At 44.5% G+C, this 57,671-nt stretch carries 38 protein-coding genes and 2 pseudogenes (1 of these 40 running past the window's edge); 24 read left to right on the plus strand and 16 right to left on the minus strand.

All coding sequences use genetic code 11. The features are described 5' to 3' along the window. The 3 genes from FN831_RS08100 to FN831_RS08110 all read left to right on the plus strand — a co-directional run. On the plus strand, window positions 1-4,044 hold a 4,044-nt coding region (locus FN831_RS08100; RefSeq protein ID WP_142527727.1), incomplete at its 5' end, for a DUF7507 domain-containing protein. A gap of 27 nt (window positions 4,045-4,071) precedes the next feature. Beyond that, window positions 4,072-5,076, plus strand: a complete 1,005-nt coding sequence (locus FN831_RS08105; protein ID WP_142527728.1) for a PorP/SprF family type IX secretion system membrane protein — start codon at window positions 4,072-4,074, stop codon at window positions 5,074-5,076. A 315-nt stretch (window positions 5,077-5,391) separates the two neighbouring features. After that, window positions 5,392-8,325 (plus strand): TonB-dependent receptor domain-containing protein, encoded by a 2,934-nt coding sequence (locus FN831_RS08110; protein WP_142527729.1) that lies wholly within the window; start codon window positions 5,392-5,394, stop codon window positions 8,323-8,325. A gap of 6 nt (window positions 8,326-8,331) precedes the next feature. Here the strand turns inward: FN831_RS08110 and FN831_RS08115 are convergent, their stop codons facing one another. Further along, entirely contained in the window at window positions 8,332-9,780 is a 1,449-nt protein-coding gene (locus FN831_RS08115; RefSeq protein WP_142527730.1) for a serine hydrolase domain-containing protein, read from the minus strand. Between the two features lie 229 nt (window positions 9,781-10,009). Between FN831_RS08115 and FN831_RS08120 the strand changes: the two genes are divergently transcribed. Continuing rightward, window positions 10,010-11,203 (plus strand): serine hydrolase domain-containing protein, encoded by a 1,194-nt coding sequence (locus FN831_RS08120; protein WP_142527731.1) that lies wholly within the window; start codon window positions 10,010-10,012, stop codon window positions 11,201-11,203. Here the strand turns inward: FN831_RS08120 and FN831_RS08125 are convergent. Then, a complete protein-coding gene (locus tag FN831_RS08125; RefSeq protein WP_142527732.1) occupies window positions 11,198-11,902 on the minus strand; it encodes an arylesterase in 705 nt (234 codons plus the stop codon). The two genes, FN831_RS08120 and FN831_RS08125, sit on opposite strands and share 6 nt — an antisense overlap. A gap of 218 nt (window positions 11,903-12,120) precedes the next feature. On the opposite strand from FN831_RS08125, the gene FN831_RS08130 reads away from it, so the two are divergent. The 4 genes from FN831_RS08130 (at window position 12,121) to FN831_RS08145 (ending at window position 16,780) form a co-directional block, all read left to right on the plus strand. After that, a complete protein-coding gene (locus tag FN831_RS08130; protein WP_142527733.1) occupies window positions 12,121-12,810 on the plus strand; it encodes an ABC transporter ATP-binding protein in 690 nt (229 codons plus the stop codon). Then, window positions 12,803-15,418: an ABC transporter permease gene (locus FN831_RS08135; protein ID WP_221931307.1), complete on the plus strand. Its 2,616-nt coding sequence runs from the start codon at window positions 12,803-12,805 to the stop codon at window positions 15,416-15,418. The genes FN831_RS08130 and FN831_RS08135 overlap by 8 nt, the downstream gene beginning before the upstream one ends. A gap of 100 nt (window positions 15,419-15,518) precedes the next feature. Beyond that, window positions 15,519-15,890, plus strand: coding sequence for a response regulator transcription factor (locus tag FN831_RS08140; RefSeq protein ID WP_142527734.1), 372 nt, complete (start codon window positions 15,519-15,521; stop codon window positions 15,888-15,890). A gap of 23 nt (window positions 15,891-15,913) precedes the next feature. Continuing rightward, complete coding sequence (locus tag FN831_RS08145; RefSeq protein ID WP_142527735.1) at window positions 15,914-16,780, plus strand: aldose 1-epimerase family protein; 867 nt, start codon at window positions 15,914-15,916, stop codon at window positions 16,778-16,780. Here the strand turns inward: FN831_RS08145 and FN831_RS08150 are convergent. The 3 genes and pseudogenes from FN831_RS08150 to FN831_RS27910 form a co-directional block, all read right to left on the minus strand. Next, on the minus strand, window positions 16,777-18,663 hold the full coding sequence (locus FN831_RS08150) for a CocE/NonD family hydrolase (protein WP_142527736.1): 1,887 nt from the start codon (window positions 18,661-18,663) through the stop codon (window positions 16,777-16,779). The two genes, FN831_RS08145 and FN831_RS08150, sit on opposite strands and share 4 nt — an antisense overlap. Before the next feature lie 49 nt (window positions 18,664-18,712). Continuing rightward, window positions 18,713-19,834, minus strand: coding sequence for a DNA integrity scanning protein DisA nucleotide-binding domain protein (locus FN831_RS08155; protein WP_394348294.1), 1,122 nt, complete (start codon window positions 19,832-19,834; stop codon window positions 18,713-18,715). Between the two features lie 9 nt (window positions 19,835-19,843). Beyond that, window positions 19,844-20,455 (minus strand): annotated as a pseudogene (locus tag FN831_RS27910) (hypothetical protein); the annotation flags it as partial. 187 nt (window positions 20,456-20,642) lie between these two features. On the opposite strand from FN831_RS27910, the gene FN831_RS08160 reads away from it, so the two are divergent. Next, the gene (locus FN831_RS08160; RefSeq protein WP_142527737.1) at window positions 20,643-21,878 is read left to right on the plus strand and encodes an MFS transporter; all 1,236 of its coding nucleotides are present in this window, start codon (window positions 20,643-20,645) and stop codon (window positions 21,876-21,878) included. Then, window positions 21,878-23,389, plus strand: a complete 1,512-nt coding sequence (locus FN831_RS08165; RefSeq protein ID WP_142527738.1) for a gluconokinase — start codon at window positions 21,878-21,880, stop codon at window positions 23,387-23,389. The genes FN831_RS08160 and FN831_RS08165 overlap by 1 nt, the downstream gene beginning before the upstream one ends. Here FN831_RS08165 and FN831_RS08170 read toward each other — a convergent pair. From FN831_RS08170 to FN831_RS08195, 7 genes and pseudogenes are all read right to left on the minus strand, one after another. Beyond that, window positions 23,386-24,090 carry a hypothetical protein gene (locus FN831_RS08170; RefSeq protein WP_142527739.1) on the minus strand — a complete coding sequence of 235 codons (705 nt, stop codon included), beginning with the start codon at window positions 24,088-24,090 and terminating at the stop codon, window positions 23,386-23,388. The genes FN831_RS08165 and FN831_RS08170 overlap by 4 nt on opposite strands. Window positions 24,091-24,270: 180 nt before the next feature. Then, complete coding sequence (locus FN831_RS08175) at window positions 24,271-24,504, minus strand: hypothetical protein (protein WP_142527740.1); 234 nt, start codon at window positions 24,502-24,504, stop codon at window positions 24,271-24,273. Window positions 24,505-24,859: 355 nt separating this feature from the next. Then, window positions 24,860-24,982: pseudogene (locus FN831_RS28400) on the minus strand (DUF6934 family protein); the annotation flags it as partial. Window positions 24,983-25,035: 53 nt separating this feature from the next. Then, a complete protein-coding gene (locus FN831_RS08180) occupies window positions 25,036-27,216 on the minus strand; it encodes an alpha-L-rhamnosidase-related protein (RefSeq protein ID WP_142527741.1) in 2,181 nt (726 codons plus the stop codon). Window positions 27,217-27,226: 10 nt separating this feature from the next. Continuing rightward, window positions 27,227-28,810 (minus strand): sodium:solute symporter family transporter, encoded by a 1,584-nt coding sequence (locus FN831_RS08185; RefSeq protein ID WP_142527742.1) that lies wholly within the window; start codon window positions 28,808-28,810, stop codon window positions 27,227-27,229. Beyond that, a complete protein-coding gene (locus tag FN831_RS08190) occupies window positions 28,803-29,903 on the minus strand; it encodes a Gfo/Idh/MocA family protein (protein WP_142527743.1) in 1,101 nt (366 codons plus the stop codon). The genes FN831_RS08185 and FN831_RS08190 overlap by 8 nt, the downstream gene beginning before the upstream one ends. 18 nt (window positions 29,904-29,921) lie before the next feature. Further along, the gene (locus FN831_RS08195) at window positions 29,922-32,642 is read right to left on the minus strand and encodes an L-rhamnose mutarotase (protein WP_246101428.1); all 2,721 of its coding nucleotides are present in this window, start codon (window positions 32,640-32,642) and stop codon (window positions 29,922-29,924) included. 65 nt (window positions 32,643-32,707) lie between these two features. Between FN831_RS08195 and FN831_RS08200 the strand changes: the two genes are divergently transcribed. Both FN831_RS08200 and FN831_RS08205 read left to right on the plus strand, forming a co-directional pair. Continuing rightward, a complete protein-coding gene (locus FN831_RS08200; protein ID WP_221931310.1) occupies window positions 32,708-33,145 on the plus strand; it encodes a DUF4112 domain-containing protein in 438 nt (145 codons plus the stop codon). Window positions 33,146-33,219: 74 nt separating this feature from the next. After that, a complete protein-coding gene (locus tag FN831_RS08205) occupies window positions 33,220-35,076 on the plus strand; it encodes a sensor histidine kinase (RefSeq protein ID WP_246101429.1) in 1,857 nt (618 codons plus the stop codon). A gap of 482 nt (window positions 35,077-35,558) precedes the next feature. On the opposite strand, the gene FN831_RS08210 is transcribed toward FN831_RS08205, so the two are convergent. Continuing rightward, a complete protein-coding gene (locus FN831_RS08210) occupies window positions 35,559-36,386 on the minus strand; it encodes an N-acetylmuramoyl-L-alanine amidase family protein (protein WP_142527745.1) in 828 nt (275 codons plus the stop codon). Between the two features lie 605 nt (window positions 36,387-36,991). Between FN831_RS08210 and glsA the strand changes: the two genes are divergently transcribed. The 10 genes from glsA (at window position 36,992) to FN831_RS08260 (ending at window position 51,086) form a co-directional block, all read left to right on the plus strand. Beyond that, on the plus strand, window positions 36,992-38,590 hold the full coding sequence (gene glsA, locus FN831_RS08215; protein ID WP_142527746.1) for a glutaminase A: 1,599 nt from the start codon (window positions 36,992-36,994) through the stop codon (window positions 38,588-38,590). A gap of 93 nt (window positions 38,591-38,683) precedes the next feature. Next, on the plus strand, window positions 38,684-41,704 hold the full coding sequence (locus FN831_RS08220; RefSeq protein WP_221931311.1) for a sensor histidine kinase: 3,021 nt from the start codon (window positions 38,684-38,686) through the stop codon (window positions 41,702-41,704). Window positions 41,705-41,736: 32 nt separating this feature from the next. Then, window positions 41,737-42,381, plus strand: a complete 645-nt coding sequence (locus FN831_RS08225; protein WP_142527747.1) for a response regulator — start codon at window positions 41,737-41,739, stop codon at window positions 42,379-42,381. A 165-nt stretch (window positions 42,382-42,546) separates the two neighbouring features. Then, entirely contained in the window at window positions 42,547-43,794 is a 1,248-nt protein-coding gene (locus FN831_RS08230; protein ID WP_142527748.1) for an efflux RND transporter periplasmic adaptor subunit, read from the plus strand. Window positions 43,795-43,841: 47 nt separating this feature from the next. Continuing rightward, window positions 43,842-45,269, plus strand: a complete 1,428-nt coding sequence (locus tag FN831_RS08235) for a TolC family protein (RefSeq protein WP_246101430.1) — start codon at window positions 43,842-43,844, stop codon at window positions 45,267-45,269. 10 nt (window positions 45,270-45,279) lie between these two features. Next, a complete protein-coding gene (locus FN831_RS08240; protein WP_142527750.1) occupies window positions 45,280-45,945 on the plus strand; it encodes an ABC transporter ATP-binding protein in 666 nt (221 codons plus the stop codon). A 12-nt stretch (window positions 45,946-45,957) separates the two neighbouring features. After that, window positions 45,958-47,199 carry an ABC transporter permease gene (locus FN831_RS08245; RefSeq protein ID WP_142527751.1) on the plus strand — a complete coding sequence of 414 codons (1,242 nt, stop codon included), beginning with the start codon at window positions 45,958-45,960 and terminating at the stop codon, window positions 47,197-47,199. 11 nt (window positions 47,200-47,210) lie between these two features. Further along, a complete protein-coding gene (locus FN831_RS08250) occupies window positions 47,211-48,386 on the plus strand; it encodes an ABC transporter permease (RefSeq protein ID WP_142527752.1) in 1,176 nt (391 codons plus the stop codon). 29 nt (window positions 48,387-48,415) lie between these two features. Next, the gene (locus FN831_RS08255; protein ID WP_142527753.1) at window positions 48,416-49,789 is read left to right on the plus strand and encodes a sigma-54-dependent transcriptional regulator; all 1,374 of its coding nucleotides are present in this window, start codon (window positions 48,416-48,418) and stop codon (window positions 49,787-49,789) included. Further along, window positions 49,773-51,086, plus strand: a complete 1,314-nt coding sequence (locus FN831_RS08260) for a sensor histidine kinase (protein ID WP_142527754.1) — start codon at window positions 49,773-49,775, stop codon at window positions 51,084-51,086. Before FN831_RS08255 ends, FN831_RS08260 begins: the two co-directional genes overlap by 17 nt. A gap of 335 nt (window positions 51,087-51,421) precedes the next feature. Here the strand turns inward: FN831_RS08260 and FN831_RS08265 are convergent, their stop codons facing one another. The 3 genes from FN831_RS08265 to FN831_RS08275 all read right to left on the minus strand — a co-directional run bounded on the left by FN831_RS08265 (window position 51,422) and on the right by FN831_RS08275 (window position 54,802). Next, window positions 51,422-51,994, minus strand: a complete 573-nt coding sequence (locus FN831_RS08265; protein ID WP_142527755.1) for an outer membrane beta-barrel protein — start codon at window positions 51,992-51,994, stop codon at window positions 51,422-51,424. 457 nt (window positions 51,995-52,451) lie between these two features. Next, window positions 52,452-53,339, minus strand: coding sequence for a helix-turn-helix domain-containing protein (locus FN831_RS08270; protein ID WP_142527756.1), 888 nt, complete (start codon window positions 53,337-53,339; stop codon window positions 52,452-52,454). A gap of 113 nt (window positions 53,340-53,452) precedes the next feature. Beyond that, window positions 53,453-54,802, minus strand: a complete 1,350-nt coding sequence (locus tag FN831_RS08275) for a peptidoglycan DD-metalloendopeptidase family protein (RefSeq protein WP_142527757.1) — start codon at window positions 54,800-54,802, stop codon at window positions 53,453-53,455. A gap of 453 nt (window positions 54,803-55,255) precedes the next feature. Here FN831_RS08275 and FN831_RS08280 point away from each other — a divergent pair, with 453 nt between their 5' ends. Together FN831_RS08280 and FN831_RS08285 are read left to right on the plus strand one after the other, a co-directional pair. Beyond that, window positions 55,256-55,807: an RNA polymerase sigma factor gene (locus FN831_RS08280; protein ID WP_142527758.1), complete on the plus strand. Its 552-nt coding sequence runs from the start codon at window positions 55,256-55,258 to the stop codon at window positions 55,805-55,807. A gap of 338 nt (window positions 55,808-56,145) precedes the next feature. Next, window positions 56,146-57,671 carry the 5' portion of a SusC/RagA family TonB-linked outer membrane protein gene (locus FN831_RS08285; protein WP_185960423.1) on the plus strand. Its footprint extends 1,756 nt past the window's final position, so only the first 1,526 of its 3,282 coding nucleotides appear in the window; the start codon lies at window positions 56,146-56,148; its stop codon lies beyond the right edge, outside the window.

The raw sequence follows: 57,671 nt of genomic DNA on the forward strand, positions 1-57,671 counted from the left end.
AACTCAATGATTACTTTCCAGGGCAATGGCGGCACAGCTCCTTACACATTTAGTTATAAAATTGGAACTGGTGCAACTTTAACTGTTGTTTCAAATGGGGCAGGACTGGCTACTGTTAGCCAATCAAATGCTACAGCTGGAAATTATGTATACACGCTGCTCAGCGTAAGTGACGCTAGCAATACAGCTTGCAGCAATGCACAAACAGGATCGGCAACGGTAAAAGTTAACCCATTGCCAACGGCTACGATTAATGGTACTACAGAAGTATGTGCCAGTAGTGCCAATTCAACGATTACTTTCCAGGGCAATGGCGGCATAGCTCCTTACACATTTAGTTATAAAATTGGAACTGGTGCAGCCTTGACCTTTGTTTCAAACGGGGCAGGACTGGCTACTGTTAGCCAATCAAATGCTACAGCAGGAAGTTATATTTATACTTTATTGAGTGTTTCAGATGCTAGCAACACCGCATGCAGCAATGCACAGACCGGAACGGCAACGGTAAAAGTAAATCCACTGCCAACGGCTACGATTAATGGTACAACAGAAGTATGCGCCGGCAGTGCCAACTCAACGATTACTTTTCAGGGTAATGGCGGCACAGCCCCTTATACGTTCAGTTATCAGATTGGAACTGGTGCAGCCTTGACCGTTGTTTCAAACGGGGCAGGACTGGCCACCGTTAGCCAATCAAATGCCACAGCAGGAAGTTATGTTTATACTTTATTGAGTGTTGCAGACGCTAGCAACACCGCTTGCAGCAATGCACAAACAGGGTCTGCAACGGTAAAAGTAAATCCACTGCCTACCGCTACGATCAATGGTACTACAGAAGTATGTGCCAGCAGCGCCAACTCAACGATTACTTTCCAGGGCAATGGCGGCATAGCCCCTTATACGTTTGGTTATAAAATTGGAACTGGTGCAGCCTTGACCGTTGTTTCAAACGGGGCAGGACTAGCCACTGTTAGTCAATCAAATGCCACAGCAGGAAGTTATGCTTATACTTTATTGAGTGTTTCAGATGCTAGCAACACCGCATGTAGCAATGCGCAGACTGGAACGGCAACTGTAAAAGTAAATCCATTGCCTACCGCTACGATCAATGGTACTACAGAAGTATGTGCCAGCAGTGCCAACTCAACGATTACTTTCCAGGGCAATGGCGGCACAGCTCCTTACACATTCAGTTATAAAATCGGAACCGCTGCAACCTTGACCGTTGTTTCAAACGGGGCAGGACTGGCCACTGTTAGCCAATCAAATGCCACAGCAGGAAGTTATGTATATACGCTGCTCAGCGTAAGTGACGCTAGCAACACCGCTTGCAGCAATCCACAAACAGGGTCTGCAACGGTAAAAGTTAACCCACTTCCTACCGCTACGATCAGTGGTACTACAGAGATATGCGCCAGCAGTACGAACTCTACAGTTACCTTCCGGGCTGCTAATGGAACTGCTCCATACATTTTTACTTATAAACTGAACAATGGTTCAGCGCAAACGATACAGTCAAATGTAAGTGGAACGGCAACGATTACCCAATCCAATGCAATTGCCGGAAACTATGTATATACACTAATCAGTGTAAGTGATGCAAGCCTTACTGCCTGCAGCAATCCACAAAGCGGCTCAGCAACAGTTAAAGTTAACCCATTACCAACTGCAATAATCACAGGTAATATAGAGGTTTGTGCCAGCAGTGCAAATTCCCCAATTACTTTCCATGGTAATAGCGGAACTGCTCCATACATCTTTACTTACAAACTAAATAACGGTGTGGCACAAACGATATCATCTGATGCAAGTGGAGTGGCTACCATCAATCAACTGAACTCAACAGCTGGCACTTATGTGTATACACTCATCAGCGTAAGCGACGCGACCCTCACCGCATGCGGCAATGCTCAGACAGGTACAGCTACCGTAAAAGTTAATCCTTTGCCAACCGCCACTATCAGTGGTAATACAGAAGTTTGTGTAAGCACAGCAAGCTCAATTATCACTTTCCGGGGTGCTAATGGAACAGCGCCGTATACCTTCAGCTATAAAGTCGGTGCGGGTGATGTACAGACTATAATTTCCAATGGAGTTGGAGTAGCTACAGTAAGCAGGACAAATTCTGTAGCAGGTATCTATGCATATACATTACTTAGTGTAAATGATGCCAGTCATACTGCATGCAGTAATCCTCAGGGAGGGATTGCAACAATCATAGTCAATCCAAACACCACCATCCAACTCACATCAGCTGCTGCAACAACAACTCAAACTGTTTGTATCAACAACGCTGTCAGGGACATCACATACCAAACCACAAACTCAACCAGCGTAACCGCAATAGGATTACCTGCAGGCGTAACAGGTACTTATCTGAACGGAGTTTTCACAATTAACGGGTCACCTTCATTAACAGGAACGTTTAATTATACGGTAACTGCCGCAGGCAATTGTACAACCGTACAATCAACAGGCAGAATCACTGTTAACCCAAAACCTGTTGGTTTTAACGATGAAATTACCAGCCTAAGCTGTGGAAACACAGCAATTAGCTACAACCTGCAGGACAATGTAAACAATACTGCAAAAGGCGGAAATGCAGTTCCTTCAAACTTCAGCTGGACTGCATTAACAAACAGTAACGTCATTGGCCTTAGCAATGGATCAGGAGCAAGGATTACTGCAACACTTTACAATCTGAGCAACGTGGTGCAGCAGGTAACTTACACTGTTACTCCAACGTCTACGCTCGGAACATGCCCGGGCGCACCATTTACCGTTAAAGTAAATGTACCGGTGTGCAGTGGAATATCGATTACTAAAACAGCTGATGTGAGTGTAGTTACGCAGGCAGGAGATCCGATAAAATATACCATCACTGTTAAAAACACAGCAACGGCAAACCAGACCAGAGTAAAAGTTACAGATCCTTTCCTCGGTGGTATCCTGGCAGCACCTGTATCAGGTGATAATGGAAATGGAATCCTGGAAGCAAACGAGTCCTGGATATATACAGGAATATATCGCGTAACCCAGTCGGATATTGATAACTTTGGAAAGCCTAATGCAGGAACAGGAAAAATCATTAATACAGCAACAGTGAGCACAGCAGAGCGACCGGATGTATTATCAGCCAGTGCTACCGTAAACATTGTTACTACAGGTGAAATTGCTTTAGTTAAAACAGGAGTGTTGAGCAGCGATTTTTCTACCATAACCTACACATTCAGAATCACCAATACAGGTAAAGTCAGGTTGAGCAACCTGAACCTGGTAGATACAAAAATCAGGGGAGCCATCACTGTAAACCCAACCGTACTTGAAGCCGGTGCATCAGTAATCACCACTGCAGTGTACACAATTACCGATGCCGAAAAAAGAGACGGCCAGGTTCTGAATACTGCAACAGTAACTGCAACCAGTCCTTCGGGCAGCCCTGTGAGAGATGTTTCGGGAACGCAGTCAAACAACGATGACCCTACACTGCATATCATTGAAGATGCACCGCAGGCATTAAATGATAATGCTGAGACTAAAATTAATCAGCCTGTGACGGTTAATCTGGCAGATAACGACCTGCCATCATTCAACGGTTTGGATAAGGGAAGTATCGTTATTACCAGGTTCCCAACCAACGGACAAGTGCAGGTGAAAACTGATGGCACGATTGTTTATACACCGAACAGAGGTTATTCGGGCCCTGACGATTTCAGGTATACCATTAACGACCTTAAAGGGAAAGTGAGTAATGTGGCGCTTGTAAATATTACGGTTACACCGATCGACCTCTTTATTCCAAATACCTTCACTCCAAATGGTGACGGTAAAAATGATACTTTCAAGATCATCGGAAGAGAAAGCTTTGATAGTATCAACCTGCTGATCTTTAACCGCTGGGGCAATGAAGTGTACCGTAACATGAACTACCTCGATGAATGGGATGGTTCGGGCTTAAGCGAAGCAACCTATTATTACATAGTAGTGCTTAAAAAAGGCGCAAACGAAGTGACCAGAAAAGGCTGGATATTACTGAAAAGATAAGTGCGGATAAAAGAAAAAGAAAACAGAATGAAATGTTATATCAGAATATTGTTGTTGATTAGCTTAACCGGTTTATGTACCGTGAGGAGCAATGCGCAGCAAAATATTCAGTTTTCTCAGTATATATTTAATACGCTCAGCGTCAATCCCGCATATGCGGGATATAAAGAAGAATGGTTTGTACAGTCTGCCCTGCGCAATCAGTGGGTAGGCATATCCGGTGCTCCCCAAACTGCCCAGGTTTCTATTGATGGAATCCTGGATCCGCAAACAACCAAACATGGTGTAGGTTTTCAGATCACTGCTGATAAACTGGGCGCGCAATCCTCAACTTCTGCAACTGCAAATTATGCTTTCCGTTTACAGCTTGATGCTGCCGATACCAGGCGGTTAAGCTTTGGACTGGGGGTAGGGGTAGCTCAGTACAGCTTAAATGGCAATGCATTAACAACTGTAGACGGAGGAGATCAGGCTGTTCCACTGGGCAGCGCAAGCAACCTCACGCCGGATTTCAGAGCGGGAATTTTTTATACCACTCCGTACTGGTATGTCGGACTGTCGGCATTAGACCTGCTGTCAAACACAAAATCCGCAGATGATTACAGAAGAAGCACAACGCTGGATGATAACATTGTTCGTACGCGGCACCTTTACTTCGTGGCCGGTTCCCTTGTCAATGTTTCGCCCGATCTGAGGATCAGGCCAAGCATGATGATCAGAGAGGATTTTAAAGGCCCCACCAATGCCGACTTTAACGTGATGGGCATTTTCAGCGACAGGCTATGGCTGGGAGCAGGATACCGCACCAGTCTCAAAGTGTTTAAGAAAGAATACCAGAATACTGATGTAAGCAGTCAGGCTGCAATAATAGGTATTGCCCAGTTTTATGTGAATGAACGTTTCAGAATAGGTTATTCCTATGATTTCGCCACATCAAAATTAAGCGGGTACCAAAGCGGTTCACATGAAATAACCATAGGTCTAGCCTTTGGAAAAGCACCTCAGGCATCTATCTGTCCGCGGGTATTCTAAAATAGTTGGGCAACACTCATTTGTCTGATCGTATGTGTACTTAAAAACATACCTGCTCCACAGTTTTATAACCAGATCCGTGATGAGGCTATTTTTAGTTCCATAAGGCACAATTCTCAAATAAATTTTGTTATTCGGTTAAGTTAATATATTTTTGTCTATTAAATCGATAGATATTATGTACAGCGCGCTCTCCACACGTTTAGCTTCTTTCTCTCATCAGCTCACAGGATGTGCTGATTCAAGCTGTTGCTGTATTACAAATATCTGAAAGCTATAAATTTAATCATACAATTTCCACCCCATAATTAATCTATGAAATCACTCTACCCAACACGCATCGCTGCGTTAATTATTTTTATGCTCATACTGCAATTCAAGCCATTGCATGCCCAGGAAAATCAATTGATTGAGGTGAGCGGCATCGTGAATGACCAGGAATCTAAAATACCACTTGCAGGGGTGAGCGTAACCATTAAGGGTACGATTGCCGGAACCACTACCGATCAGGCGGGGAAATTTAAACTGCGTTCCAAACTTAAATTTCCGTTTAAACTGGTGTTTACCAGTATAGGATTTAAAACGCAGGAATTTGATGTGAAAGAAACAGGGTCACAATTAAACATCGAGCTGGTTACCTCAACGATCATCGGTAATGAGGTTGTAATTACAGCATCACGCGTGCCCGAGAGCATCCTTAAATCCCCTGTGGCGATAGAGAAACTCGATATCCGTGCCTTGCGCGAATCTCCGGCGCCTAGCTTTTATGATGCACTGGAAAATGTAAAAGGGGTACAGATGACTACCGCCAGTCTTACCTTTAAAATTCCGAACACAAGAGGTTTTAATATTCCAAGTAATTACCGCTTTGTACAGCTGGTAGACGGAATAGATATGCAGGCGGCAACCCTCGGCGTCCCTCTGGGAAACGCGATCGGCCCAACTGAACTGGATATAGCCAGTGTAGAGATCACTCCCGGAGCAGCATCGGCACTTTATGGAATGAATGCCATCAATGGTATGTCCAACCTGATCACCAAAAGCCCGTTCTTATATCAGGGACTAAGTTTCTATCAAAAAGGAGGCTTAAATCACCTTGGCGGCACGGGCCGCGATGCCAGCAACCTGACAGAAACTGCAATCCGTTATGCCAAAGCCTTCAACGACAGGTTTGCATTTAAAGTGAATTTGAGTTACCTGAAGGGAACCGACTGGCTTTCTGACACAAGAACGGATCAGAACCCCAATAATCTGAAAACCGCAAACCCTTCGTTTCCATCCCTCAACGGAGCAAATAATGTAGCATTCGATGGATGGAATAAATATGGTGATGATGTTCTTGCCGGTAGCAATACCGTTTCTGTTTCGGGATTAAATATCGACGGCAAAACCAATCAAACCCTCAATGTAGCCAGAACAGGTTATTGGGAAAAAGACCTCGTTAAGCCGAACGTAGATAACCTGAAGTTTGATGTAGGTTTAAATTACCGCATCGGGAAGTTTGCCGAATTGTCTTATACCTACAGAGTAGGAAAGATGGATGGCGTATTTCAACGCGGAAATAAAATCCAGCTTGATAATGTAGTGATACAAAACCATAAAATAGAACTCAAAGGAAGTAACTTCCTGATCCGCGGAAATGTATCACTTGAAAACTCCGGCGATTCTTACAATGTTAAACCTCTGGCAGATAACCTTGATCTGGCAAGTGGTGGCAGTGGAACGGTATGGGGCGCAAAGTATAAAACGGCGCTTACAACATATGCCTCGGCCAATGGAGGATCATTAACAAGCGCCAATCTTGCGGCTGCAACTGCATATGCAAGGCAGCAAGCCGATGCCGGCAGGGTAGAACCGGGAACGCAGGCTTTTGAAACACTGAAGAATACGATCACAGGTATCAATAACTGGGATATCAAATCTTCCACCATTCCTGATGCACCGGTAACTGGTGGTGCAGCCCTGGTACAAAAAAGCAGGACTTACAATTTTGAAGGTCAGTGGGACTTATCCAAAGCGGTTAAATTTGTAGACTTACTGGTTGGGGCAGATACAAGGATCTACCAGATCATCCCTGATGGAAACAGTTTTGTAGATTTTAGCCGTCCTATTGCCGACCGTAACAAGGAATTACCGGACGGAACCTACGGCAAGAATATCTATTATAAAAAATTCGGAGGTTTCGCTCAGATTACCAAAACCTTCTTTGATGAGAAACTGAAATTGTTTGCTTCATCGCGCCTGGATTATAATCCATATTTTGATCCAAAACTTACGCCAAGGCTGGCTGCAGTGTTTTCTCCTGATACGCATAATAACTTCAGGGTAACCTATCAGCAGGGATACCGCTTCCCGGGACTGTTTGAAGCCCTGTCTTATGTAAATAATGGCCGTGTGAAAAGAGTGGGCAGCCTTTCCTTCATTAATGATGGGCTGGGTTATCTTGATAACAGTTATACCCGTGCATCGGGCGTAATCTTTAACTCGGCAGTAAATGCCGCCGTAGCTGCTGGTGCAGACAGAAATACAGCCGCGCTCGCAAACCGTAACCTGCTGGTAAAAGCAGACCTGCCTAAAGCTACTCCGGAGAAGATCAACTCTTTTGAAGTAGGTTATAAAAGCGTGCTGTTGGAAAACACACTTTCAATTGATGTTGATGCCTATACAAACACTTACACCGGATTTTTAGGCCAGGTGCAGGTAGATGTTCCCAAAGGTGCTACAGTCGGCTCTGATGCCGCTGTGCTTAACATGCTGGATGCCAACAGGGATGCAGGACAGGATCGGTACCGTGTGTATACCAATGCAAAAAATAAGTATACCAACTATGGTTCTGCACTTGGTGTAACCTATAACTTTTATCAAAAGTATACCGTTGCCGGAAATGTAAGTTATAATAAGATCAAGGCGAGTAAAGCCGATGATATTTTTGTAACGGGTTTCAATACACCTGATTTTGCAACAAACCTGACCTTCGGAAACAGGGAGGTGCTAAAAAACCTTGGTTTCAGCGTGGTGTATAAGTGGCAGAACTCATTTTTATGGGAAAGCCCGCTCGTGACCGGAAAGGTAAATGCCATCAATACATTTGATGCACAGGTTTCTTACCGCATGCCCGCTTCTAACGCAACGGTCAAAATTGGTGGAACCAATATTTTTAACAAACCATTTATACAGTATGCCGGCGGACCAACAATTGGTGCACTGGTTTATGCCGCTGTAACCTTTGAGGGACTGCTGGCTAAATAAAACATCCTATTTTGTTCCTGTAAATACAGGATGCTGCAACGAGAAAGAAAGTAATCCGAGCGCTATGTCATCGACATCAGCGCTCGAGTTGCTTAATACCACTATGCCGGTCTTTTTGTTCTTTACATATCCGCACCAGCTCCAGAAACCTCCTGTAGCCCCATTGTGCCAAACTTTCACGTTACCCTTGAAGGGATCAATCGTCCAGGCCAGTCCTATACTTCCTTCTGCCTGTCGGTCTGTCTCTTTATGGCTCAAAACAATATCCGGATTAACATCATTGATATTAGCTTTTAAATAGATCAGCATATCCTGCATATTTGATTTCAAGCCCCCTGCAGCATTGAAAGCTCCCAGTTGCCAGTTAGATACTGCTTTCCCTGTTTCTTCAGAATATCCTGTGGTCATCAGCGGTTGATCAGCTCCGGGAACATCATAATACGTACTAACTAATTTTAAGGGCTCTGTCACCACCTTTTTAAGCAGCGTTTGCAGCGGCTGCTGGTACACATTTTCAAGGATAGCGCCCAATACAGCAAAGCCCAGGTTGGAATATCCTGACCTGATGCCTGCAAGGCTATCTGGTTTGTAGCTTTTCAGATATTGGTAAATCATTTCTTTGGAATAATGTAAATAGGGGTTTTCAGGGTTGTAGCCAGTACTGGTATTGAAATCCAGGGGAAGCCGCGGAAGTCCGGAAGTATGGTTTGCCAGATTTACAATCCTGATGGCTTCGCCGTTTAACAAAAGATTTGGATACGCTCCGGGCAGATATTTCCTTATATCATCTGTAAGGGCAATCTTCTTTTCATTGATCGCATGTGCAAGCAGCACGGCCGTAAAAGTTTTGCTGATTGAGCCTATTTCGTACAAAGACTTTTCGTTGGGCAAATTATTTGTTTCTTTTTTGGTCTCACCGTAATAATACGTAGCTGTAGTATTGCCGTCAACTATTCCAATGCTCAAACCGCTGTTATTAGGATCTTTCAGAAAATCGAGCGCCAGTGTATCTACATATAAATCAAGTTTGCTCTGCCTCGGGTTATTGGTTTTTATTAAAGTCGTATTTTTTGGATGCTCTATTTCTTTAATCTGCTTTGTAGGAATCCATTCACTGTACGTAATCTCCTGATCTTTTGATACGGCAATTTTAAGCATGAGCCTGCCACGTTCAAAATTGATCATATAAGTAGCATTGGTCTTCACTTCATCCAGATATTTCCAGGAGGTGATTACCCCCAGGGGTTGCTGCAGATTGACTTTGTAAAAATGAACGACATTCTCTTCTGTCAGAAGTTTTCTGGACTGAGGAGCGAACTGATTATAAATCGCAGTATAATGTCCGCCGTTGTAATATCCTGCCAGGTCTGCAACAGCCTTATCTGTAAAAAGCCGCTGCTGTCCAAAGCTGCTGAAACAAATTACAAACAGGACAGGGAAGATGAATTTGATCATTTTAATTTTCTTTAATTGGGCGGGATGTAGATGCTAAAATATTAAAGGTAGCAATAATTTCAAATTTCGTTATATCGTCGAAAGCTCGTTACAGGAATAAAATAGTATGCTGAATTATTATTTCTTCATCGGATGAATCCCGGGTAGTGTTGTATTAACATTAATTAACATTCTCTGTAACGAACTTCCATTATAAGAGTCTTAACTTCAATTAATTAAAACAGATAATATGAAAGGGATATCTGGCTTCGCCATCATTGCAGTATTAATTTTCAATATATATTCTCCTGTGTTTGCCCAGCGCAATATCATCAGGATTGATTGCAGCAAGATCAGCCCAGATGCCCTTGATCACGACATTCCCGAATTAATGCGAATCGCAAAGGTACCGGGGATGGCCGTAGCTATCTTTAATCAGAACCAGCAGGTCTACAAAAAAACTTTTGGTTACAGTAATATGCGTACAAAAAGGCCCCTAAAGTCCAGTACCAATATCTATGGTGCTTCCCTGAGCAAGTCTGTTTTTGCCCTTATGGTCATGAAACTTGTTGAACAGGGGAAACTTGATCTGGATAAACCTTTACAGGAGTATTTGCCCAATCCCATCTATGATTACCTGCATCTTAAAAGATGGCATGACGATTATACAAGCCTGAAAAATGATACCCTGTACAAGAAAATCACTGCCAGGATGTGCCTTGATCATACTTCGGGCTTTCCCAACTGGCGCTGGGACCTGCCGGATCAAAAGTTAAGAGTGGTCCATGTGCCCGGCAAGAGATACAGCTATTCCGGCGAAGGAATGGTATACCTGCAGGTGGTGCTTGAAAAAATGCTTGGAAAATCTCTCGAACAGCTGGCAGATGAGATTGTTTTTGGTCCCTTGGGTATGAAATCTACCGCTTATACTTTCCTTCCTGCGTATGAAAATGACTATGCCTGGGGGCATAATACGAAAGAAGAGCTGTATGAAAAAGATAAAGACAATGAAGCCCGTTCCCCAAGTACAATGGAAACTACTCTGGACGACCTCTCGCTTTTTGTGGAAGGGGTAATGCAAAATAAGATCATCAGTAAAAAAACAACAGATCAAATGTTTACACCGCAGCTCAGGCTTCACTCTGTGGTACAGATGGGCCCCCTGTCTTTAAGGGATACTGACGCATATGATAACATCCAGCTGAGCTATGGACTCGGATTTGGCCTGCTGAAATCTCCATACGGCTGGGCTGCATTTAAAGAAGGCCATGGTGATGGTTTTCAGCATTATATGATCCTGTTCCCTGAAAGGAAAACTGCGGTGCTCATCATGACAAATAGTGATAACGGCGAAAGTATCTTTAAAAAATTGCTGGAACTAACAATCGCAGATCGGTATACGCCCTGGAAATGGCAGCAATATATTCCGTACCCAGGGTTATAGGAGGGGTTGCAGCACCTCCCAAACATTTTGCGCCAGAATCTGATGTCCCTTGGCAGTAGGGTGCAGGCCATCTTCCTGGATCAGTTTTGGCATGCCGCCCACACCTTTGAGTAAAAATGGTATAAAGGCCATCTTGTTCTTCTTTGCAAGGGCAGGAAACAATTCCCTGAACGGGACAGTGTACTTTTCTCCCATGCTCGGTGGCATCTGCATACCGGCCAGGACAAGCTTTGCATCCGGATACTTCTTTTTTACTTTGTCGATGATCGCCTGTAAATTAACTGCTGTTTCCTGCACCGGGATGCCCCGCAGCCCATCATTTGCACCCAGCTCCAAAACAAAAATAGCTACAGGCTGGCGCAGCAGCCAGTCGATGCGGCTTTTGCCATCAGCAGAGGTTTCACCGCTCAATCCTGCATTGATGATCTTATAAGGCAATTTCAGGGAATCTGCTTTATGCTGTATCAGGGCCGGAAAGGCCTCATCGGGATCTACTCCAAGTCCTGCCGTTAAGCTTGTGCCAAAAAACAGGATGTTTTTAATGTTGCCGGCTTTTACAGCTTTTGCTGCTGCAACAGCAGGCGTATCAGCAGCTTTATCGTCATTGCCAGACTTGTTGTTACCACTGCAGCCGGATAACGCAGCAATGAGGAGCGTAAAAATGATATATTGAAAGGAACTGAATTTAAATGATCTCATCTCGTAAAAATACTATTATGTTGGTTATTATTAACAGCAGAGTTGTCATATGGTTTCAGTATTTGAGAACTCAGATGCTTTAACAATAAATACTTCCGGTTATTATAATAATAACGTCACTTCAATACTTCATTCAAACAATTAAAGGCTTTTAGCATTATATTTAACGTAATAAATGCCCATTTTTCACGTCAGACATCTGTATAACACGCCTTATCTTGGAAAACATTTTAAATATCAAAGAAGTCAGCAAATATTATCAAAGTGCTGATACATCACTTACCATACTGGACAAAATCAGCTTCTCTATCAGGAAGGGATCAACCGTAGCGATAACAGGCCCTTCAGGGAGCGGAAAAACTACATTGCTTGGTCTCTGCGCTGGCCTGGACCACGCCAGTGCCGGCTCGGTGGAACTCAACAATGTTCTTCTTGATCAGCTTACAGAGGATCAGCGTGCAGAAGTAAGGAACAGGTATGTGGGCTTTATTTTTCAGAACTTCCAGTTACTGCCTACACTCACGGCTTTAGAAAATATCATGGTTCCGCTGGAGCTGAGGGGAGAGAAAAATATTCGTCCCAGAGCTTTGGAACTGCTTGATAAAGTGGGCTTGTCTGCCCGGGCAGATCATTATCCTGTGCAGCTTTCAGGTGGGGAACAGCAAAGGATATCGCTGGCCAGGGCATTTTCAAATACACCTGCTATTCTGTTTGCCGATGAACCTACCGGTAACCTTGACGGTGAAACGAGCGAAAAAGTAATTAAGCTGTTGTTTGATCTGAACAAAGAGGCTGGAACGACCCTGATCATCGTTACCCACGATATGGACCTGGCCAGCCGTGCAGACCGGATTATCCGTTTGAAAAGTGGGCTGATTGTTGGAGATGAGCAGAAAATGTATGTCTGAGCAAAATAACCCAGGGCAGCTGAGCCCATCTTTTCAAAGATCCGCGCCTCTGTCCTGGCTTTTTAAAATGGCATGGCGCGACAGCCGTAAGAACCGGTCGAGATTATTCCTTTTTACCTCCTCTATTATCCTCGGCATTGCCGCCCTCGTGGCCGTTTATTCCTTCAGAGACAATCTTCAGCGGGATATCAATAACCAGGCGAAATCACTGACCGGGGCAGATCTGACAATTGACAGCCGCAAGGCCATCAGCAAGCCTGTGATGGCGATGCTTGATACTTTGGGCGATCAGCGCGCCAGACAACTGGATTTTGCCTCAATGCTGTACTTTGTAAAAAATGAAGGCAGCAGACTGGTACAGATTAAGGCGCTGGAAGGTAATTATCCGTTCTATGGCGAAATTGAAACTACTCCCGTCAGTGCATCTAAAGCCATCAAAAATGGCAGGAATGCACTGGTAGACAGAACTGTGATGCTCCAGTTTAAAGCCAAACCGGGCGACTCTATCCGGGTAGGCAAGATCAGTTTTGCCATTGCAGGATATCTTGATAACGCGCCCGGACAAACAGGTTTTTCTGCAACTATATCACCAATTGTATATATTCCACTGCGTTACCTGTCTGAAACCGGACTTGTTGCCTTTGGCAGCCGCATCCATTATTCTTATTTTTACCAGTTCAACCAGCCTGAAAAGATCGCCCCTTTGCTTAAAAAACTTAGGCCCACACTGGATAGGGAAGGTTTGGACCAGGAGACGGTAGAATCTAAAAAACGCGATACCGGCCGTTCCTTCCAGGATCTCAGCCGGTTTCTGGCACTTGCAGGTTTTGTAGCATTACTGCTCGGATGTATAGGCGTGGGCAGTGCCATCCATGTATATGTAAATGAAAAGATAGCGGCCATCTCCACCTTGCGCTGCCTGGGCGTAAAGGCCTGGGAAGCATTTTTTATCTTCCTGATCCAGATTAGTTTTATCGGATTGGCCGGAGCTGTTGCCGGTGCAGCGCTTGGCACAGGTATACAATTCTTACTGCCACTTGTCCTCAAAGACTTTCTTCCGGTAGAATTTAATATGCAGGTATCCTGGCTGGCGATCTTCCAGGGAATACTTACCGGTGTCATCATTTCAGTGCTCTTTGCTTTGCCCTCCCTGCTTTCTGTAAGGAAGGTGTCTCCGCTGAATGCGATCAGGTTATCTTTTGAGCCTGAACAGGCAAAAAAAGAACCGCTGAAATGGTTGGTTTACCTGCTTATCCTATTATTTGTTACGGGTTTTAGCTACTTGCAAATGAATAGCTGGACACAGGCACTCATTTTTAGTTTAAGTATTGTCGCCGCTATTGCAATATTCTACGGACTTTCCCTGCTGCTGCTGGGATTGGTACGCAAAACATTGCCGGCAGGTTTGAGTTATGCCTGGCGCCAGGGTTTTTCCAACCTGTACAGGCCAAATAATCAAACGTTAATGCTCATCGTTTCCATCGGTCTTTCTACCGCATTGATCGCAACACTCTATTTTGTGCAGGGGATACTGATCAGTAAAGTGACGCTCTCCACTGAAAAAACACAGCCCAACATGGCGCTGTTTGATATTCAAAGCAGCCAGAATGAAGCTGTGGCGGCCCTTACCAGACAATACCATTTGCCACTGATGACTCAGGTTCCGGTGATCACCATGCGGCTGGAAGAAATTAATGGGAAAAATGCGGCAGAACTGGCAAAAACCGATAGCCTGAAGGCTAAACCAAAAGGAGAGGAAAATGAACGGCGGGAGTCTTCATCCAGGGCCTTTAAAAGTGAGCTGCGCGCTACTTATCAGGATAAATTAACCAGTGCCGAAACAATAACCAGCGGCAAATGGACAGGCAGGCTCAGGTCTCCCTCAGATATTATTTATGTATCGCTGGATGAACGATATGCTGATCGCATCAATGTTAAGGTAGGGGATAAAATACAGTTTAACGTACAGGGAATGATGATTCCCACGGTAGTGGGCAGTCTGAGGAAAATCGACTGGGTAAAAATGCAGACCAACTTCAGGATCGTATTTCCGAGGGGGGTACTTGAAGAAGCCCCGCAGTTCCATGTGATCATGACCCGAGTGCCGGATAACAAGGTTTCGGCCGATTTTCAATCACAGGTAGTCCGAAATTTCCCTAACGTTTCGGTGATCGACCTGGGGCTGATCATGCAGGTACTGGATGAATTGCTTGGCAAGATCAGTTTTGTCATTCGTTTTATGGCTTCATTCAGCATGATAACCGGCTGGATCGTCCTGATTTCTGCAGTGCGCAGCAGCAAAAACCAGCGTCTGCGCGAGATCGTTTTGCTGCGGACCATAGGAGCTAAGGGACGTCAGATTCTTTCCATTACTGCCATTGAATATTTTTTTCTCGGGCTGTTTTCTGCTGCTGCAGGGATGATTATCGCCATTGCCGGCAGCTGGGCACTTGCAGTCTACAGTTTCGGTTCCGATTTTCAGCTTCCTGTAGTACCGGTACTGATCTTATTTTGTTCAGTAACGCTTATTGTAGTGTTTACAGGAATGTTAAGCAGTATAAATGTGCTTCGCCGTTCGCCCTTAGAAGTCTTAAGAAAAGACAGTTAGCAATATATGTGACATATATAAGGGTAAAATGTCCCATACTTTTAAAATTCGGAACAATGTTTGAGTAATAGTCTGAAATTTTAATATTCAAACAGTAATTATGAAGAAAAGAATACATGTTCTTGAAGACGATCAGGATATCAGATACATCATTGAGTTCTTATTAAAGGATGAAGGGTATGAATTACAGCTTTCTTCTACTTTCACAGAACTGAAGAGTAAACTGAACGATGCCTTACCGGATTTATTCATTATCGACGTAATGCTTCCTGACGGAAACGGTATTGAGATCTGTGAAGATCTGAAAACAGACATGTTTACCAAACATATTCCTGTAATCGTTATGTCTGCAAATCCTGGAAGTAAAGAAAAGAGTATCACTGCATTTGCTGATGATTACATCAGTAAGCCTTTTGATCTTGATTACGTAGTAAAAAGGATAGACAGATTGCTTGCTGATAAAGTGGCTTAGTATTTATTTGCTAAATTTAGCTTATGATCTCACTTGAAAATGAAAATATCAGGGTAACTTTTGCTGAAAAAGGCGCCGAACTGAGAAGTATTACGGCGAAAGCTACCGGGCTGGATTATCTCTGGAAAGGCGATCCTGCATACTGGGGAAAATTTAGTCCAGTCCTTTTTCCTGTTATTGGCGCGCTTAAGGATGAAACTTATTATGTGGAAGGCAAAGAATATCATCTTCCGCGTCATGGCTTTGCGCGTGATCACGACTTTGTTTTTGAACAGATCAGTGATACCGAAGTTTTATTTACCTTGTCCGCTACGCCGGATACCCTGGCAGTTTATCCTTTTGAGTTTGTCCTGGGACTGCGTTATACCATTTCTGGTTTTTCTGTATCCTGCACCTATGAGGTCCATAATCCTGCTGATCAACACCTTTTATTTTCTGTTGGCGGCCACCCTGCATTTGCAGCGCCAATTACAGATGAGGTAACCTATGAAGATTGTTACCTTGAGTTTGCCATAGATGAGTCGCTCATCTATCATAAGATAGATAATAACCTGATCAGTGATCAAACCGATTCCCTGCATTTAGATAAGGGAAAAATGTTCCTCAAACATTCTTTATTTTACGACGACGCGCTTGTCTTTAAAAAAATGGAGAGCCGTATGATTACGCTCAGGAATACGATAAATGAGTACGGTCTGCATTTCCGTTTTAACGATTTTCCTTTTTTTGGGATCTGGGCTGCCAGGGATGCCGATTTTATCTGCCTCGAACCCTGGTGCGGCATAGCCGATGGTGTTGCCCATAATCAGCAACTGAGCGATAAAGAAGGAATTATTTCTTTATCGCCCGGTGAACACTGGAAAAGGGTATGGGAGGTCGAGGTTTTTTAATCAGCCTTTAATACGCGTACTTTAATATGTGAGGCCTGCGTTACCGTTGAATAAACCCTGTGGGTAGCCTTCTGGAAATCAGAAGCTTCAGCTTTATATATATTCACAAATTTTTGCGGATTACGGTCTACCAGCGGAAACCAGGAGCTTTGCACCTGCACCATCATCCGGTGTCCTTTCTTAAAACAGTGTGCGGCATCCTGCATATCAAATTTTACTTCAGTCACCTCTCCGGGAACCATTGGCTCCGGTATGGCAAAACTTTTCCTGAACTTTGAACGCATCACTTCACCACGCACCAGCATCTGGAATCCGCCCATTTTTGTGCCCGGAAGGGGACTGTCATTTGGGGCATCTCCGGGATAAACATCGATAAGCTTTACCACAAAATCCGCATCTGTACCTGTAGTGGATACAAAAAGATCTGCAATCAGGTTTCCTGAGATCACTACGTCACTTTCCAGCACAGGCGTTTGATAAACCAATACATCCGGACGGGATGCAGCAAAACGCTGGTCTTCGTACATGAAGTCGCTTCCGCGGTCGATCCTGATTTCACTGGTGTATGGAACAGGTTTACCGGGGTCGCTGATATATTCTTCAAATTCATCGCCAGTAGTCCCGGGTGCGTCAAATGACAGCGTACCATCGGCATGAAAATACAAATTTTTCTCCTGCGCTTCTGCCGGCGGCCATGCACTGTATTTCTTCCATTCGTTGGATCCGGTTTCAAATACATTGGCCTTTGCCAGATCAGGCCCCTGCATCCCCTTCAGGTAATGGTTAAAAAATGCGAGCTCTATCTGTTCACGATAAAACGGCCCGGTATCCGAGTGGAAACGGATATTGCCCAGGGCATTATTGTTTCCTCTGGTCCAGCCGCCATGGATCCATGGGCCCATTACCAGGTAGTTTGCCTGCTTAGGTTTGTTTTTTTCTACACCCGCATATGTCTTTAAAGGGCCATACAGATCTTCCTGGTCAAACCACCCGCCTACAGTCATCACTGCTGGTTTTATATTTTTTAAATGCTGCGCAACGTTTCGCGAAGTCCAGAAGTCGCTGTACGTTTCGTTTTCCATCATCTGATTCCAGATTTTGTTTTTACTTTTGAAGTATTTCTCGTTTACATTTTTCAAAGGCCCAAGATTCAGATAGAAATTATAAGCGTCTGGTGTACCATAGGCCGCAAATGCCGGTGCTCTGTCCGGGGTAGGCTGCGGTCTCGGCGCACCGTAAGAAGATAAAAATGCAAAAGTGCCCATCAGGAAGAAAGCACCGTTGTGGTGGCGGTCATCTCCCATAAACCAGTCCGTCACCGGGGCCTGTGGTGACGCCGCCTTCAATGCAGGGTGTGCATCAATTGCAGTCATTGTGGTATAAAACCCGGGAGCTGAAATGCCCCAGGTGCCTACCTTTCCGTTGTTATCAGGCAGGTTTTTGATCAGCCAGTCTATGGTATCATAGGCGTCAGAACTTTCATCGATATCTGTTTTTTTCTTTTTTACCGGGATGTATGGTCTCACGGCCACAAAGTCTCCTTCAGAAAGGAATTTTCCGCGCACATCCTGGTAAACAAAAATGTATCCTTCTTTCGCGAAAAGCATCGAAGGACCAAGGCTCAGTTTGTATTCGTTTTCTCCGTAAGGGCCGGCGCCGTAGGGCGTCCGGTTAAACATCACAGGATATTTTTTTGTATGGTCTTTTGGGCTGTAGATCACCGTGTACAACTTTGTACCGTCACGCATGGGAATCTGTTTTTCCAGCTTCTGGTAGTGTTCACGGATATAGACCGAATCTTCCTGAACGGTTAAGGGACGTTGTGCAAATGCACCTAATGAAAGAATTGACATTGCTGCTGATAGGATAAATTTGTTTTGCATACGAGCGTGTTAATCGCGGCAAAATAACAATTTGCAGGCAATTTATAACTTATTCTTTCAGATAGTAAGCTTCGTTCATCTCCTTATTGGGTAACAGGTTGTCCCAGATCATTCTGATACCGTCATTGCTGTTCTTATGCTTTAACTCAATTATCCTGCGCAGCTTATTGACCATTGTACATTCTTTCTGTGAGAGATAGAAATCATTTTCCTGGAAAAAGACCATCAGCCTGTTAAAGCTTTTCCGCAAAAATTTGTCGGTTTCACTCAGTTTTGCCAGTTCATTGATATGCCTGTTGATCGCAGAATGTTTTACCTGGGGTTTAAGGTTGGGGATCAGATCAATGATGCCATCTTCAGAAATGACCACCAGTACTGTCTGTGCTTTATGCTCCATGTATTCATAGTAGCGTACCGCTGAATTATATCTTGCGCCCCTCGATGAGTCGCCGTTCGAGGTAGCAATACCATCAAGAATTACACCTATCGCATGGCAGGTACAGTCGGTATCAATCAGTACAGCGCCATCAATAGAAGTAATCTGATGGATAATATCTTTGTTGATGCGGATTGGCCTGATCTTGAAACACTGGCTGCTGAGCCTTACTGCTTCTTCATCTGCTTTTGAAGAGATCGCGAGTATGGTACCATGCTTTTGCTTGGTTGCTTCCATCGTGATATCCCATAGTGTATTTAGCCTGATTTTATCTATTCCGCTAAAAAGCCGCCTGAGGCTGGAAAAGAATTTTTCCCTGTTGAGCTTTTCATTATAAAGGTCTGGCATTCTGAATGCTACCGATACCATCACGTGCTCATGATGTGTCACCTCCCAGTGAAAATGCTTGGTAAAGTTGACGATGAAAAGTGATTCCTCATGGTAATTGTATTTGCCTTTCAGCTGGCAGAGTCCGTAGATCAGCACAGAATCGGATAGAATCAGCTGTTTATGGTCTGCCAGTTCCAGGAATTTCCTCACTTTCCTGAAGTCTTTGATATGTATCGGCTTTTCAAGCTCCATGGTCATTTTAACATTGGGATGGCTTTTTGGCGCGATGACCATTTTACCAAAACCTTCGGCTCCTTCATATTTGAGCGACGAAATGGTATTACAGGCATCATATAAAACGTGTAAACTGTTGGGATGCTGACCAGCCATGGATACCGTTGTCATAAAATCATGGCCGGCTTTGCTCACCAGCTCGTCGCGCGTTTTTGCCAGTACATTAAAATCCGAGGGCGATTTTGCTTTAAGTGCATTGGCACTGGCATCAAGGTACACTTTGATAACGCTCTCTATAAACGAGCGGCTGATCTTCTACCCTGAAAAGGAACTGTCTTTGCTCAGGTAATAATATGTGTTTAATATTTTTTTGTTGAGTTCTGCAACTACATACACCAGGTAGCCATCAATATAAACCGGGGCGGAGACAAAGTTTTCATTGTTGCTTCCATTGATATGTGCACGCAGGATGCGCTGGATTTCTGCTGTATAGGCTGCGTTTAAAAGACGCTGGTAGTGATCTTCATCATGGCATTCCTGCTGGTTCATTTTGAGGCTGTGATGGATGCACAGGGCTTTCAGCGTACGAAAATCTTTGCTCACATAATCCCCCTCTGGACATTCCAGGCCAACAAAAGGTCGGTTCATATGGGGCTTTAGGCTCGCACCGATCAGAAATACCTTTGGCGCCAGCCGTTCGTCTAAAGAATTAAACAGTTCTTCAGCAGCAAGCACCAGTGAGATCTGACAATGCTGCTGATGTTCCCAAATTAAATTGTCGCAGGAATTCATAGCTTCTTGTATTTATTCTAGTAGATCTCGTGCTATATATTCCTGCTTTATTTGATTTGATGAATGGATAAACAAATGTATTTTAAGTTTTCTTTAAAAAGTGTTAAAAAGAGTTAATTGATCATATATCATTTTATTACATTAGACGTTTATTCTATAATTTTTAAATTGTTTACCAAACTATTCAATGCAACCAACAAAATATTCCAAGACAGCGCTGGGCGCAGCAATCCTGGTGGCTTCATTAGGCTACTTTGTAGATATTTATGATTTACTTCTTTTCAGTATCGTCCGTGTGCCCAGCTTGAAATCATTGGGCCTCAGTGGTACAGCACTTACCGATACGGGAATTTCGCTCCTTAATATTCAAATGATAGGGCTGTTGGTGGGTGGTATCTTCTGGGGTACACTTGGGGATAAAAAAGGCCGTCTTTCTGTTCTCTTTGGTTCCATATTTATTTATTCAGCGGCAAACTTTGCAAATGGACTGGTACATTCTATAACCGCCTATGGGGTATGCAGGTTTATCGCCGGCTTAGGCCTGGCAGGAGAACTGGGTGCCGGAATTACGCTGGTAGCAGAGTTAATGCCTAAGGAGAAACGCGGATATGCAACCACTACCGTAGCTGCGGTAGGGGTGAGCGGGGCCCTGGCAGCATATTTTGTGGCCAATCTTTTTGAATGGCGTACCTCCTTTTTTGTGGGCGGCGGACTCGGACTGGTATTATTGCTGCTGAGGATCGGGGTTGCAGAATCAGGCATGTTCAGCCAGACCAAAGATGCCAGCAACCGCGGAAATTTTCTGGCCCTGTTTGGTAGTAAGGAACAATTTGTGAAATATATGCGCTGTATCCTCATTGGATTGCCATTCTGGATGGTGGTGGGGATTTTTATTACTTTATCGCCCGAATTTGGAAAGGTGCTTGGTGTTCAGGGCGACGTAAATGCCGGGGCTTCCATCGCCTGGTGTTACGGCGGGATTGTGGTTGGGGATATTTTAAGCGGGCTGCTCAGCCAGTACCTGAAAAGCAGGATACAGGTGGTCTATATCTTCTTATCATTATCTGTAATCGGGATCATCGCATACCTTACACTGCATAACCTTACTTTGAATCATTTTTACTGGCTTTGTGGCGCAATTGGCCTGGCAACTGGTTACTGGGTTATCTTTATGACGATTGCGGCCGAACAGTTTGGCACCAATATCAGGGCAACTGTAACTACCACTGTTCCTAACTTTGTACGCGGTGCCATTGTTCCCTTGTCTTTCCTTTTCCAGGAATTCCGGGTACTTTACCATGGTTCAATTATATCATCCGGTATTACTGTTGCTGTAATCAGTTTTGGCATTGCCTTCCTGGCGCTGAGCAAAATGAAAGAAACATTCCATAAGGATTTGGACTATGTAGAGGAGTTTGTATAATGGAATATATTCTGGGTATAGATATAGGCACTGGAAGTACTAAGGCCGTTGCAGTAGGTATGGATCATATCGCATTTGACAGCAGCCAGTATTTTTATCCCACAGTTACAGCAAAGCCACAGTACAGTGAACAGGACCCTGAACTGATCTGGCATGCTTTTCAGCAGAGCATAGAAGAACTGGTGCTCAAACTGGGACATCCTCCCCTGGCAGTTGGCCTGAGCACGGCCATGCACAGCCTGATTGCGGTTGATACACAATGCAATGCACTCGCCCCAATGATGACCTGGGCTGACAGCAGGAGCACCGCTGTAGCAGAACAGCTGCTCGCTTCTCCGCTTGGAATGGAGCTTTACAGGGAAACAGGTACACCTGTACATTCCATGTCGCCCTTAACCAAGATCATTTGGATCAGGGAAAACCAGCCGGAGTTTTTCAGTACGGTATATAAGTTCATTTCTATAAAAGAATATATCTGGTTCCGCTTATTTCAAACCTTTGAAGTTGACCATTCTATTGCTTCATGCAGCGGATTGATGGATGTGGAGAAACTGGTGTGGAGTGAAAGGGCGCTGGCTGCTGCAGGAATCAGTGTGGCACAGCTTTCAGTCCTTGTCCCTACTACTTATCTGAGGACAGAGCCTGATGCCTCGGCATGTTTGGCATTCCTGCAACCTGGAACACCTTTTGTGATAGGAGCCAGTGATGGATGCCTGGCAAATCTGGGCACAGGGGCAGTTGCGCCCGGGATTGCAGCACTAACGATCGGGACCAGCGGAGCTCTGCGCATGGCAAATCACCAGGCCATATTCAATACAAGAGCGATGACTTTCAGTTACCGTTTGGATGAAGAGATATTTATTAATGGCGGCCCTGTGAATAATGGCGGGGTAGCACTGAAATGGCATTTAAAGAATCTGTTTCAAAAAGAACAGCTCAGCCCTGATGATTATACGGTGGCGCTCGCGCGGATGGAAGAGGTACAGCCCGGAGCTGAAGGACTGATCTTTCTTCCCTATCTGCAGGGCGAGAGGGCACCCATCTGGGATTCCAAAAGCTGTGGCAACTTCTTTGGAATGCGCCTCACACATCAGCCTCAGCATTTTACCAGGGCCGTGATAGAAGGGATATGTTTTGCATTAAATGATGTGTTGCAGTCACTCGAAGAATCAGGGCAGCATATCTCACAGCTGAATGTCAGCGGTGGCTTTGTCTCATCGCCTGCCTGGCTGCAGATCATGGCCGATATTACAGGAAAAAGGCTGGTGCTGGCAACAACTGAAGATGCTTCTGCTGTGGGAGCAGCTTACCTTGCTGTAAAAGCAACAGGGCGCTCTGCGGTGTTTCCTTCTCCAGTGCAGAATGAAAGTACCGTTGTGGAACCCAACAAGGTATATCACCTTGCATACCGGAAGTATTTTACGATTTACAAAAAGCTGTATACCAGTTTAAAGGAAGTGATGCAGGAAATGTATGAGCTGCAGAATTCTGCTCAGAGCAACTTTCCTTAGTTGTTATTTGCAGTCTGGTGAACAGAATTATATGCTTTAACAAGCGACTGGATAGATTTGACATCAAAGGTGTTCATGCCTTTTACCCTGGCCGTAAGATCCTGATCGTCTGAAAACTTTTCGAGTAAAGCATTTTTTATATATCGGTAATTAGCATCAGGATTGCCTTCTTCCGGTGTGATTTCCAGCATATCACCTGTGCCCGGTTTTTCTATATACAATAGTCCCTGACGACGGGGTGCTCTTTGCTCGTCGTCGTCACGGTTGCCTCCACCGGCAATACTTACGCCACCGCCGAATCCAAATCCACCAAATCCCCCGGTACCAATGCCCAGTCCGATAGAAGGAATAAAACGCATGCGTCTCTTTTTCTTCTCCACTCCGGTGCTTCCGCCCATTGAATAGAGATTAACAGCACCTGTTTCTACCAGCTTAAAAAAGCGATATTCTGTTTTTTTATGACTGATGAAGGGCCTGGTCACAAACGTTTCGCCATTCCACATGAATTCCTGTATATCCTTGGCATAAAATTGCTGAACCTCTCCGTCATCTTTCTTAATGCCTACCGTGACAAAATCTGTCCCCTGTATGGTTCCCCTGATAAAATTGCCATCAGAAATTACTACAGCATCCTGTGCTGAGGCAGTAAACGTGAGTATAGAAAAGAGCAGGATTGTGCCCAGATATTTTATTGTGTTCATATTAGTCCAAATAACGTAAATAGTTTGCCAAATGTTGTCACGGGCGACTCAGATATTTTGCTATTTATTAGAGAATTAGAATTCCAGTAGATTTGTTACTGAATTTTTTGATTGTAATCCAAAAATGCCCTGGATCACCAGGGCATTTTTACCAGCTTCGAAAGCGTTATCTTTTCAGGATTAAGGTTTCACTGTTTTCCTGGCTTCTGTTTTTTTTGTACTTGATTTAGTTACTGTTTTGTTATCCTTGTAGCGTAAATCCGGAGTGCCATCTTTTTTAGTAACCGTTTTAGTGACGGTTTTGTTGGCTTTGTAGCGCATGTCTTTTGTGCCGTCCTTTTTTGTCTGCGCAAAAGTGGCTGTGGTTGTAAAGGCCATCACAGCCAATAGCATCATCATGATTATCTTTCTCATAGCAACATATTTAGTTTAAATGAAGCTAGGAAAGATTTTTGAAAAAAGCAAAGATTGTCTGATTTAGATGTATGCGCAGAAATCATAGCCCCATGTAGCGGATCAGCTTTATTTCTTTATTTTCCAGTTCTGGTATTCCCTTAAATCCAACTCTCAATGAATTTAATCGCTTCATGCAATTTTTTCAAAACGAAAGGATCATTTCCCCGATCTTTCATGTCTGGATTAACAGTTGGCCTGCCAAAGTTTTTTTGCCTGGTGTATTTTTATCTTTAACTAACATACTGTCTCCTTTCTTGAGTTTTACAATTAAATTTAATTAATTAATTTTTATTTATCAAAAACGCATCGTAATTTACATTTGACTTAAATGGGTGTCAATTCCATCTTTAGATCCAGACAAATCAAAGTTGATCATGATTTGCTGCCATACTTTTGCCAAGCCCATCTGATATAACCTTGTTCTGGTAGGAGTAGATCCTAAAGAAAATAAATACTATTAAAATAGCTAAACTTTTTTCGGATAAGAGATTATAAAACTGAATTATATTTAATATCATATTCTTTTTCTTTAAGTATTTCAATATCATACACTCCTTGTGTGGCCATTTTAATCAATGCTCCATTACAAACAGGTTTTGTTTTGCTTTTTATGCGTAAAGTGCCCGTGCCTTCTGTGGCACTGATCCTGATCGCGGTAGTACTGCAGTACAATTTTACCAAACCCTTCGGTGTAGGTACTGTTCCCTCGATCCATTTTAAGCCACCAAGTACAGGCTCTGCCAGATAGGTCTGATAACCGGGAGACAAGGGTTTAATCCCCAGGAAATATTTGCCCAGCAGGTAGATCGGGCTGGCTCCCCAGGCATGGCAAAGGCTTTTTCCATAAGGCCGTCCATACATTGCCAGATGTTCAGTTCCTTTTTTGCCGGGATCAAATTCTTCCCAGAAAGAAGTAGCGCCAAGTTTGAGCATTCCGCCCCAATAATCTTTCATCTCTTTGAGCACATACTGCTGCTCTCCGAGGGCGCACAGCGCTTCCAGCTCATAAAAGCGCATATATGGTGTGGTGATCTTCTGCACCTGATCATTCATCAGCACATTTTTCTTTACGCCCTGCTTTTGTGCCTCGTTAAAATAATTAAAGAAGATACCGAACATATTGGCATAACGCGTTACGTTTGCAGTTTGCTGTCCGTTTACAAAGCTATGTACAAGGGCTTGTTTATCTTTATTCCAATATTGATCAAAGATCTTTTTCTTTAACTCTGCGGCAAGTGCTGCATACTTTGCTTCATCTCCCGGCTCCTGTGCTATTGCAGCACTTGTGGCCATAGTTTCCAGACTGCGTGCCAGCAGCAGCTGTTCAAAACTCAGCTCGCCCTTTTTGCTTAGTCCCTCTGCCCAGTCGATAAACACCCAGTCGCCCGCCATCCCTTCCATCATGCCGTCCTGGTTTCTTCTGGATAAACAGTAATCCATCAGGCTTTTCATCCTTGGGTAAAACTGTCTGATAAAAGTTTTATCGCCTGTATATTCGTAATAATCGTGTATGCCCATGAACCAGTAGAAGGTGTAATCCATAATGGTATTGATATGGCTGGTGACAGGGTCTTTACCTCTCAGTGCCAGTAATGTACGTGTGACAGAAGGCGAATCAAAAAGCAGGTAGTAATTCATCAGGTAACTTTGATAAGCATCGCCCGACCAGATCCAGCGGTCGCGCTTTATTCCGTCAATAAAAAACTCACGTGTATTCAGATGGAAGGTGTATTTTGAAACATCGTATATCCTGTTAATTTCCTCATCCGAACAGCGGAAACCACCTTTATCTGCAACAGGCAGATATTCATACAGCATCGAGACAGAGTCTATGCTCATACCGGGTTCAATTTGAATGTTTACAAACCTGAATGCCCTGGTCAAGGCACTGAGTGTATCTGCTTTTTTATCAGGCTTTAACCAAAGCTTATCCAGGGTTTCACATTGCGCAGTATCAAGTGCTTCCTCCCTGGATTCTCCGTAATAGATCCCCAGGATCCCCTTTCCTTTCAAACCATGCAGCTTTACAAAGCCGAAAGTTTCTTTTCCAAAGTCTGCCAGTATGGAACGTCCGCTGCGCTCTGTTTTTACAGGCGACTGAGGCTTCAGCGATAACTTAAATGCAGATGGGGGAGAAGCAGGGTCTTCAAAATCCCATGCAGCAGCGTGGAGCCAGTTTGTGCCCGACTGGTCTGAGGCTTTGCCCGACTGATCTATCCATTCCTTATCTTCATAAGTAACCAGCCAGGAACTGTCAGAATTCACTTTTCTGCCCTTTACAAAAATTGCGGGAACACTATTCTGGCAGAAAACTTTCAGGCTAACCCTGTGTTTTCCAGCTGGGATACTGATCTTTCCCGGGTAACCGAACACAGATTTGCCATCAATTTTCACATTATACTGTCCCTCCACAAACAATTCTGCCCTCTCCGGCTCAGCAAGATCAAAATCTTTGTGAAAATCGATCAGCACATAGTGATTGTCCAGTTTCCAGAAGGGAGGAAGAAAGGAACCCCTTTCCGTTCTGCGGTTCTGCATTTTGTTTCCCAGCCAGATTTCAAAATCTCCGGGATACCAGATCCATGTTGCCTTCTGTGCAAATGCGCTTCCCGTGCCCAGGAATATAAAGATCATGCTCAGAAAAAAAAGATGTCTGTATTTTATAGTCATAAGCTCAGTATTAATGCCCGTTAAAAAAAATATATAAACCTGCCATCACCAGCGCCAGCACAATCCATGCTGTCCACACCCTCCAGGATGGATTTTCAATAGTTGCCAGACCGTCTGACTGGTAAACATGAGGTTGTCTGTCAGCTAAGGATATCACTACAGCGATCAGCAGCAATCCCGAAAAAATCAGAAAGGAAAGCATCAGGTAATGCGGCCAGAAAGAGTACTGGTCTGGTGGAAGGATCCACAGATAGGTAATGCCGGTTGCCAGGCTTAGTGCCGAGCCCGCAGAGAGTGTAAAGTTTACGGCCTTGCGGCTTGTGCGCTTCCAGAAAACAGTGAGCAGGAAAACCACTGATAAGGGAGGTGCTATAAAACCAAGTACCGACTGAAAGATGTCAAATAAGTTCAAGCCCTTGATATGGTCGATCGCCAGCACAACAACTACCGCCAGTATACATCCGGCAACAACTGAGAGCCTCCCAACCCTTACAATGTCGCTGTTGCTGGCGCCGGGATTGATCTTCTTCACATAAACATCCATCGTAAAAACTGTACTGAGAGAATTGAGTGATGAGCCGATGGTGCCTACCAGCACGGCGATCAGCACTACGATGACCAGTCCGTTCATTCCCGGAGGGAACAGATGGGTTACCATTGTCATATAGGCTTCGTTGGGATCTTTAAGGCCGGGAAACAGCACAGAGCACAAAATCCCTGTCAGAATAAAAAGGGGCAGGGACAGGATCTTTAACCAGGCAATAAAGTTCACGCCCAGCTGGCCCTGTTCAAGGGTTTTTGCCCCAAGCACGGACTGTACCATCGACTGATCAGTACAGAAAAAGGCTACAGCAGCTACCGGATATCCCAGCAGAATGGCATACCAGGGATATTTAGGGTCGGTCGCCGGCTGGATCAGGTTCCAGAAATGGGAGGGCGTTTGATGATACAGGGATTGTATCCCGCCAGCTTTGTATAAACCAAGTATGGTGAGCGTTAGTGAAACACCGATCAGCAGGAGCATCTGAAAAACGTTCACTTTAGCAATCGCCTTTAGTCCGCCTGCAAAAGTGAACAGGCCTGCAAAAGCAACAAGCACAGTGACCGACTGCCACATAGGTATTCCCAGGATCTGCCTTACCAGAAAGCCGCCGGCAAAAAGTCCGAGCGACAGCCAGGAAATGAGGATTTTAATCAGTGCGTACCAGGCAAGGATGTTCTGTGTAGAATCTCCGTAACGCTTGCCCATAAACTCAGGCATTGTACTCACCTTTGCGGCAAGGTATTTCGGTGCAAATACAATTGCCAGCAGAAACAGGAACAGGAAAGCGTACCAGTCAAAATTTACCGCCACAATGCCTGTGGTGTAGCCAATGCTGGCAAAAGCAAGGAGCATGGAGGGGCCAACATTTGTTCCCCACATATTGAAACCTATGCTTTGCCAGCCAAGCGACTGATTGGCCAGGAACAGATTTCCGCCTGCCTTTTTTTTATCTTTAAAGCTGGCCCTGTACCCGATCACCATCAGGATCACCAGGTACACGGCAACAATAACGTAATCCAGTGCGGTTAAACGTGCTGTGATATTACCCATTTGCCATCGGTTGAAGGCTGATACTCTCTTTCGAAATCCCATATTCTTCCAGTATGGCATCGATTTTTACCGGTAAGCCTGTAGCCAGAGAACGGTCCATCGCCTGTAGTAAAGCAATGGTACCAATGCCCTCTTTCAGATCGGGATAGGCCGTGGTACCTTCATCCAGGCATTGTGCAAAGTATTCCAGGTAATTCTGGTATTCGCCGGCGTGATGGCTTTTGCCTTCAAAGCGGAAGTAGTGTTTGAGCTTGTGTTCCCAGGTGATGAGCTGCTCCTCGCCGGTGTTGGTGGTCACCGCATAGCGAAGGTCCATATAGTCTGCCTGGCTGCAGCCCTCAGTGCCCCTCAAAATGCAGCTCATCTCGCTGTCCCGTAGGTTGGGTTGTACGGGACCGGTATAAGCACCGCTCACCCTTGCAATCCTGCCGTCCTTTGCCTTGAAAATAAAATGCATCGTGTCCTGGTTTTTCAGACCGGCGGCGGCGCCGTTTGCACTCAGCATTCCATAGCCCATTACTTCTTCAATTTCAGGTAAATACCAGCGGATAAAGTCGGTAGGGTGGCTCAATCCGCCATATAACCATTTGAACGATTGCTTCAGTGACCATCCTTTCTCGAGGAACCACCGGTGGTCCGCATGGTAATGTCCCTCTATCGTGATCAGCTCACCGATCAGCCCGGCCTCAAAATCCCTGCGCTGTCTTTTAACAGGCTCAAAGAAACGCGAACTCTGGCCTACAAATACTTTTTTACCGGATTGTTCGCTAAGCCGGATCAGCTCATTGGCAACAGAAAGGTCGTCAATAAAGGGTTTGGTACATACCACATGCTTTCCATGTATGAGTGCCTGTTTCACATGTTCTGCATGCAAATGATCGGGAGTATAAATAGCGATGACTTCAATTTCCGGATCATCCAGCAAACGCTGGTAGTTGGTAGTGAAATTATAAAAACCAAATTCTTTGGCCCTTTGCCTGCATAGCTCTTCGTTTGCATCACAAATAATCTTCAGCGTAATTTTTTCGCTCGCGAGCGCCGCAGAAATTGTGCTGCGGCCTTCTCCTAATCCTAATATTCCTAAGTTTAGCATATATGATATATAAGATACCTATTGATTGATCTGTTTAAATGAAACCCATACTTCCCCGGGAGCAGTGCCTGTAAGGCCTTCCTGATATTTCTTCATCAAGGTATTCCATTCATCAACCCTTGGGTTGTTTGCGGAGGTCCTGGGGTTCAGCTCTGCTAAGCTTTTGCCTTTGGGTATGCTGATCACCAGGATCAGCTGATCGCCGTTTTTGAAAACCTGCAGCTCCTGAAAATCTGCATTGCAGAATCCCTGCGATACTTCAGGCCAGTCTTTGAACTGGTTTTGATGATAGCTGAGGTATTCCTTCTGCAGCAGGGAGTCCTTAACCAGTGCGGCGCTAAGGATCACATTGTCCCACTCAGCTGCAGTAACGCCTGCCGGGCAATGTTTAGCGCGTTTAAATTCGTAAAAAGGAGCGTTGTAGATCCTGATGCTGTCTTTTTTAAATAGGTGCTGCAGATCATCGCGCAGGAGCAGCGGATTTTCCACAGCGCCATAAAGCAGAGTATGGTTTTTCCATTGGTATACGCTGCCGGCAGGGAGGCCATATTTTTTGCATAACGTGCTCAGCAGTTTCTGATCATGTTCCTTTCCGGACCTGCCGGTAATCTCCAAAACCTTAACCTTCTCAGAGTGGTTGATCTGCCAGTTAGGGGCGGGCGGTACCCTTTCTTTGATCAGGTAGTGATAAGGCTTCTGTAATCCCGCCAGCCTTTTGATACTGTCAGCTACCCAGGGGCCGTTATTTTCCCAGATATTGCCTGGGCCGTTGGCATTCTGAAGGAACTTATCACTGGGTGTCCAGTTATTTTTAACAGTAATAAAAGAAGAACCTTCGTCGGTATACAAATAGAACCAGTGATTGGGGTCGTGGGGGTAAGGGGCTTTATAAATACTGTCGGCATAGTTACCGCTGATCAGTGAATTGGGCTGGGCAGATAAAGTATAGATTGCGGATACATCATACATATGTTTGCCATAACGCTGTATCTTGTTTCCCCTGATCTGGTTATCTTTCATCACATTGACCGTCTTTGTCCATCCCCACCCCACAGAAATCCCCGTATAGGGCAGTTCGCTGAGATCGTTGTGTTCAATCATGATTCCCCTTACATATCCGGCACTGATCCCTGTTGCCCCCCAGTCCTCATTGGCAACATCAGTAATCAGGTTATTGCTGATCAGGTCATTGCTGCAAATCTCTCTCTCGTCCCGTGGTTGCCAGGGGATATGTACCTCCTGTGCCTCATCAGAAAATACACCCGTCTGGAGGCCCGTGCCGCAGATATCCTTAAATAAATTTCCCCTGATGCTGCTGTAATGCGTTCCCCTCTGATAATCGAGCCCGGTAGAGCCGAGGTGTTCAAAGCGGCAGTCTTCAAAACTGGTATGGTCTGCAAAAGCTACCTCTGCGGCGGCAGGAGGCCTTCCCACCCAGGCCTGATTTTCCAGTGTTTTCTTGTCGGCAGTACCCGGAACAGTAAGCTTGTACGCATCAATCATATACATTCCGGACTGATGGGGCACATGTCCTTCATGTGAAGGGCGGAGCCAGCTGCTGTGTTCAAATGAAATGCCTTTGAATGTTACATAAGCTACCGGGCGATCGGCCGTACCTTTCATCTGCAGCAGGGTTTCCAGCACTGGTACCGTCACTTCAGCGGTTTTCAAATCCTCGTTTTTCTTTGGCCAGTAATAAACTTTCCGGTTTTTTTTATCCAGGTACCACTCACCGGGCGTATCCAGAAACTGTACTGCATTGCTGAGGAAAAACGCTGAATTGCCGCTTTGTGCGGAGATCCATGGAGCCGGCCAGGGATGTTCAGACTGTATACGGCTTTCGGGCTGATAAAAAGACAACCGGGCGCTGTCGCCCCTAACTTCTGCTGATTTGATCCTCAGCACAGCGATAGCCCACCATTGGTGGATCAGCATTTCCATTCCCTGTACTTTACTGAGGTCGGCAGCAGGTTTCGGGATCCAGCAGGTTTCATCTTTATGGTTCCAGGAAAGTATCCTGTTCATCATATCCGGGCCGGTATCCCTTGAGCGTAGCGCTTTGATATTATTTACATATAACTGTCTGAAATCAACGAGCTCATCTCCGTCAAAAAGCGCGTCTGCCGCCCAAACCTTTCCTTTTGCTGCTGACGGTAAACCCGGAATATCTGCATCGCAGATTTTCCATCCGCCAAGGCTTCTTCCGCCGCTGATCACAGGTTTTTCGCCTGTTGCAGCCATGATCGTGATAGGGCTCTCAGCGGTGCCTGAATCCTCCGGCCGCAGCACAACAGCTTCCTGAAGTTCATATTTCCCCCCTCTCACGAGGATGGTTATACCATCTGCAATGGAAGGATCGGCCAGTCTTCGCAGTTCCCGGGCTTTCCTGAGCGCAAAGGAAAGATCTGCCAGAGGCTTTTCTTTTGTACCGGGGTTGCTGTTATTGCCTTGCGGGGAAACCCAGATCTCTGCTGCAAAGCTGAAGTACGGACAGAGCAGCAGCAGGAAAATCACAACGCGATATTTAGTGCGGTTCTTCATCATAGTTCTCCTTCTTTGATCCGGTTCAGTTGCTGCATCTGTTGATTTATATTGGTTTTTCTTTCCTGTAAAAATAATCAACCAAACCATCGTTTTTATATACCAGGTTTTCCGGGTATTGTACGATCTCATCCTGAGATCCTGCGCGCTGATAAAGATCCTGTTCCCCGAATAAAGCTTTGCGGCAAACAATTTCATGCGGATGCCGTTATCTTGAAATGCCTCATCAACCTAATTTCCCCGATACAGCTGAAAAACCAGGAATGAACATCGTTAAACGATTGGTTTACCTGCTTGACGAACAGTTTCGCTTGCCTGGAACTAATTTTCGGTTTGGTCTGGATCCGCTGATGAACCTCTTTCCGGTTGTAGGTGATATGACAGGGTTTCTGATCTCAGCGGGGCTTTTACTGGCGATGGCAAGGAAAGGCGCCAGTAATAAACTGGTGGTGCTGATGAGCATCAATATATTCCTGGATGCCGTTATCGGTGGTATTCCTTTTATCGGACAGGTCTTCGATTTCTTTTTCAAAGCCAACAGCCGCAACCTCAGGCTGATGAAAGAACATTATATAGAAGGCAGGCATAACGGCAGTGGTAAAAACACAATAGTTCTGGCGGTTGCAATTTTGATTATTCTGCTGATTATACTTATATTTCTGCTGGTAAAACTGGGCGACTGGCTGATTAACCTCTTTTAAGGTAACATCATTGTTAGCTTTGTGATCATGATTATCATTATCTTAGAGTAAAATATTTAATCCATCATATTAATTTGAAACCAGACCTCGCCGCCTTTATCAGGTCGAACTATAGAAACACTTTTACGGTATTGATGCTGGTGATCATCTTTGAGGTGAGCGTAAAACAGAACTACCTGCTGTTTCATACCATCGTTGAACTTATTGCCATTGTAGTGGCTTTCGCTGTGTTCATTATTACCTGGAATTCACGTAAGATGCTCGATAACAATTACCTCTATTTTGTGGGCATCGCTTATATTTTTATTGGTGCCCTTGATCTGATGCACACAATAACATTCAAAGGAATGCAAATCTTTCCCGGAACGGCCTATTACGCCAACCAGTTTTGGGTGGCTACCAGAGCTTTGGAAGCACTCACGCTCCTTATTGGCTTTCTGTTTCTCCGGATGAAAAAGATGCTGAACGGGGATTTTATCATCCTTTGTTATTCTGTAATTACCGTGCTCATCATACTCTCTATCCTTAACTGGAATATTTTTCCGGTATGTTACACTGATCAGATCGGACAAACCCCCTTTAAGATTTATGCCGAATATGTTATCATATTAATGCTTTGTTTTGCCGGCATCATGCTCTACCGTTCCAGAAAGCTTTTCGACAGGCCAATATTTAATCTGTTATGCCTTTCCATTCTCTTCGCCGTACTCAGTGAATTTTGTTTCACACTGTATATTTCAAATTACAGCTTTACCAATCAGCTGGGACATTATGCCAAACTCATTTCCTTTTTTCTGATTTATAAAGCTAACGTAGAAAAGGGATTTACTACACCTACAGGATTAATTTTCAAGAACCTGAAGGACAATGAAGAGAAATACCGGACCCTGGCCGAAAACCTGCCCGAGCTCATCTTCAGGTTCGACCAGAATTTTGTATGTCTTTATGCCAATACAGCAATTGAAAAGTTTCTGCCTAACCGTCATCAGTTTTATACAGGAAAAAACGTTGCTGAGTTCGGATTTCCTTCCCATTTCGAAAACCAGCTCAGCCAGATCCTGATCAGGGCGGAGAAAGCCAAAGCAATTCAGGAGGTAAAGTTCGATCTGCTCAATGTCAACCAGGAATATTCTTTTTCTATGCAGGCCATCCCTGAATATGGATCAGATAGCAATGGCGGCACTTTTCTTGTGATTTGCTATGATATTACTGAATTGAAGCTGAATGAAAGGAGGCTGCAGGACCTGAATGCCACGAAAGACAAGTTCTTTTCTATCATTGCGCACGACCTCAAAAATCCTTTTACTTCCCTGATCGCTTTCAGCGAACTGATCTACAAGAACGTCAACAAACTCAGTACTGAAAAGATTGAGAGCCTGGCCATCAGGATGAACGATTCTTCCAAACAGGCATTTGCACTGCTTGAAAATCTTTTAAACTGGTCGCGGGTCCAGACCGGTGCCCTGGTACCTGATCCCAGGGTAGTAGAGATTGAAAGGCTCCTGAGCGAAAACCAGGCACAGGCCGCATCTCTGGCATTGGCAAAAGGGATTACTATTCAAATTGATAGCATCTGTACCGGCAGGATCTTTGCCGACAAACAAATGATCGACACAGTATTGAGAAACCTAATCGCAAATGCTATCAAATTTAGTTATGCCAATAGCACAATATGGCTGAAAGCAGAGGATCAGCAAAATCATATACTGTTCTCCGTTGCCGATGCTGGGGTTGGTATCGATCAGCAGACCCTCAGTCAGTTGCTTAAAATCGATAGCAACATTTCCACACGCGGCACCGGCGAAGAAAAAGGAACCGGCCTCGGACTGATACTCTGCAAGGAGTTTGTTGAGCTAAGCGGCGGAAGGATTTGGGCGGAGAGTGAATTTGGATTAGGGACAACCTTTTATTTTACCGTGCCCTCGGTTTAGTATATCAGAGCTTCCTGAATAATTATTTTTATCAAAATTTCATTGATTATCTATTTTTATACCTATTTTTCATAATGAAAAGACGGATTTGGCCCTGTAACTATGTTTGAACGTCTAAAACGATTGGAAATATGGTAATTATACGCGGCGATAATCTCTTTTATTTATATTAAATATAATTTTTACCTTTAAATATTAATCATATTATAAAAGTTACATTTTACAAGATGGTAATTGCCAAAAATGTTGCATTGATTTCTTTTTTTGTGGAATATTGTGAAGTCTTAAAACGATTTAGCCTAAAGCAGCTTTTTAGTAGATTTTGATCATTTCTGAGCCCTGAAAAAATCGGTTAAGCAACCCATATTTAGAAGATGTAATCTGCATGGAGCAGAATCAAGAGTTTACCTGAGGATGGATGTCAAAGGTAATAATAGGTAATAACAGTTAATAATGAAGGCCAGTTTATCTGGCCTTTTTTATTAGTTCATACCTAACAGTTTATGATATTCTGTAATGGCGGTGGTAATATTCTGGACGATCTCTTCGCGGCCACTTTGCGAGTTAATGTATTCTTCTTCTCCCGGATTACTGATAAAACCAATTTCTGTCAGCACAGCAGGCATACCGGCTTTTGCCAGCACTGCAAGGCTCTGTTCCTTTACTCCGCGGTCTACACGGCCAACCTTAATATACTGTTGCTGGATAAGCCCTGCAAGTTTAATGCTTTGACGGCGATAGGCATTTTTCATCAGGGAAAGAATAATATAACTTTCCGGGTCATTGGGATTAAAGCCCTCATAATTGTCTTTATAATCTTTCTCCAACAGGATGGATGCATTCTCCCTTAGTGCGGCCTCCTGTTCACCAACCCTTCCAGAACCCGATACCAGGGTCTCTACTCCGGTAACGTTTGTTCTGCCCCTCATATTTGATGGCATAGAGTTACAGTGGATGGATATAAAGAGGTCTGCATGAGCCCTGTTCGCGATATCAATACGCTCGTATAAGGGAATAAATACATCCTCTGTACGGGTATAGATCACCTTGCTGTTTGGAATTTGTTTTTCAATAGTTTGTCCTAAAAGGAGTGCTACCTGGAGCGCTACATCTTTTTCTCTTGAAAATTCTCCCCTGGTAGAACCGTCTTTGCCACCATGTCCTGCATCTACCACAATGGTCATCGTTCTGGGGCCTGACGGCAGCAATTGCACCGGGACTGATTGCCCGTAAGTATAAGCGGAGCTCAGAACTAACAGGCAGGCGAAAATAATCCTTGAAGAAAGGTTTTTGTTAATACGTTTTGGCATTCGTTATTCGTGTGTTTATTCAAATTTACAAAAGATTAGCAGCATTTCTAAAATAGTTTTTTAAGTTTTGTTCGCAGGGGAGGGTGACCCGGGCACAGGCAGGATTTTACTTCATCACAATCCATATTTACATCCTTACGTAAAGTCATCTGCCAAATGTAAATTCTTCTGATACGCAGCGGGTGTCATTTCATCCCGGATGAAATTTCCCGCGATCAGCAGGCTGCTGGTGTGCCCGCCATTTGATCGGGATATATGATTCTCTTTTCTGTTAAGCCATCCTGCCCGCTTCCCCAAAAGTGGGGATAAGATTGATCGCTTTTGGGGATATGTGATCTCTCATGATCTTTCCATATTTGTATAGCTCATTAATGATAAACACTGGAAGGGAGCAAAGGCGCTTGAAAGCCAATACTGTCCGAAAGTGAATGTCTTTATCGGTTCATTAAATTTAGTAAGTTTTAGTTCAGTTTTATGGCTCCCCCACAGGGAGCCATTTGCTGTTCAGGCGTTTTTAATCTGCACCGGCCATCCCCATTATTGGGGATAAAGAACCCCCGTTTTTGGAGATGTGATGCCGGTGCCTTTATACAGAACTTTGTGGTATGGCAACTACAGCAAAACAACAGGAGAAAATCAAGTTAAATGGTACCGACAGAACAGACTTCAACGGTATGATGGAAGCTGAATACAAGCATCTCTTTGAATGTCTGAGAAAGAGCAAGGACGCCAGTATATATTTTTCTGACCTCTTTTCTGCGCTGCATGCAGTTGGGATCATGGAAAATGACCCGAGGTTAAAATTAGACTTGTCTGATCTCAGTATCGCATCGCAGGTACTGGATTATGATACTTTCAAAGAAATTCTCAAACGCAGTCTTGGCGGTGTGATCAAGGATGCCATTCAGGGAAACCTGATCATTCCCGACTTCAACAGCTTCTGCAAAGAAATTATGTCGATTTATGAATTGACAAATAAAAATAAGGGCGGCAATGTAGCTACTTATATCCCACAACTGGGCAGGGTAGATCCCGAGAAGTACGCAATTTCTATATGTACCGTCAGCGGGCAGCAGTTTTCTATCGGCGATAGCACTGAGGATTTCTGTATCCAGTCTATTTGCAAGCCTGTCAATTATTGCATGGTGCTTGAAGAGCACGGTGAAGATGTTGTTCATCAGCATGTTGGGCGCGAACCCAGCGGAATAGGGTTTAACGGGCTGGTGCTCAATGAAAATAATTTGCCTCATAACCCAATGATCAATGCAGGCGCTATCATGACCTGTTCCCTGATCAGGCCTGAACTCGAAATGGCAGACCGTTTCGAATATGTACTTAATTTCTGGAACAAAATTACCGGGCATCAAAATGCGATGGGCTTTAATAATTCAGTTTACCTGTCAGAGAAAGAGACGGCCGACCGGAATTTTGCCCTGGGCTATTATATGAAAGAAAAGGGAGCTTTTCCGGAGCATACCAATTTGCTGAACACACTGGAATTTTATTTCCAGTGCTGCTCTATTCAGACAGATACCAATGCCATGGCAGTAGCTGCTGCAACGCTGGCCAACTCAGGAATCTGTCCGCTTACAAATGAACGCGCAATGGAAAATAATACTGTCAAAAATTGTCTTTCACTGATGAATTCATGTGGTATGTATGATTTTTCCGGTGAGTTTGCCTTTACCATCGGACTGCCTGCAAAAAGTGGCGTGGCAGGAGGGTTAATGCTGGTAATTCCCAACCTGATGGGAATCGCAATCTGGTCGCCAAAGCTGGATAAATCCGGCAATTCTGTAAAAGGTATTGAGTTTTCGAAGGAACTGGTGAAACGTTATAACTTCCATAGTTACGACAGTCTGAACCTTAACAATCCCGACAAGAAAGATCCGCGTTTAAAGAGAAATGAGTCCAGAATTGATGATGCAATGAGCCTTTGCTGGGCTGCATCAGAAGGAAATCTTTTAGAAGTGCAGCATTTATATGCCCGGGGAATAAATATCAATATGGCCGACTATGACGGAAGGACTGCTCTGCATCTTGCCGCATCAGAAGGGCATGATCATGTCATTGCCTACCTGATAGATAAGGGTGTTGATCTCAATCCTCGTGACAGATGGGGCAATACACCTCTTCAGGATGCCTACAAGGGAAATCATAGCGCTACAATTCTGCTGCTGGAGAACAACCACGCGTTAAAATGAGGGGACGTAAGTCGATTGTAATAGAATGCAGGAAAAGATCCACTTACATACTCATACAAGTTTGCGAATTTTACTTTCAATTAATATTCCTGGATGGAATACCCGATTAATATGTGGAAATTTGCGGTGATGAATTACTTGGGTAAATTTAAAGTGCATCGCATACTTCTTGTATTTTCTTTGCTATTTCTCTGCTCATTTAATAGTGTTGCGCAACAGGCGGCCCGTTATTTTAATTCTATCAATACTGATAATGGATTATCTCACCATAAGGTGAATGTCATCTTCCAGGACAGCCGTGGCTTTATGTGGTTTGGTACTGAAGATGGCCTGAATAGATATGACGGTAAATACTTCACAAAGTACAGTAACGATGTATCAAACAAATCTTCACTATCCGGAAATATCATTACCTGTATCACAGAGGATGAAAATCAATTTCTATGGATTTCCACTGCCGAAGGCGGGATCAGCCGTTATGACTACAGACAGCCGGCGGCCAGCCAGTTTAAACAGTTCAGGCATGATGAACGGAATAAGTACAGTGTGCCGGAAAACAGGATCCTGAATATTCAGGATGATGGAAGAGGCCATCTCTGGCTGGCTACCGGCCGCAGTTATATTGTGCGTTTTAACAAAAAGACAGAGCGCTTTGAGACACCGATTGCCGTTGGCACCCGGGGAATATCAGCTATGCACCTGAACAGGAATGGTATACTGGTGGTAGCCAAGGTTGGTGGCGGATTGCTGAAAATCAATACCCTGACGCTCAGCTTTGAAGTTGCCCCGCAGGAGAACTTTTTTGGCCAGTATGCATCGATCGTACAAAAACGCCTTCCCGGAACGGAAATCACGGCATTTGCAATGGATAACGATGACCACATCTGGATGGGCTGTTCTAATGATTCCGGTTTGGAGGTGTATGATAAAAGAACAAAAACATTTTCCAGTTACCGGTATGATCCCCTGAAAGAGGGATCTCTGACGAATAACCAGGTCAACTATATCTGTGTTGATGGTTCAGGCATTGTATGGGTAGCCACCAACAACGGAATCAGTGAGTTTAATCCCCTTTTCCAGCCCTTTAATAAAGTTTACCTGCCGGAGCAGAAGAGTGATGAGGTCGTGTATGATTTTTATCGCGATACGGCAGATAAGTTATGGATCGGTACCAGTGACGGCTTGTTTATCAGGGATCTTCGCAGCGGTAAGTTTGAACACAGGAAGCTGAGCTACAAGGGTACAACACTGGCAGTGACAAAGTTTTTTTATGATAACGATGGCACATTTTATCTCGGAACAGACTATTCCCTCTTTATCTATGACAGGGCAAAAAATCGATTGTCCCTCTTGCCCAACACAGAACAGGATCCCTTGATGAGCCGGATCACAGATTCCAGAATCGTTTCCATCGTAAGAGATACCATCGGTTCGCACCCTGTGCTGCTCGTTTCACCATACGGGCTGTATATCACCTATTATGATTTTGTTGACAAACGCTGGGTTTCAAAGCTGGACCCGGTGAAAAAGATCATCAAAAAGTTCAATCTGAAAGATAATCTTGTCCGTAAACTGTATAAGGGCAATGGTGGGAACATCTGGGTAGCTACGGCTAAATACGGCCTGGGCGACTGGGACCCGAACTCATCCGGTAAAATCAGGTACCAGCGCGAAAACAGGGATACCGCACTTTCTCTTAATGAGGATGATGTCTTCGATGTACAGGAAGGTACCAAAGACAACCTCTGGGTAAGCACCTATGGCGGAGGATTAAAATACTACAATTCTTTAACCCACCGGGTTGTTCATATCAGCGAATCGAGTAATTTGTCTGAAGGAATACAGACAGACCGCGACGGTAACATATGGATGGTTTGCAACGGGCACATGCATAAATACGATCCCTTTAAATCCGAATATAGTTGTTATGAACCCCCGGGGCCGCAGCGTGACAGTGGCCTGAGCGGTTATATTTACAAGGATGCTGATGGTCAGCTGTACATTGGCGGTACAAATTATTACGTGGTGTTTAACCCCTCCAGTATTGGGCCAATCAATCACTCACCGAATGTCTATTTCACAGATTTTAAAATCTTTGATACTTCATATAATGAATTGCTGTCAGGTAAGGAGATAGAACTGCAGTACGATCAGAAGTATTTCTCCGTAGAATTCTCAGCGCCCGAATACAACGGGGATAATATCCAGTATGCCTACATGCTGGAAGGAATGGATAAAAAATGGATCAAATCTGGTAAACGGAATTATGCGGTGTATGCAAATCTTCCGGCTGGCGACTATATTTTTAAAGTGAAAGCCGGCAACTGGCAGGGCGACTTTGGAAATAATGTGACTTCTATCAGGATCACTATTCCTGCGCCGTTCTGGGCATCATCGTGGTTTTATACCTTGGTGGCCCTTTCTGTCATTGGCCTGGCGATCATCCTGTACCGGTACAGGATCACAGAAATACTGAACAGGCAGGAAGTAAGAAACCGTATCGCAGTAGATCTTCACGATAACATTGGCTCTACACTCAGCAGTATTTCTGTATATAGCCAGGTTGCTAAAATCTACCAGCAGCAGCAAAACAGTTATCAATTGAATAAAGTACTGGATACTATCGGTGAGACTGCTAGTGAGATGATCAGCGAAATGGGGGATATCGTTTGGGCAATCAATCCCAAAAATGACCATATGAGCAGTATCTACAGCAGGATGGATTCCTATGCAAGACCTGTTTGCAAAGCAAAAGATATTACCTTTGATCTGCACTGCGACCCTAAAGTGCCTTTCCTGAAACTGGAGATGAATGTGAGAAAGAATATCTATCTCATCTTTAAAGAAGCAATCAATAACTCGCTCAAATATTCCGGCTGCAAAGCGATTGCAGTGAAATTATATCTCAAAGACGGGAACCTGATCTTAAGTATTTATGATGACGGAACCGGATTTGACCAGAGTGAACGCAGTGAAAATGACGAAACCTCGCTTTCAGGCAATGGTTTGAGGAACATGAAAATGCGTGCAAATGAAATCGCAGCACAACTAAAGATATTCAGCACGAAAAATGGGATGGGGACCCTGATCGAAGTGCGTTATAAAATCCCCTGATAACTTGATCCATCCACTTAATATTAAATGACATGAGTTTACGTATAGCAATTTTTGACGATAATAAAAATATAAGACAAAGTATAACTTTACTGATCAGTACCAATCCGGATATGGAAGTAGTTGGCTCTTTTGGCAATGTGCTCAACTGTGTGAACGACTGTCTGAAGTGTGAACCTGATATTGTGCTGATGGATATTCAAATGCCTGGTATGAGTGGCATTGAAGCTGTACAGATCCTGAAACAGGAGCTGCCAACCATTCAGATCCTGATGCAAACCGTTTTTGAAGATGATGACAGGGTTTTTGATGCCATATGCGCGGGAGCATCGGGCTATGTGTTAAAAGACGACCTTAAAAATAAGTTGATTGATGCTATTAAAGAACTGCATTTTGGCGGCTCTCCTATGAGCCCGAGTATCGCGCGTAAAGTGATCAACAAACTGCAGATTCCTGAAAGGATCAATAAAACATCGGTGAATGAATACAAGCTTACCCCGAGAGAAAAGGAAGTATTGCTTTGTATTGTAAATGGTTTGAGCTATAAAATGGTTGCCGCAGAACTCTTTATCAGCTACGAGACAGTACGCAGCCACATTAAAAAGATCTATGAGAAACTCCATGTTGCCTCGCTCACAGAAGCCGTTGCAAAAGCAATCAAACAGGGTATAGTATAGCCCCTGCTTCAACACCGGTACCCAGGCATGCCCTCCAGCTGTCCTATTCTGCAACAGCTTGTCCGGTATCGGACGTAACTGCTGCAGGTGAATTTTATAAACATCTGATAGTTAGTTTTTTACATGTGGCACATCCTTTGGAATGTGAGATGCTAAAAACTAATTATGGATACAAACATTGAGCAGCAGGTTCTAAGTGCCAGGAAGAAGAAAGTACTGGCATATATTCTTGCAGGGCTCGTGTTGCTGGCCGCAACAGCCCTGGTTTTGCGGAAGCTGTTCAGTGCCACGCTAAAGCGCTCGGAGATCACCACAGCCCTTGTGCAGAGAGGTGATATCGAAAATACAATCAATGCCTCCGGCGAAGTAGTTCCTGAATTTGAGGAGGTCATCAGCAGCCCTATTGCGGCTTCTATCCAAAAGGTAGTCATGGACGCAGGCAAAACCATTAAAGCAGGGCAGTCTATCCTTACGCTGGATAAATCGGCGGCGGCTACTGAGTATCAAAAGCTAAAATTCCAGCTCGACTCCAAACAGAACGACATCAGGAAGATGCGCCTGGAACTTGACAAAAGTTTTTACGATATCAAATCCAATAACGACATCAAGCAGTTGCGTATCAACAGCCTGAAGGCCGCTGTAGAGAATGCAAAAAGACTGCATAGTGCCGGTGGCGGTACACGTGAAGATATCGAACAGGCAGAGCTTGACCTGAAAGTTGCCCAGCTTGAAAAAAAACAGCTGGAGAATGAGATTTTGAGTAAGCAGCAAACCATGCGCCTGCAGATCAGAGAAGTAGAGCTGGCGGCCAGCATCCAGCAAAGCGAGCTCAATGAATTGTCGCGCAAGCTCCGTCAGGCAGATATCCAGGCGGGCAGAAGTGGTGTGGTCACCTGGGTAAACAAAAATATCGGCGCTACGATCCAGCCGGGAGAAGTGATTGCCCGCATTGCCGATCTCTCCAGCTTTAAGGTTAAAGGCACGATTGCCGACAATTTTATTGATCAGCTCAAAAACGGGATGACCGCCATTATCAGGATCAATGAAATGCAGGTAAGGGGCAAAGTGACCAATATATATCCTGCTATACAAAACGGAACGGTTTCATTTGATATCCTTCCGGATCAGAAGAACAGCAAGTTATTCCGCCCGAATTTAAAAACAGACGTTTTCCTGATTACAGCCAAGCGCAGTAATGTGCTCCGCATCAGCAATGGCCAGACGTTTAAAGGCTTAGAGAGCGAGTACATCTTTGTGCTGAAGGATGGTATTGCCGAAAGAAGGCTGGTGAAAACCGGTCTGAGCAATTTTGATTTTGTGGAGCTTAAAGATCAGGTAAAAGCCGGAGATACTGTGATCACATCCGATATGAGCGAGTATAGGAATACGCGTAACATTCATATTCAACCCTGAGCGATATGAAAATCAGTATGCTTATATACCTTATTTTCCCAGCGCTAATGTTTAACCGCTTTGCGCTGCAGGCACAGGATACGCTCAGTTTAAGTTTAAGGCAGGTGGTAGCAATGGCCAAAGATAAATCTATTGCCTCCAGGCAGGCTTCCACCCTGAGGGAAACGCATTACTGGGAATACATGACATACAAGTCAAATTACCAGCCTCAGCTATCACTAACCGGAACGCTGCCTGGGTACACCAAGTCTTTTATACAGGTGCTGCAGCCCAACGGAACCATAGACTTTCAGCCGGTTCATAACAATAATTCTTCACTGGAGCTTGCCTTTAGCCAGCAGATTTTTCAAACCGGAGGTACCATTTCAGGTTCTACTTCCCTGCAGCGGTTTGACGACTTTGACCGGAATGTCACCATATACAATGGTGCCCCTTACGGCCTTGGCTACATTCAGCCGCTTTTTCAGTTTAATGCACTCAAATGGGACCGCAGGATTGAACCGCTGAAGTATAACGAAAGCCAGCAGGCCTATATCGAGTCGATGGAAGAAATTGCAATGGCTGCCAGCGGATATTTTTTTGACCTGCTGCTCGCGCAGGTAGATCTGCAGATTGCCGCCACCAATCTAAAGAATACGCAAAGCATCATGAAGATCGCCAACCTGAAGTTCGGGATGGGCAAAGTCACAAAAAATGAGATCCTGCAACTGCAGCTGGAGGAACTTAAAGTGCAGAAAGCAGCAGGCGTTGCCCACCGCGATATGGAACTGGCTACCTATAACCTCAAAGCTTATACAGGTTTGCAAAGCAGTGATCAGATCCGGCTGCTGATGCCGCAGGCCACAATCGGGATGAAAATAGAAACAGAAAAAGCCCTGGCAGAAGCCTTTCAAAACCGCTCTGATGCTATTGCTTTTGGACGGAGGCTGGAAGAAGCAAAACGCGATGTTGCCAAAGCCAAAGGTGATAACGGATTGAATGCCAGCCTGAATTCCAGGCTGGGCTTCTCTAAAAGCGGAACGCGGTTAGGGCAGGTATACCAGTCGCCCAAAGACCAGCAAGTCCTGGAGCTTACACTTGCCATCCCGATCCTCGACTGGGGAAGGCAAAAGGCCAGGAGGAAAACTGCAATGGCCAACCAGCAGTTTACCCAGTATTCGGTAGAACAGGATAAACAAAATTTTATCCAGAAGATCATTACAGAAGTAAATTTGCTCGACATGATGAAGGGACAGCTGCTGCTGACTGCAAAGGCAGAACAGATTGCCGCAGAAAAATACCAGATCGCCAAAGAACGCTATGTTTTAGGTAATTTGAGCATCACTGACCTGAGCATTGCTTTCCAGGAAAATGACCAGGCCAAACGTGACCATATCAATTCCCTGCGTGACTTCTGGGGAGCCTACTATGAACTGAGGTACCTGTCACTGTACGACTTTGAAACTGATCAGAAAATCATTTATAATAAAATGTAAAACCTAAACTATGATACAATTGAACAACATTGAAAAAGTTTATCGTACAGATACCATAGAAACACAGGCACTGAATAATATCAGCCTTCATGTGCAGAAAGGTGAATTCCTGTCGATCATGGGCCCTTCCGGCTGCGGTAAAAGCACCCTGCTAAATCTGATGGGCTTGCTGGACGTCCCCTCCAAAGGGGATATACTGATCGATCAGCAGGTTACGCAGAACATGGCAGATACTAAAATGGCCCGGTTCCGAAACAGTAGGATCGGTTTCATTTTTCAGAGCTACCACCTGATCAATGATTTACAGGTACTGGATAATGTAGAGCTTCCGCTACTCTATAGAAAGTCGACTGCTAAAGAACGCCGGGAATTAGCCACCGAGGCCCTGGTAAAAGTAGGGCTGGGCAACCGTATCAAACATTTCCCTACCCAGTTATCCGGAGGCCAGCGGCAGCGTGTGGCGATCGCCAGGGCCATTGTGGGGCGCCCGCAGATCATCCTCGCGGATGAGCCTACCGGGAACCTTGACAGTGCCATGGGCGATGAAATCATGAACATTCTGCTGGATCTCAATAAAACTGATGGCACTACGATCGTGATGGTTACCCATGATGCGAACATGGCGGAGCGTACCCACCGGCTGGTCCGTTTATTTGATGGTTCACAAGTACAATAAAATCCTGCAGATATGCTTAAGAATTACTTTAAAATTGCCATTGCTGTATTAAAGAGGCGAAAGTTCTTTACTTTCATCAGCCTCTTCGGCATCAGTTTTACGCTCACGATCCTCATTGTGCTTACAGCTTTCGTCGATCACCTGTTTAGTCCCTCTTATCCGGACCCCAACAGAGACCGCGAGCTGTTTGTAAACCGCATCAGGCTGGAAGCCTCTAAAAAAAACGGGATGTCGATGAGCCCGCTGAGTTTCTATTTTTTTGACCACTATGTTGCTGCGCTCAAAACACCTTCAAAGATTGCCGTGTATACCAACGGGGAGATGAGCAACGGTTATAAGGACAACAGGAAGATCGTGGTAGAGCTTAAATATACCAATCAGGTTTTCTGGGATGTTTACCAGTTTCAGTTTCTTGAGGGTAAGCCTTTTACCGGCGGGCAACTGGAGAACCGTGACAAGGTGGTGGTCATTTCTGCCGCTACGAGGGCTAAATATTTTGGTGAGGAAGCGCAGGCCCTGGGAAAGTACATTGAAGCCAACAATACACAATACAGGGTAGTGGGGGTGGTAAAACCGGTACCTTTTCTGAATAACTTCTGCTATGCCGATCTTTATTTGCCTTATACCCTTGTGCAGGATAACCTAAAGGATCAATCACTGCAGGGAAGGTTCTGTGCAACCATTCAGGTCAGTTCCAGCCGCGACCTGCCGGCGTTGAAAAAGGAATTTGCCGGGATGATCAGCAAACTGCCCCGGTCTGATGAAAGTTATGACCTGATTTATTGTTATCCCGATGAATATCTGGAGGTGCTTACGCGGGGCTTGCTGGGTCAGGGCAAAGACAAATCCACAGGGAAGGCCTTCCTGATTTTTGGTAGTTTCCTGCTGCTTTTTATGCTGCTCCCTACCATCAACCTGGTCAATATTAATCTCAGCCGGATCATGGAAAGATCCTCCGAAATCGGTGTAAGAAAAGCCTTTGGAGCCTCGGCCAGAACGCTTACCTATCAGTTCATTGTAGAAAACCTGATTCTCACGCTCTTTGGTGGTTTACTCGGGCTGATATTCTCCCTTGTTGTGCTACATGTGCTCAATGCCAGTGATCTTTCCCCAAACATGGAACTGAAAATCAATCCCGTTGTATTATTTTATAGTTTGCTTGCCTGTCTTGTTTTTGGCTTGTTATCCGGGGTTTATCCCGCATGGCGGATGTCTAAAATTAATGTGGTTACAGCACTGAAGGCCAATAATTAAATAAAGAGTTTATGATCAAGCACCTGTTTAAATTAATCTGGAACAAAAAAAAGGAAAACTTCCTGCTGATTTCCGAAATCCTGATCTCCTTCCTGGTGATATTTGCTGTCTTCAGCTCCATCACCTATAATTACCTGAATTACAGAGAGCCGGCGGGTTTTAAATACGATGATGTCTGGATGGCAGATTTGGGGAGCCCTGTACAGGGTGAAAATAAAGACTCTGTAATGCTGGTTTTTGCGAACCTCAAAAATGCACTGAAAGGCATGCCGAAAGTCAGGGATGTAAGTTTGAGCTCAAATAATGTTCCTTTTTCCAGCAGCATGATGGGATCAGGCGTAGAATACGGTCATGTAAACATACAAAGCGATATGTACCGGGTGGATAAAGATTTTGCAAAAGTGCTGCAGATGAAAATGCAGTCGGGTAGGTGGTTTAACGAGACGGACAGGAACCCGGTTTATCTACCTGTAGTTTTAAATGCAGCTGCTGCCATGGCACTAACCGGTTCTGCAAATGCTGTTGGAAAGCTGGTAAAAATGGAACATCAAACGCTGCGGGTAATCGGTGTGGCCGACAACCTCAAAGACAAGAGCGACTTTAAAACAACCTCTCCCGGTATTTACACATTAATTGACACCAGTTCCATCAGGGGCATCAATACGATGCTGATCAAAGTTTCGGCAAATGCTGATGCACGGTTTGAAGATCAGATGTACCGTTTAATTGCCGGTACCACCAGGGCCCATAATCTTCAGGTGGCCCATCTCTCCGAAATGCGGACAAAGAAAAACAAGGAAATTATAGTGCCTATGGTCATTCTGCTGATCATTTCAGGCTTCCTGATCTTCAATGTAGCCCTGGGCCTGTTCGGTGTGCTCTGGTATAATATCAGCAAACGCAGGTCTGAAATCGGTCTGAGAAGGGCACTTGGCGCCACCGCGGCTGGTGTATCCGGTCAGTTGCTCGGCGAGGCCCTGGTGCTGGCTACATTTTCGCTGATCATCGGGTCTTTTTTCGCGGTACAGTTTCCTTTGCTGCATGTTTATGATCTTCCGGCGGGAGTTTATATGATCGCGCTGTTGCTTTCTGTTCTTTTTATTTACCTGCTGGTGATCGTTTGTGCGCTATATCCCGGAAAACAGGCAGCAGCAATTCATCCGGCAGTTGCATTACATGAAGATTAACGATATTTTTATAGCAAAGACTTAAATAGATGATCCTGATTATTGATGACGATTTAGCCGTACGTGCTTCCCTGCTGCTGTTGCTCGGGCAAAAGAATTATGCGTCAACCGCTGTAGGCAGTTCTGCTGAGGCAATGGTGTCCCTTGCAGGGGGAAAGATCTCACTGGTGATCCTCGACCTGAACTTCTCCCTGGAAACCAGCGGCAGAGAGGGGATGCAGCTGTTAACGCAGATCAGGAAAAAAGATCCTGCACTGCCAGTGATCCTGATTACAGGATGGGCAACCATTGAGCTGGCGGTAGAGGGGATGAAACTCGGTGCGAGCGACTTTATCAATAAACCCTGGGACAATACACATTTTTTACAATCAGTTAAAACCCTCCTCGGTTTGCAGCAGCCAAAAGTCGCTCAGCCCAGCAGAAAACAATTGGATAAACTATATGATTTCAGGTCCATCATTGCTGAGGACAAGCAGATGCTGGAACTGCTGGAGATTGCCGGGAGGGTAGCAGAAACTGATGCCCCGGTGCTGATCACTGGTGAAAGCGGTACAGGCAAGGAGCTGATCGCAGAGGCCATCCACCACAACAGCCTGCGCCGGAACCGCCCCTTTGTAAAGGTAAACCTTGGCGGTATCTCTGCCTCCTTATTTGAGAGCGAGATGTTTGGCCATGTCAGGGGTGCCTTTACGGATGCCCGGACTGACCGCATGGGGCGCTTTGAACTGGCCAGCAAAGGCACGATATTTCTGGACGAGATTGGCGACCTCGATGCGGGCAGCCAGGTAAAGTTGCTGCGGGTGCTGCAGGACAGGACATTTGAGGTGCTCGGCAGCAGCCGCAGCAAAACGGCAGATATCAGGGTGATCTGTGCTACCAATAAAAATCTTGCAGATATGGTGGCCAAAGGTACTTTCAGGGAAGATCTGCTGTACCGCATCAACCTGATCACTTTGAAACTGCCGCCCCTGCGCGACCGAAAAGGAGATATACCCCTGCTTGTCAACTTTATGACGGGCAATTTAAAAGCGCTCTATAACCGCCCTTTGCTTAGTGTCAGCCAGGAGGCGATGAAATGGCTGCAGCAGCTTCCGCTCCCCGGAAATATCAGGCAGCTCAAAAACATTGTAGAAAGAACCGTTCTTGTTAGCAAAAATCAGCAGCTTGGCGTACAGGATTTCAATTCCCAGCTCGAAGCTTCAGTCTCCAGGCAAACAGACACCCAGTTGCCTGAGGTTGGAACACTTACGCTGGAAGAAACCGAGATCCTGATGATCAGGAGGGCACTGCAGTTTCACCATAACAGGATCAGCAAAGCAGCTGTAGCTTTAGGATTAACCCGGAGTGCCCTGTACCGGAGGCTCGACAAATACCAAATTCCCTACGATGAAACTTCAGACTAAATACCTGCTTTTTGTAGTTACAATCCATCTCGCTGCGCTGGTGATGAGCTATTTTATTTTCCGCGAAAATAAGATCTGGTTTTTGCTGGCAGAACTGGTTATTTTTGGTTCGGTACTCATCTCCTGGCAACTGTTCAACCAGATGATCAGGCCGCTCAGGATGCTTGTGCAAGGGGCAAAAGCCATTAGCGACATGGATTTTACGGTGAAGCTGGTAGAAACTGGTATGCTGGAGATGGACCAGCTTATCTTGGTCTACAATCAAATGATAGAGGCATTGCGGAAAGAGCGCACCAAACAGCAGCAGCAACATTTTTTTCTGGAGAAACTCATTTTAAATTCCCCGGTAGGCATAATCATCCTGGATCATGACAAGCGCATCCAGCAGGTAAATCCCTCAGCCAAAGCAATGCTCCGCACGATCAGTCCGGAAGGCTGGCTATTATGGGATATTGATCATCCACTTTTTAACGAAGTGCACACCATGCTCAAAGAACGCCGGGATACGGCTACGCTCCATGGCTCAAAAACTTACAAGATCCAGGTCTCAGAATTTATTGATCTCGGCTTTCCCAGACATTTTGTCCTGGTGCAGGAGCTAACCGCAGAACTGCTGGAAGCGGAAAAAACGGCTTACGGAAAGGCAATCAGAATGATGGCCCACGAAGTGAACAACACAATCGGACCGGTGAATTCCATCCTGCAGTCTGCACATTCCATCCTGCAGTCTGCAAATTCCGTTTATGCGGAAGATGCTTTACCAGGGAATCTTGGTCCGGCGCTGTCGGTAGCGATGGACCGTAACAATAATCTGAATAAATTTATGCGCAACCTGGCGGATGTAGTGCGTTTGCCGGAGCCGAATAAAGCAATGATAGATGTTCACAACCTCATGCTCAGTATCGCTGCCTTGTTCGCTGAAACTGCCAGTCAAAAAGGAATTGAGTTTGGTTATGATCTGTATGATGGTCCCTTACATATTTTTGCTGATCAGCTATTAATGGAGCAGGTGCTGATCAATATCGTAAAGAATTCAATCGAAGCAATAACCTGTGTTCAGGGCGGAAAGGTCACTTTTATTACACGCATTTCGCCACATAAGATTGTGGTTAGTGATAATGGCATTGGGATCAATCCGGAGATTGCGGCGCGCTTATTTACGCCATTTTTTAGTACTAAGGCAGACGGGCAGGGAATAGGTTTAACGCTGATTAAAGATGTGCTGGTGAAGCATGGTTTTCAGTTTAACATAGGGGAGGGAGAAACGGGGGAAACGGAGTTTACCATTGTCGCATAAACATCAGGATCTGTCCCGGAGGATATCATATGCTGAAACGCATCATAAAAACTGACAAGTACACATGTACAGCAATAGCAGGAATTCGCGCAAATTCCTGCTATTGCTGTACATGTGTACTTGTTCTGTATAGGTAGTGTTCGTCCACTGGTCGTATACTGCTTTGTATTAAAACGACCCTGAATCCCCATCAGAACGGGGCTGGAACCGGGTTCGAACGCCTGACAGAAGATCTAACCCGGTTCTAACCCCGTTCCAATACAAACCAGTACACGAACAGTATACGACCCGTATACGGTCCCCACACAGGCACTATACGGCCAGTATGCTAACACTTATAGTCCGAAGGAGTACGCTACCCTCAATCCCAGCAATCCGTTGCTGCTGCCGCCGTCATAAAATTTACTGGTGTTTTCATATTTGAAACCTACATCCAGGCTGTTCCTGTTGCCAACATTAAATAAATAACCGATCTGCGGAGCATAGGCAAATGTAGTGGATTTGCTGAATCCTGCATCAGATTTGTTGGTCACAAAGGTAGCACCGGCTTCACCCTGTACATAAAAGTTTTTCACAGGGAAGTATTTCAAACCTGCCTTTACCGGGATCAACTGCAGGTCTGGCCCTGTATTACTGTTGTCTGCAAATACATTGTTAAAGCCCGCATTAACGGTGTAGTAAAACTGATCCTGTATGATTGGAAAATCTGCCTGCACAGATCCGCCAATACTCCATTTGTAGGCATTGGAGAAATTGCCAACCGGCAATCCTGCGTCTGCGCCCACACTTAACCGGATACCTGATCCGTATGTTACTGTTTTTGGTTCTGATTCCTGTGCGTTTGCACTGATGGCGAAAAATGCTAAAAATGAAAGAGCTAATACACTGCGTTTAATTGAATTTTTCATGATTAATTTATTGTTTGTTTTCTTTTGAAGCTGCAGGAGCCGGTGTCTTTTCTTCAGCCTGACTTATGCAGCATTCATGGTGTGATTATATATTGAGTATTACTGAAGTTTATCTGTAAATGATATTGATTATCCTGAATATTCCGAAATAGACCGGTAATAATTTTCCTTTAATGTTTTGTAAATTTTCTGACCTCATCTTCTTAAATGTTTTGAACTGACAAGTCAAAGGTATGCGGGAGGTGAAAGCATATCAATACCAATAAATCGGTTAGAAAGACCAATTTTTCCGGTTTTATGATTGTTGCATCATAAGAATGTCAGAGTGGGATGAAGCTGTTTCAATATTGCTTCATTATTGTTGATGACTGTCCCTGTCTGGCCAGAGGTACGAGCGCAAAGCTGTCTGTTACACCATTAGTCAATAAGATCAATTAGGCTAATCTGAAGGGCTTAACTACAAGCCGTTTTTGAATTGCGAGGGATTGAGGCCGGCAGATTTTTTAAAGAAGCGGCTAAAGTGAGAGCTGTTATCAAACTTAAGCTGATCGGCAATTTCCTTCACGCTCAATGAAGATGAAGATAAAAGATACTGCGCTTCAAGAAAGATCCTATTATGAATAATCTGCAGGGCATTTTGCCCGGTTTCATTTTTAACGATTTCGGTCAGATGTTTCGCAGAAACGAACATCAGGCTGGCATACTCCTGCACCGTTTTCAGGGTTAAGAATTTTTCCTGTACGAGTTTTTTAAACTGGTTGACCAGCTGATATTGCCTGCTGAGGTGTCGTGTCGAATTCATCAGGCATTTTTCACATGCACGGTTCATTTCATACAGCAGCTCCATCACCATCAGCCGGATCATGGATTGCTGAAAAGCGTTCTCAACCTGGCTCTCATGCCTGATCCTCTCATATAATGCCCGGATAGCAATAAAGTGCTGCTCTGTAATACCATAGATCGGCGGATAGTCGGGATTGAGTTCCAGCAGGTTGTCAACCGTATTTTCCTTAAAAAAATCATTGGTCAGGAATTCCTTGCGAAATACCAGCCTGTAAATTAACAGGTCCTCAGATGCCTCTGCGCTGGAATGGATATAGGCAGGTGATATCAGATGGATAGAGTGGGGGTACACATCAAACACGAAAGGGCCGATTGTTTTTTTATAGCTGCCACGCAGGCACAACACCAGCTCGTACTCGCCGCTCTTTACCGGAACGTGATAAGTATGGATCGTGTTTTCAAATCGTATATCGAAACCTCCAGTTACAGCTGGAACTGCAGCAGTTAAAGCTAAATCCTTGATTTTATTGAGGGAGAAAGGAAGAGGTATTGTCTGCTCCATGCCGAATTGTTCGCTGCAAAAGTAAAACAATTCCCAGGGGTTGTAGGGGCTGCGCCGCGTTTTAATCCAGAAATGATACTAACATGGCATAACAGAGATGCTAACCTGGCAGTTTACTGCCTGATCCATCCTGTTGCATCGCTTTCATTTTTGACCAACTGATAATTCCCGTAATTGCCGAGCACTTCAACAGTGCTGCCTTCTTTAAGCGCAAGCTTACGGCAGGATAACAAACTATCCGGACGGTCCAGCAATTCCTGCTGTGCCGGTCCTATTTTTATCCTTTTTAGAGGCTTCGCAATTCCCGAAAGTTCCTTACTTTGAATAAATCCGGGCTCACCGTCAGGCAATTTTACCCTGTACCAGCCGGCATTAGCGGCAGTGACCGTCATCACAGTCCCGGGTTTTAAAGTTAACATGCTGCGCGACCCGCTTACTGTGGAGTTAAATATTCCAGCCTTTCCTGTGGTACGCATAGTCGCATTCAGGTTGTTGACTGAAGCGCTGATTTTGACAGCGGGTTTAACCGCAGTGTTCACAAAGGCCATGGGATCTATTGCCCCATCAGAAGTGTAAACCCCAAAATGGAGATGTGGCAATGTTGTTCTGGCATTGCCGGTGTTGCCAATAAGGCCAATTTTATCCCCTTCGGCAACAGATTGCCCTTCCGTGGCAATCTGCTGATCCAGATGCGCATAATATAAGGTGTAATCTTTATCCTTAGGGCGCAGCCATACCACTTTTCCTCCAAGGTTATTTTCATTCACTCTGATAATTGTGCCTGCTGCGGCAGCTATTGCGGGTGTGCGAAAGGTAGCGAAGATATCTATTCCCTCATGCTTTCTGGAATTTTTATCCCTTCCGTCGCCGAAAATACTCTGTATGTGGCTGCTGTTAGAAGATTTTACCGGAAATCCCAAAGAGGGACCTGCTGTAATATCCAACGTATACTGCCCGCCCCTCAGCAGCTCCGGCTGCAGCCGGATCAGAATTGTGCCGCTCGTTCTGGCTTCAAATACCAGGGTACTGCTGATTGTGTCTCCTGATGCAAGCAGCTTCACTTGTCCGTTTTCAGGCTGCTCCCATACATCTGTATAGATCATAAACTGGTCGAGCGGTTTTTTGGAAAGCTCAATACTGATTTTTTGTCCGCGCGCCACACTGAACCGGTATGCGGCGGCAGATACGGCGTCTGCCGGGAAATAACCACTTTCCCGGTAAGGTATAGTGATGGTTAAGGCTTTCTGCAGCACGGATAATGAGGACACAATCCAGGCAGAACCCATACTGGTCTTGTCGAGCCCTGCTGTGACAAGCTTACGCTGGTACTGTTCATGTGGGGAAGCAGGTTTAAAGAGATTAACCTGTCCTGATTTGCAGGAGAAAAGTATCGCTGCTATAGCCAGGAGGTAAAATATATGTAGAATTAATCTACCCCCTTTATCTGATATTGTTGTCTTCATCTTCTTGTATTCCGTGTATTAACAATAACAATCTGTTGAAGTTTTGAAATATTAATCCCGTATGGCATGGAAAAATGTCCGAAGGTATTGGGGGTAATGACACAGTATCAGATATTCATGTAATTTTTATGTTTCAAGCTAATGAATAAGATGTTTTAGGTAAACTGGTGCTATTTGTTTAAATATTTCAATAAATGCTCTTATTTATTTTATATATCATAGATAATGCACCGTTTATTGCGGTATAATTGTAGTATTTATAATGAATCAGACAATAATTATGGTTAATTATCAATTATTCTTAATATAAATTGATAATTATTGTTCAAAATGTAATATAACATTCAAAAAATAATTAAAAATTCAATATATTTAGGTTTTGACAGCAATAATTCTATAAACGGCTGTTGATTTCGGATTATTGTTCAGGATAGATATTGTTTTTTACAAGTTATGGCGAAAGTTGACGATAAGGCACTGGTTTCTCTGTTACATGATGGGCTCAATGAAGGATTTGATAGCCTTTACTGGAAATATCATCAGCTTATTTATATGAATGTGTATAAGTTTGTGAAAAATAAGGAAGAATCGCAGGACATTTTGCAGGACGTCTTTGCTACATTGTGGGAGAGCCGTCAAAATATCAGTCAGGAACAGTCCGTAAGCGGATGGCTCTTTGTCATTAGCTTTAACAAGTCCGTTAATCATGTGAAAAAGAAAATCCGCCATTCCGCTGCCCAGGATAAAGTCATCTCCCTGTACCATGCCAACTATGATGATAAGGATGATTCACTTGATGAACATTACCAGATTCTGCATTCAGCAATCCGTGAACTGTCGCCTCAAAAACAAAAAGTATTTACATTATGTAAACTCGAAGGCAAGAGCTACGAAGAAGCGGCCCGGCAGCTGAATATCTCCAGACATACTGTAAAAGAATATCTGTCATTAGCAATGTATGCTGTAAAAGATGCGTTTAAGGCAGCAGAACCGGTATTTTTTTAGATCTAAATATTTAATGCTTGAAAAAGAAGCTTTTAACAAATTATACGTTTTATCATCCCCCCGTTTCATTAACGTATATGTATTTAAAGGAAGAATTCAGTACTAAAACACAATAACCAGAATATCAGACAACACCTGTCAAAACAAACCTTAACAACCTAAACCAAAAACCAAAATGAAGAAATGCCCTGAAAGAGAATGAAAATTACTTCCAGTCCGGATAAATCCAGACCGGAAGGTGATTAAAATGTAAAGCATCGAATGTTGTAAACTACCGGGCGTCGGAACCTGAATGGTAGCATTACACAAAAATTACTAAACACTTAAGCGACAAAATTATGAAAAAATCTCTACTTTATAATAGAGTGAAAAATTATGCGTTGAGGTGCTCAAAAGTTGGTACGTTAACATCTCTAACCGTTTGTTTATTAGTTACTAATGCCTCTGCAAATGAGGGAGCCACCAGAAATTCTTCTTCCAAAAAATCAGCGCTGAAAACCTTCAGTTTAAAGGCGGCAATACGGATTTCAGGAGTAGTAACAGACGAAAACGGTGAAACACTTCCGGGTGTATCTGTAAAAGTAAAGGGCAGCAGCTCAGCCACGGTTACAGACAGCAATGGTAAGTTTACAATCACCGTGCCAAATGATCAGGCCACCCTTGTCTTTGGCTATATAGGCTACACGTCAAAGGAAGTTCCTGTTGGTAATAAAACCTCTTTAAAGATCAGCCTGCAGCCTGATGCTAAAACGTTAAATGATGTTGTAGTGGTGGGTTATGGTACACAAACCAAAGCAGAATTTACAGGTTCGGCATCAAAAGTTTCCGGCGAAAGCCTTAAAGACCTGCCGGTCCAAAGTTTTGACCAGGGACTTGCAGGTAAAGCAACTGGGGTAAGTATAGGACAGCCAAATGGTGTACTAAATAACGCCCCTGTAATCAGGATACGCGGTATCAACTCGATCTCCCTGAGTTCATATCCCTTAATTGTGGTAGATGGTATTCCAATCAATACCGGCAACAGCTCCGGAAATGCGCAGGTAGCAAATAACCCGCTGGGGGATATCAACCCTGCCGACATCGAATCGGTTAACGTATTAAAAGATGCAGCCTCTACCGCGATCTACGGGTCAAGGGCCGCTGCAGGAGTAATCCTGATTACCACTAAATCCGGTAAAAGCGGAAAGCCTAAAGTGAATTACGAAGGCTGGACTGGTATTACCAATGCGGTGCGTTTACCTGAACTGCTCAACGCAGAACAGTTTATGATGATCAAGAATGAAGCTACGCTCAATTCCAAGATCCTGTCCAACAATCAAAACAATGCTGCGGTTCCATCTGCGTCATTCTTCCCATCCTATAATGCAGATGGCTCGATGGTAGACACCAAATGGTTTGACGAAGTTTATCAGACCGGTGTTTCACAAAATCACAGTCTGAATGTTTCTGGCGGTTCAGAAACAACAAAATACTATTTCTCTACCAATTACAGTAAACAGGAGGGTATTATTAAAACCAATGAGTTTACACGTAAATCTGCTCGTTTTAATATTGACCATAAGCTCACCAGCTTTATCAAACTGACGGCCAACATCAACTACAACAACAGTTTAAACGCTTCGCCGCAAACAGGATCACTTGAAGGTAACGCCTTTGGTTTAACGGCAATTGGTCGACTGGCCACACTGTCGGCACCTAACGTTCCGGTGATGAACGCAGATGGCAGTTATAACCTCAGCACTACCAATACACTGGGCATGGGCGCCAATACGGTATCCAGTAACTTCTACAATCCTGCCGCACTGCTTGCCTACAATACTTATACTTCAGAAAATGACAGGATCATCGGCAACTTTGCTGTAGA

Origin of the sequence: Pedobacter westerhofensis (assembly GCF_900182595.1) — a bacterium.
In the GTDB taxonomy this organism is placed as follows: Bacteria; Bacteroidota; Bacteroidia; order Sphingobacteriales; family Sphingobacteriaceae; genus Pedobacter; species Pedobacter westerhofensis.

Coding starts and splice junctions, on each gene's coding strand:
- FN831_RS08165 (WP_142527738.1), top strand. CDS start 21,878: ATGGAATATATTCTGGGTATAGATATAGGCACTGGAAGTACTAAGGCC.
- FN831_RS08220 (WP_221931311.1), top strand. CDS start 38,684: ATGGAATACCCGATTAATATGTGGAAATTTGCGGTGATGAATTACTTG.
- FN831_RS08160 (WP_142527737.1), top strand. CDS start 20,643: ATGCAACCAACAAAATATTCCAAGACAGCGCTGGGCGCAGCAATCCTG.
- FN831_RS08170 (WP_142527739.1), bottom strand. CDS start 24,090: ATGAACACAATAAAATATCTGGGCACAATCCTGCTCTTTTCTATACTC.
- FN831_RS08255 (WP_142527753.1), top strand. CDS start 48,416: ATGATCCTGATTATTGATGACGATTTAGCCGTACGTGCTTCCCTGCTG.
- FN831_RS08115 (WP_142527730.1), bottom strand. CDS start 9,780: ATGATCAAATTCATCTTCCCTGTCCTGTTTGTAATTTGTTTCAGCAGC.
- glsA (WP_142527746.1), top strand. CDS start 36,992: ATGGCAACTACAGCAAAACAACAGGAGAAAATCAAGTTAAATGGTACC.
- FN831_RS08240 (WP_142527750.1), top strand. CDS start 45,280: ATGATACAATTGAACAACATTGAAAAAGTTTATCGTACAGATACCATA.
- FN831_RS08135 (WP_221931307.1), top strand. CDS start 12,803: ATGTCTGAGCAAAATAACCCAGGGCAGCTGAGCCCATCTTTTCAAAGA.
- FN831_RS08125 (WP_142527732.1), bottom strand. CDS start 11,902: ATGAGATCATTTAAATTCAGTTCCTTTCAATATATCATTTTTACGCTC.
- FN831_RS08275 (WP_142527757.1), bottom strand. CDS start 54,802: ATGAAGACAACAATATCAGATAAAGGGGGTAGATTAATTCTACATATA.
- FN831_RS08190 (WP_142527743.1), bottom strand. CDS start 29,903: ATGCTAAACTTAGGAATATTAGGATTAGGAGAAGGCCGCAGCACAATT.
- FN831_RS08265 (WP_142527755.1), bottom strand. CDS start 51,994: ATGAAAAATTCAATTAAACGCAGTGTATTAGCTCTTTCATTTTTAGCA.
- FN831_RS08185 (WP_142527742.1), bottom strand. CDS start 28,810: ATGGGTAATATCACAGCACGTTTAACCGCACTGGATTACGTTATTGTT.
- FN831_RS08210 (WP_142527745.1), bottom strand. CDS start 36,386: ATGCCAAAACGTATTAACAAAAACCTTTCTTCAAGGATTATTTTCGCC.
- FN831_RS08110 (WP_142527729.1), top strand. CDS start 5,392: ATGAAATCACTCTACCCAACACGCATCGCTGCGTTAATTATTTTTATG.
- FN831_RS08105 (WP_142527728.1), top strand. CDS start 4,072: ATGAAATGTTATATCAGAATATTGTTGTTGATTAGCTTAACCGGTTTA.
- FN831_RS08280 (WP_142527758.1), top strand. CDS start 55,256: ATGGCGAAAGTTGACGATAAGGCACTGGTTTCTCTGTTACATGATGGG.
- FN831_RS08120 (WP_142527731.1), top strand. CDS start 10,010: ATGAAAGGGATATCTGGCTTCGCCATCATTGCAGTATTAATTTTCAAT.
- FN831_RS08225 (WP_142527747.1), top strand. CDS start 41,737: ATGAGTTTACGTATAGCAATTTTTGACGATAATAAAAATATAAGACAA.
- FN831_RS08150 (WP_142527736.1), bottom strand. CDS start 18,663: ATGCAAAACAAATTTATCCTATCAGCAGCAATGTCAATTCTTTCATTA.
- FN831_RS08245 (WP_142527751.1), top strand. CDS start 45,958: ATGCTTAAGAATTACTTTAAAATTGCCATTGCTGTATTAAAGAGGCGA.
- FN831_RS08235 (WP_246101430.1), top strand. CDS start 43,842: ATGTTTAACCGCTTTGCGCTGCAGGCACAGGATACGCTCAGTTTAAGT.
- FN831_RS08140 (WP_142527734.1), top strand. CDS start 15,519: ATGAAGAAAAGAATACATGTTCTTGAAGACGATCAGGATATCAGATAC.
- FN831_RS08200 (WP_221931310.1), top strand. CDS start 32,708: ATGAACATCGTTAAACGATTGGTTTACCTGCTTGACGAACAGTTTCGC.
- FN831_RS08155 (WP_394348294.1), bottom strand. CDS start 19,834: ATGACAACGGTATCCATGGCTGGTCAGCATCCCAACAGTTTACACGTT.
- FN831_RS08230 (WP_142527748.1), top strand. CDS start 42,547: ATGGATACAAACATTGAGCAGCAGGTTCTAAGTGCCAGGAAGAAGAAA.
- FN831_RS08180 (WP_142527741.1), bottom strand. CDS start 27,216: ATGACTATAAAATACAGACATCTTTTTTTTCTGAGCATGATCTTTATA.
- FN831_RS08175 (WP_142527740.1), bottom strand. CDS start 24,504: ATGAGAAAGATAATCATGATGATGCTATTGGCTGTGATGGCCTTTACA.
- FN831_RS08250 (WP_142527752.1), top strand. CDS start 47,211: ATGATCAAGCACCTGTTTAAATTAATCTGGAACAAAAAAAAGGAAAAC.
- FN831_RS08195 (WP_246101428.1), bottom strand. CDS start 32,642: ATGAAATTGTTTGCCGCAAAGCTTTATTCGGGGAACAGGATCTTTATC.
- FN831_RS08260 (WP_142527754.1), top strand. CDS start 49,773: ATGAAACTTCAGACTAAATACCTGCTTTTTGTAGTTACAATCCATCTC.
- FN831_RS08270 (WP_142527756.1), bottom strand. CDS start 53,339: ATGGAGCAGACAATACCTCTTCCTTTCTCCCTCAATAAAATCAAGGAT.
- FN831_RS08145 (WP_142527735.1), top strand. CDS start 15,914: ATGATCTCACTTGAAAATGAAAATATCAGGGTAACTTTTGCTGAAAAA.